The 57,671-nt window shown below is 41.5% G+C and carries 44 protein-coding genes, 1 tRNA gene and 1 other RNA gene (1 of these 46 running past the window's edge); 20 read left to right on the top strand and 26 right to left on the bottom strand.

The window, feature by feature from the left end:
- From tssA to tpx, 11 genes are all read right to left on the bottom strand, one after another.
- Positions 1-886, bottom strand: partial view of a type VI secretion system protein TssA gene (gene tssA / locus AACS90_RS22020; RefSeq protein WP_099121519.1) — the 5' portion only. It extends 233 nt beyond the left edge of the window; only the first 886 of its 1,119 coding nucleotides appear in the window; its start codon is at positions 884-886; its stop codon lies off the left edge, out of view.
- 5 nt (positions 887-891) lie between these two features.
- Complete coding sequence (gene tssM / locus AACS90_RS22015; protein ID WP_099121518.1) at positions 892-4,584, bottom strand: type VI secretion system membrane subunit TssM; 3,693 nt, start codon at positions 4,582-4,584, stop codon at positions 892-894.
- Between the two features lie 10 nt (positions 4,585-4,594).
- Complete coding sequence (locus AACS90_RS22010; RefSeq protein WP_099121606.1) at positions 4,595-5,821, bottom strand: DotU family type VI secretion system protein; 1,227 nt, start codon at positions 5,819-5,821, stop codon at positions 4,595-4,597.
- Positions 5,822-5,838: 17 nt separating this feature from the next.
- Positions 5,839-7,188, bottom strand: coding sequence for a type VI secretion system baseplate subunit TssK (gene tssK / locus AACS90_RS22005; protein ID WP_099121517.1), 1,350 nt, complete (start codon positions 7,186-7,188; stop codon positions 5,839-5,841).
- A gap of 13 nt (positions 7,189-7,201) precedes the next feature.
- Positions 7,202-7,690, bottom strand: a complete 489-nt coding sequence (tssJ, locus tag AACS90_RS22000) for a type VI secretion system lipoprotein TssJ (RefSeq protein WP_099121516.1) — start codon at positions 7,688-7,690, stop codon at positions 7,202-7,204.
- 160 nt (positions 7,691-7,850) lie between these two features.
- A complete protein-coding gene (locus AACS90_RS21995; protein WP_099108116.1) occupies positions 7,851-8,240 on the bottom strand; it encodes a DUF4150 domain-containing protein in 390 nt (129 codons plus the stop codon).
- Positions 8,241-8,249: 9 nt separating this feature from the next.
- Complete coding sequence (locus tag AACS90_RS21990) at positions 8,250-8,876, bottom strand: DUF3540 domain-containing protein (RefSeq protein WP_099121515.1); 627 nt, start codon at positions 8,874-8,876, stop codon at positions 8,250-8,252.
- Positions 8,877-8,890: 14 nt separating this feature from the next.
- A complete protein-coding gene (locus AACS90_RS21985; RefSeq protein ID WP_099121514.1) occupies positions 8,891-9,955 on the bottom strand; it encodes a pentapeptide repeat-containing protein in 1,065 nt (354 codons plus the stop codon).
- Complete coding sequence (locus AACS90_RS21980; protein WP_099121513.1) at positions 9,952-12,531, bottom strand: DUF2169 family type VI secretion system accessory protein; 2,580 nt, start codon at positions 12,529-12,531, stop codon at positions 9,952-9,954. The genes AACS90_RS21985 and AACS90_RS21980 overlap by 4 nt, the downstream gene beginning before the upstream one ends.
- 22 nt (positions 12,532-12,553) lie before the next feature.
- The gene (locus AACS90_RS21975; RefSeq protein ID WP_099121512.1) at positions 12,554-14,722 is read right to left on the bottom strand and encodes a type VI secretion system Vgr family protein; all 2,169 of its coding nucleotides are present in this window, start codon (positions 14,720-14,722) and stop codon (positions 12,554-12,556) included.
- A gap of 645 nt (positions 14,723-15,367) precedes the next feature.
- Positions 15,368-15,871 (bottom strand): thiol peroxidase, encoded by a 504-nt coding sequence (tpx, locus tag AACS90_RS21970; protein ID WP_099121511.1) that lies wholly within the window; start codon positions 15,869-15,871, stop codon positions 15,368-15,370.
- A gap of 165 nt (positions 15,872-16,036) precedes the next feature.
- Here tpx and AACS90_RS21965 point away from each other — a divergent pair, with 165 nt between their 5' ends.
- The gene (locus AACS90_RS21965; RefSeq protein ID WP_099121510.1) at positions 16,037-17,662 is read left to right on the top strand and encodes a peptide ABC transporter substrate-binding protein; all 1,626 of its coding nucleotides are present in this window, start codon (positions 16,037-16,039) and stop codon (positions 17,660-17,662) included.
- 19 nt (positions 17,663-17,681) lie between these two features.
- Positions 17,682-18,665, top strand: a complete 984-nt coding sequence (gene zntB, locus AACS90_RS21960; RefSeq protein ID WP_099121509.1) for a zinc transporter ZntB — start codon at positions 17,682-17,684, stop codon at positions 18,663-18,665.
- 246 nt (positions 18,666-18,911) lie between these two features.
- Here the strand turns inward: zntB and ttcA are convergent, their stop codons facing one another.
- The 3 genes from ttcA to nhaB all read right to left on the bottom strand — a co-directional run bounded on the left by ttcA (position 18,912) and on the right by nhaB (position 22,340).
- The gene (ttcA, locus tag AACS90_RS21955; RefSeq protein ID WP_256376530.1) at positions 18,912-19,853 is read right to left on the bottom strand and encodes a tRNA 2-thiocytidine(32) synthetase TtcA; all 942 of its coding nucleotides are present in this window, start codon (positions 19,851-19,853) and stop codon (positions 18,912-18,914) included.
- A gap of 151 nt (positions 19,854-20,004) precedes the next feature.
- Positions 20,005-20,523, bottom strand: coding sequence for a disulfide bond formation protein DsbB (dsbB, locus tag AACS90_RS21950; protein ID WP_099121507.1), 519 nt, complete (start codon positions 20,521-20,523; stop codon positions 20,005-20,007).
- Positions 20,524-20,789: 266 nt separating this feature from the next.
- On the bottom strand, positions 20,790-22,340 hold the full coding sequence (gene nhaB, locus AACS90_RS21945; protein ID WP_099121506.1) for a sodium/proton antiporter NhaB: 1,551 nt from the start codon (positions 22,338-22,340) through the stop codon (positions 20,790-20,792).
- Between the two features lie 361 nt (positions 22,341-22,701).
- Here nhaB and fadR point away from each other — a divergent pair, with 361 nt between their 5' ends.
- The 3 genes from fadR to alr all read left to right on the top strand — a co-directional run bounded on the left by fadR (position 22,702) and on the right by alr (position 26,358).
- Entirely contained in the window at positions 22,702-23,424 is a 723-nt protein-coding gene (gene fadR, locus AACS90_RS21940) for a fatty acid metabolism transcriptional regulator FadR (RefSeq protein ID WP_099108105.1), read from the top strand.
- Between the two features lie 543 nt (positions 23,425-23,967).
- Positions 23,968-25,269 carry a D-amino acid dehydrogenase gene (locus AACS90_RS21935; protein WP_099121504.1) on the top strand — a complete coding sequence of 434 codons (1,302 nt, stop codon included), beginning with the start codon at positions 23,968-23,970 and terminating at the stop codon, positions 25,267-25,269.
- A 21-nt stretch (positions 25,270-25,290) separates the two neighbouring features.
- Entirely contained in the window at positions 25,291-26,358 is a 1,068-nt protein-coding gene (alr, locus tag AACS90_RS21930; RefSeq protein ID WP_099121503.1) for an alanine racemase, read from the top strand.
- Positions 26,359-26,461: 103 nt separating this feature from the next.
- Here the strand turns inward: alr and AACS90_RS21925 are convergent, their stop codons facing one another.
- Together AACS90_RS21925 and gapA are read right to left on the bottom strand one after the other, a co-directional pair.
- A complete protein-coding gene (locus tag AACS90_RS21925) occupies positions 26,462-27,337 on the bottom strand; it encodes a D-hexose-6-phosphate mutarotase (RefSeq protein ID WP_099121502.1) in 876 nt (291 codons plus the stop codon).
- 182 nt (positions 27,338-27,519) lie between these two features.
- Entirely contained in the window at positions 27,520-28,515 is a 996-nt protein-coding gene (gapA, locus tag AACS90_RS21920; protein ID WP_099108101.1) for a glyceraldehyde-3-phosphate dehydrogenase, read from the bottom strand.
- A 341-nt stretch (positions 28,516-28,856) separates the two neighbouring features.
- On the opposite strand from gapA, the gene msrB reads away from it, so the two are divergent.
- Positions 28,857-29,264, top strand: coding sequence for a peptide-methionine (R)-S-oxide reductase MsrB (msrB, locus tag AACS90_RS21915; RefSeq protein WP_099121501.1), 408 nt, complete (start codon positions 28,857-28,859; stop codon positions 29,262-29,264).
- Between the two features lie 121 nt (positions 29,265-29,385).
- Positions 29,386-29,667, top strand: coding sequence for a YeaC family protein (locus AACS90_RS21910; RefSeq protein ID WP_099108099.1), 282 nt, complete (start codon positions 29,386-29,388; stop codon positions 29,665-29,667).
- A gap of 124 nt (positions 29,668-29,791) precedes the next feature.
- On the opposite strand, the gene pncA is transcribed toward AACS90_RS21910, so the two are convergent.
- The 3 genes from pncA to sppA form a co-directional block, all read right to left on the bottom strand.
- Positions 29,792-30,427, bottom strand: a complete 636-nt coding sequence (pncA, locus tag AACS90_RS21905) for a bifunctional nicotinamidase/pyrazinamidase (protein WP_099121500.1) — start codon at positions 30,425-30,427, stop codon at positions 29,792-29,794.
- Between the two features lie 61 nt (positions 30,428-30,488).
- A complete protein-coding gene (gene ansA / locus AACS90_RS21900) occupies positions 30,489-31,508 on the bottom strand; it encodes an asparaginase (RefSeq protein ID WP_099121499.1) in 1,020 nt (339 codons plus the stop codon).
- 139 nt (positions 31,509-31,647) lie between these two features.
- A complete protein-coding gene (gene sppA / locus AACS90_RS21895) occupies positions 31,648-33,546 on the bottom strand; it encodes a signal peptide peptidase SppA (RefSeq protein ID WP_099121498.1) in 1,899 nt (632 codons plus the stop codon).
- A 167-nt stretch (positions 33,547-33,713) separates the two neighbouring features.
- On the opposite strand from sppA, the gene AACS90_RS21890 reads away from it, so the two are divergent.
- Together AACS90_RS21890 and AACS90_RS21885 are read left to right on the top strand one after the other, a co-directional pair.
- Positions 33,714-34,265 carry an NAD(P)H nitroreductase gene (locus AACS90_RS21890; RefSeq protein ID WP_099121497.1) on the top strand — a complete coding sequence of 184 codons (552 nt, stop codon included), beginning with the start codon at positions 33,714-33,716 and terminating at the stop codon, positions 34,263-34,265.
- Positions 34,266-34,416: 151 nt separating this feature from the next.
- Positions 34,417-36,345, top strand: coding sequence for a DNA topoisomerase III (locus tag AACS90_RS21885; RefSeq protein WP_099121605.1), 1,929 nt, complete (start codon positions 34,417-34,419; stop codon positions 36,343-36,345).
- Positions 36,346-36,403: 58 nt separating this feature from the next.
- Here AACS90_RS21885 and xthA read toward each other — a convergent pair whose 3' ends face one another.
- Positions 36,404-37,210, bottom strand: coding sequence for an exodeoxyribonuclease III (xthA, locus tag AACS90_RS21880; RefSeq protein WP_099121496.1), 807 nt, complete (start codon positions 37,208-37,210; stop codon positions 36,404-36,406).
- Between the two features lie 650 nt (positions 37,211-37,860).
- Here xthA and AACS90_RS21875 point away from each other — a divergent pair.
- The gene (locus tag AACS90_RS21875; RefSeq protein ID WP_099108094.1) at positions 37,861-38,724 is read left to right on the top strand and encodes a LysR family transcriptional regulator; all 864 of its coding nucleotides are present in this window, start codon (positions 37,861-37,863) and stop codon (positions 38,722-38,724) included.
- Between the two features lie 400 nt (positions 38,725-39,124).
- Here the strand turns inward: AACS90_RS21875 and AACS90_RS21870 are convergent.
- The 4 genes from AACS90_RS21870 to AACS90_RS21855 form a co-directional block, all read right to left on the bottom strand.
- Positions 39,125-39,255, bottom strand: a non-coding RNA gene (locus AACS90_RS21870) — RtT sRNA.
- Between the two features lie 41 nt (positions 39,256-39,296).
- Positions 39,297-39,381: transfer RNA gene (locus tag AACS90_RS21865), tRNA-Tyr, on the bottom strand.
- A gap of 131 nt (positions 39,382-39,512) precedes the next feature.
- Positions 39,513-40,361, bottom strand: coding sequence for a formyltetrahydrofolate deformylase (gene purU, locus AACS90_RS21860; protein WP_099121495.1), 849 nt, complete (start codon positions 40,359-40,361; stop codon positions 39,513-39,515).
- A gap of 59 nt (positions 40,362-40,420) precedes the next feature.
- Entirely contained in the window at positions 40,421-40,882 is a 462-nt protein-coding gene (locus AACS90_RS21855; RefSeq protein ID WP_099121494.1) for a YchJ family protein, read from the bottom strand.
- A 456-nt stretch (positions 40,883-41,338) separates the two neighbouring features.
- On the opposite strand from AACS90_RS21855, the gene galU reads away from it, so the two are divergent.
- The 3 genes from galU to AACS90_RS21840 are packed head-to-tail and all read left to right on the top strand — an operon-like array spanning position 41,339 to position 44,643.
- Positions 41,339-42,256 carry a UTP--glucose-1-phosphate uridylyltransferase GalU gene (gene galU / locus AACS90_RS21850; protein WP_099121493.1) on the top strand — a complete coding sequence of 306 codons (918 nt, stop codon included), beginning with the start codon at positions 41,339-41,341 and terminating at the stop codon, positions 42,254-42,256.
- A 24-nt stretch (positions 42,257-42,280) separates the two neighbouring features.
- Positions 42,281-43,624, top strand: a complete 1,344-nt coding sequence (locus AACS90_RS21845; RefSeq protein ID WP_099121492.1) for a UDP-glucose dehydrogenase family protein — start codon at positions 42,281-42,283, stop codon at positions 43,622-43,624.
- A gap of 8 nt (positions 43,625-43,632) precedes the next feature.
- Complete coding sequence (locus AACS90_RS21840; RefSeq protein ID WP_099121491.1) at positions 43,633-44,643, top strand: NAD-dependent epimerase; 1,011 nt, start codon at positions 43,633-43,635, stop codon at positions 44,641-44,643.
- A gap of 226 nt (positions 44,644-44,869) precedes the next feature.
- Here the strand turns inward: AACS90_RS21840 and hns are convergent, their stop codons facing one another.
- Positions 44,870-45,271 (bottom strand): histone-like nucleoid-structuring protein H-NS, encoded by a 402-nt coding sequence (gene hns / locus AACS90_RS21835; RefSeq protein WP_099121490.1) that lies wholly within the window; start codon positions 45,269-45,271, stop codon positions 44,870-44,872.
- Positions 45,272-45,915: 644 nt separating this feature from the next.
- Here hns and AACS90_RS21830 point away from each other — a divergent pair.
- On the top strand, positions 45,916-46,521 hold the full coding sequence (locus AACS90_RS21830) for a thymidine kinase (RefSeq protein WP_099121489.1): 606 nt from the start codon (positions 45,916-45,918) through the stop codon (positions 46,519-46,521).
- A gap of 103 nt (positions 46,522-46,624) precedes the next feature.
- On the opposite strand, the gene adhE is transcribed toward AACS90_RS21830, so the two are convergent.
- Positions 46,625-49,270, bottom strand: coding sequence for a bifunctional acetaldehyde-CoA/alcohol dehydrogenase (adhE, locus tag AACS90_RS21825; protein WP_099121488.1), 2,646 nt, complete (start codon positions 49,268-49,270; stop codon positions 46,625-46,627).
- 893 nt (positions 49,271-50,163) lie between these two features.
- Between adhE and AACS90_RS21820 the strand changes: the two genes are divergently transcribed.
- From AACS90_RS21820 to oppF, 6 genes are all read left to right on the top strand, one after another.
- The gene (locus AACS90_RS21820) at positions 50,164-51,804 is read left to right on the top strand and encodes an ABC transporter substrate-binding protein (protein ID WP_099121487.1); all 1,641 of its coding nucleotides are present in this window, start codon (positions 50,164-50,166) and stop codon (positions 51,802-51,804) included.
- 124 nt (positions 51,805-51,928) lie between these two features.
- On the top strand, positions 51,929-53,569 hold the full coding sequence (gene oppA / locus AACS90_RS21815; protein WP_099121486.1) for an oligopeptide ABC transporter substrate-binding protein OppA: 1,641 nt from the start codon (positions 51,929-51,931) through the stop codon (positions 53,567-53,569).
- 84 nt (positions 53,570-53,653) lie between these two features.
- Positions 53,654-54,574 carry an oligopeptide ABC transporter permease OppB gene (gene oppB / locus AACS90_RS21810; RefSeq protein WP_099108083.1) on the top strand — a complete coding sequence of 307 codons (921 nt, stop codon included), beginning with the start codon at positions 53,654-53,656 and terminating at the stop codon, positions 54,572-54,574.
- 14 nt (positions 54,575-54,588) lie between these two features.
- Positions 54,589-55,497: an oligopeptide ABC transporter permease OppC gene (gene oppC / locus AACS90_RS21805; RefSeq protein WP_099108082.1), complete on the top strand. Its 909-nt coding sequence runs from the start codon at positions 54,589-54,591 to the stop codon at positions 55,495-55,497.
- A gap of 9 nt (positions 55,498-55,506) precedes the next feature.
- Entirely contained in the window at positions 55,507-56,514 is a 1,008-nt protein-coding gene (locus AACS90_RS21800; RefSeq protein WP_099108081.1) for an ABC transporter ATP-binding protein, read from the top strand.
- A complete protein-coding gene (oppF, locus tag AACS90_RS21795; RefSeq protein ID WP_099108080.1) occupies positions 56,511-57,512 on the top strand; it encodes a murein tripeptide/oligopeptide ABC transporter ATP binding protein OppF in 1,002 nt (333 codons plus the stop codon). Before AACS90_RS21800 ends, oppF begins: the two co-directional genes overlap by 4 nt.
- The last annotated feature ends 159 nt before the right edge of the window (positions 57,513-57,671 follow it).

Below are 57,671 nucleotides of genomic sequence, written 5' to 3'. Positions count from 1 at the left end.
CTTCCACTTCATACCAGTCGAATGAGGATAAGTCAGCTGATGGTTCGGGGATTACCGTATTTTTTACTGAAGTGGATGCCGGTTTACTCACTGGTTCAGACTCAGAAGCGGCTTTATCGCTATCAGTCATAGGAGCTTCTGCTGAGGCTGGTGGTTTTAACAGACTGAACTCAATCACCGTATTCAGGTGTTTTAACAGCAGCGAAAATTCAGGTGAATGGCTGGCAGATAAATGCCGGTGAATCAGTTCAGTCAGGGCTGTGACGTGATCACGAATAACTACCAGTATAGATATTTCCGGGCTGCTCGATTCTTGTTTTAACTCCTTTAATAAACGTGTACGTCCTCCTGTATAGCCACTAATTTCGGTTATTGATCCGTCGAGTAGTGAGTAAACATCACGGAATGATAATTCCTGCAAAACGTTTTTCAGCAGAATCGAATTCTGTACTTTCAGGGTCAGAGGAGAGCCGTCTTCGATATCTGCCAGCGTATTGAGACGGAATAAAGGATCGTATTCACCATCAAATTCCAGTTTTGGCCACACTTCATCCCAATAGCGTTCCAACATCTGTTTAAGGAGAGCCAGACCATCGGCATAACCGGATAATCCACGCGCTTCTACCCATGCATGCATCAGGGCGATAATAATACGCAGGTCTTTAGTCCGGGACAGCAGTAGGTTTGTGGCCTGTTTTTCTACTTCCAGCCAGTTAGGGGGCTCGGCCGGGATCAGGAAATCACCGAACTGTTGTTCCGTTTTGCCAACGAGACTTTGTTCTAATAGCAGAAAATCATCATCGTATTCGAGATTCTCTCCGCAAGGGAACTTGCTGCTTATTGGCGCAAGTAACGCATCGATATTCGTACTGTTTTCATGGCTCATGGCGTTTATATGCTCTTCATATTCGGACAGGAGAATGCAGGCAGTTTAAACGGACTGAAAATACTGTTTGGTGTAAATCCCAGTACGACAGTGTGGCCTTGAATATTAAATGTGGCCTGTAGAGCTGAATCATCATGATGGGCAGAACTGCTATGCGAGACTTGTTTTGCTTTATCCAGCAATCGGTTCAGCGCCCAGGGGCCGGAAGCGGATAAGGTCGCTGTTGTACCATCAGCTAAGTTCAGTTGAATACTGGCCTGATTAACTCCGGTAGACCCCGGCCAGTTGATGAGTTGTGGAACCTGAGGGCCGTGGCTGTATTGCAACTGCTGCCCTCCGACATTCAGAACCATGCTCAATATTTGGTTACCCATACTGATCGGCTGAACCATGACAGTAAATGACGGTGTAGGAGTGCCGTTCCCAAAGAATGTATCACTGATGATCTTAGCCTGTTGGAAAGGCCGGAGTAATCTTGCTCCTCCCGGCAGCGGTTTGCCATCCACACCCGGCATAAAGCGCCATTGGGGCTGGGATGTATCGACTTTTCCCTCTAAGTTCTTTTTGTAAAAACTGTCCATCATCCCTTTTTCGGGGGCAAACATGCGAGCCATATCATCTGGTTTAATATCGACATGTGCCGTAGCTACCAGCGGATAACGATTTGTGATGGCCTGATTGCAAAACCCGCCGATTTCAGAGCTGAGCTGTTTACCGACACTTCTCATATCGCTGATTTGTGCATCACTGCTGGCACCGATTGCCAGTGAGGTGATCATATCCCTGAACGGCATAGGCAGTCGCTCTGATGCGGTCTGTAGTTGAGTGATAATATTATTGGGAGGAAACGTTGAACCGGTATTCACGGCATTCTGTACTGAAGTCAGGTATTGGTATAAGTCACCAATTTTTTTCAATATATCATCGAAAGGTATTTGCGGGTTTTTTCCGTCCGGATTTTTCGCCAAATCGGTAATTTGCGCAAAATGTGCCTCTAACATATTTTCCGGTGAGGGTTGCCCGTTATTCTGTAATATCATCTGTTGGGGAGCCAGGTTAGCTAACCTATTGGCTTTATTGGCTAAATTACTGGTCTTGCTGCTTAAGCTACCCAGTTTCGCAATATTCTTGCCTTTATTCATCAGGCTATTGAGCGGATCATTCAGGGTTAGATTTTTACTGATATTGATCAGAAGAAGACGCAGGGGTGAAACCGAAGATGAAAGTAAGCGCGCAGTGTTAGCCCGCTGCGTTAAATCATCAATATGGTTTAAACGAATATCACCCAGAAATTTATCCCATTGATAAATATAGTCATTAACATAAATTTGCCGGACAGATTGCTCAACTAGTTTAACTGGCTGTTTTTTGGCGTAAGAACCCAGCACCCAGCTATCTTGTATATAGGAACCGGCAATCAACGGTTCCATATCTTTGATGATTTTCTGATAACCCGCTGGCGTAAACAGCCCAGGAACTCCACTGGTTATTGGTTCATTACTGATATGAGAAAAAGCCAGATCAGCCTGTGGACCGGCAAGGGTAACTAAATTGACCGGTTCTAAATCGGGGTTGTTCAGCAGAGTGCTTTGTAGTCTGGCGTAGGTTCGTACTGCGAGAGGCGTACTGCTGATGAACGCCTGCCTGCTTTCAACCAGTGAGCTATCAAAGACATAGGGTGATGTAACCGGCTGATTATCCAGTAACTGGCCGAGGTGCCAGTCCAGCTGTTTGAATTGTATCTCAGGAGTATCGGGTGCTAATTGTGCTTCCAGATACTGCATTACCCAGTTACGCAGGAACTTACCGTCATAATGGTCGGGTTGATATAACATCTGATATGCCTTTAATGCACTGTATGTTTTATCGATATCATTATTACTGACCTGTTTTAGCTGATCGGTGACAAGCCTTGCGACATGTGGCAGCAGTAATGATTGTAGTGCTTTCGTATACAGGTCATGTCCGGCATCGTTGACCAGTTCACCCGTGTACAAGCCCATGCGATAAGATATCGGCGGATCGTCCAGCGAAAAATGCTGACTTTGGGCCAGATTGGCCAGCGTGTTCAACATCGGTAATAAGTTATAGATATTATTTGCTTCATTAGCATTATTCGTGTTTTGCTTTAACTCATCGCCCAGTTTCGTAATCGACGGCATTTTTGCCTGAATTTCAGCAAGATAATTTTCATTATTGTGATAACTGGTCAGAAATAAGGTGGTTACCGCGATCAGGATCGCTATTAGTGTCATATAACCTAACCAGTTAACCAGCCGATTCTTGTATATCCACCAACGGTTATAACTGGCAAGCCCGGCTTCCTGAAAAATGCCTTCCAGTAAGTTTTTCAGAAAGTACGGCTGCTGGGCCTGAGAGGGATAGTGCATCCCTTTATCTTCACCATTGCCCCATGACATCGAAATACTATTGTTATCAGTCGGTAACTGGACATTTTGATTAAATTTTTCCATCACAGAATCAAACGGAATTCCTTCCTGTTTACCGCTGGTGAAATAAAGCCCTCTGGGATAACTGGGAGCTTCAAAGCCGGATCGGGCGAAAATTATCTCAAGATACTGGGCAATATACGGATGCAGGGCAGCAAACTCCTGGGGAAACAGATAACTTTCAGCAGATTGCTGTGGATTGGATTCATTCAGCAGAATATAGGGTAATTCAGCATCCAGTCGCCGTTGTAACTGACGGTATTGTTCGTCAAAGGCAGCGTTGATGTTCCAGTCCATTTTGTTGTTCTGTGGAAAGGTCAGCCCCCAAATTTGTTCGCGTGATGCTTTATCAAGGTGCGTAAAATAGGCAGTGAAGCCTTTTAACAAGTCGGTTTTAGTAATAAAAAGATAAACCGGAAACTGAGTCTTAAATTTTTCATGTAATTCCGATAAGCGCCTGCGCAGCATATAGGCGTGGTTATCACGGGCTTCTGTCGATGGATTCAGCAAATCTTCCACACTGAGGGTCAGGATAACTCCATTAATAGGCTGACGTGTGCGGTATTTCTTCAACAGCTTAATAAATGTTTTCCATTCTCTGAAATTGGATTTTTGGACAGTATTATCCTGAATCGTATAGCGCCCGGCGGTATCCAGCAGAACGGCATTAGTTGTGAACCACCAGTTACAGCTATTACTATCCTGCATGCTGTACAGGGCAGCTCTGCCGAAATAATCTAATAGTGGAAAATTCAGGCCGGAATTCGACAGCGCAGTTGTTTTACCTGAACCCGGCGCCCCGATGACCAGATACCAGGGTAATTGGTACAGGTACTGGCGGCTGAAAAAACCTCTCAGGGTGGGTTTATTTTTACCATTCAGGCCGGAAAAATAAGCCTTTCTTAATAATTTTACAGCATCAGAAAAACGTTCTGACAGGGACAGGTGCTGTTCATTTTGTTGTTTTTCCTGCGTCTTTTCGGATTCGCTGCCTTTGATAATATTCAGCTGATTAGCCAGTTTTTTATTCAGCCAAGTCCGGTATAAGTGAGGAACGAGTAAACTAATAACCCAAAAAAAGTAAAGGAAGGCAATGGTGGCTACCCGTATTGTAAATGATTTAAATGGTACAACATCACCAACAGAAATAATGGGCCCCCAGAAACCGATAATGCAAGCAAGTATCGTTATTCCGATAAAACTCCATGTCAGTCTGCTGGTGATAATAGAAAGGAGCACATTCAACATCTTAGTTTCCTCACTTTATTTGAGCATCAGGAGAAACTAACAGCGTGATTTCTACTCGTCTGTTTTTAGCCCGGTTGGCGGGGGTGTTATTGGGTACCAGAGGATCGCTTGCACCTTTTCCCTCTGTTTTGACGCGTCCCGGCTGCTCCAGATAGCGCTGGAGTTCTTTTTGGACAGATTTGGCTCTGGCCAGCGATAATGCGTAATTAGAGGAAAAAGATGATGAATAAATGGGTACATTATCGGTATATCCGACCACCAGAATTTCACCTTTGTAATGATTCATCTCTTCTGCAATACGTTTGATAACATATAAATAGTTTTTCTTGATGCGAGATGAACCAGATCTGAATACACCATCCCCCTCCAGTGTAATCACATTCTTATCATTCACGGATACGGTTAACAGCCCGGCAGATATTTCAGCTTGCAATCGGCTTCTTAGATTCGGTTTTTCCTTTTTTACTGGTGCAGGAGGTGGTGGCAATGATATTTTTCTGTCGGGCACATTGGGCAGACTGGTCTGGTAGATAGAGGATAAAACCGGGGTAGTGATATTACCCAGTCGCCAGTTCAGGCTGATATACAGGATACAGCCCAAAAAACACAGAAATAGCAGACAAACCCACATGGGTAAGAAAGGTTTCCAGGCTTTATTGGGTTTTTTGAGCAACTGCAAATTAGGTGACAGCTCGGCCGGATAATTGCCCCGGATTGAATGGATCAACTGGTACAGACGTTGTTTTAGTGTTTCCAGCTGAGAACGACCGTTATCCATGATGCGGTAGCGTCCTTCAAACCCTAGCTGGAGACAAAAATTAATCAATTCCAGCAGAAATAAATTCTCTTTGGGGTTTTGTGATAGTTTAGCCAGAAGCTGAAAGAATTTTTCACCACCCCAGGTTTCATTATGAAACGTGACCAATAATCCACTACCTGACCAGACACTACGGCTTCCCCATGGAGTCAGGGCGGCCGCTTCGTCTAAGGCGGTGCACAAACAGTAACGCGCTCCGATAATAACTTCATAGGGTTGGTTTACCTGTTGACATGCGACTTCAAAGCGTCGTATTTCATCGATCAGATGTTGCCGTAAATCTGCAGGATCCGGGTGGGAGGTGGTGTGCCGGATTTTTGGGATCGTATTCAGCAGAGGATTGGCCGCAGCCACCAACGGATTCTCACGGGTGTCATCAGCAAGCCATATCTGATCAGTATGAAGAGCTTCTTGTCTCATCATAGGCGTCGTTACCTTCATTTAGGTTGTTTAGGCTGGTTACGGACAGCCCAAAACTCCATATTTAAACCGGGAAAATCACCCGCCAGATGCAATGCAAAGCCACCGGCTTTATCCATTTGTTTCCACAAATCGCCCTCTTTTTCTAGTTCGAAATAGACATACCCTGAGTGCCAGGGAATTTGCCTAGGCACAGATGGCAAAGCCCGTATTGCAATACCGGGTAACTGCAATTGAACTAATTCACGGATACGCCCGACAGGGGCAATTTTCATCTGAGCCGGAAAATGGCTCATCAGGGTTTCATTCGTGGTTTCAGCATGGACAGCCAGAATAAAGCTGAATGTATTCACCATGTTGGCATTAGGTAGTGTGGCGATATTCAGGCCATGAGAGTATTCAGTGAGTGGTAACTGAATAGCGTGTTCTTCCAGAATGATGGACAACCCCTGACGCAGATGGAACATAAGCTGATTAAAACTCAGGGTCAGATTGTCATGATCATAGAGAGGAAGATTTTCATCAGGAACACGACTTTGGGAGAATGTCGCCAGTTCAGTGGCAAATTGCAGCCATTCGCTGAATAATCTTTCCGGGTGCAATAATGATAAATTGTTTGCGTGGTTTACCTGACCACTGTAGCGATTGACAAGGGACAGTAAGAGAAAGTCCATGATTTCAGAGTCATTATGTCGTCCCAGCTGTAATAAACGCTGGCTTATCTGCTGGCGGCGCTGTTCCAGTAACCCCTGAATATCGGTTACAAACCCGGCTACTTGCGGGCTGGCATAACAGTTGAGCAGGGGAGGAATGAACTGTTGATCAAGATATATTTTATTATCACTGGTTCTATTCACTACGTGAACAATCTTCAATGCAGTCCATTCTGGTGTTAAATCAGATTCCGCCATCAGGCGCAGGCGCATTTTGCCGAATTGTAAAGCAGCACTGCCCACTGACATGGCATTAAAGTCATTGACTTCGGTTTCAAAACTGATGAAACGCGCCAGCGAATTTTTCTGCTCACTGAAAATGACTTCTTCTCTGCCCCGCCGAAAGTGGGGAAGCGCCAGCATGACATTAATGTCGGTCTGATTTTCAGAGAGTTGTAAAGGCTCTGGTGCATTAGCGCCATCAAAACTGAATGGAGTTCCATCCGGAAAAATACCGCTCGCAGAGGAAAGCATAATTTTCCCCTGATTGAGAAATTCCTGATTCAGTTCGAGAGTCAGAAAACCCCAATAATAAGGCAGTTGGGCTTTCCCCCAATCACGGACATAGGCTTCCAGATAGCTTTCAGCCTGCTGGAAGTGATGAGGGCGTAAGAACATCCCTTCTGTCCAAATGACTTTTTCAGATTTATTCATGATTTTCTTCAGTTCATGCAGCACAAGTTAAGTCAGGAGTTAAACCAGAGCCAGTAACTTTAATGCACACCTGTAGCTTGTCAGGTGCAGAACGCCAGAATTTATAAAACGGAGGCTTTGCTGGTACCGATACCGGAAGAGCAATACGCCATTTCTTTCCATCTAATTGCCTGTATTCGGCAACAATTCCAATGTAATGAATTTCTGGCTGATTCTGTTCCAGTAGATGACGGACATGTTCGGTAGGGAGGATAAAAAACCGATCCTCATTGACTAATTTATCCCCCAGCGCTGCTTTCGCGTTGCCCTGAAGCGAAAAAAAGTCTGCCGACATGAACTCTTCTTTTGATTTCAATAGCATAACGTCAATCTTCAGTGGAGCTGAATCATTAACATTTGGTGCAATATTAAAAACTAATTGGTAAGGAGGTAATTTTTCTGGCTGCTGTGATGAGCAGCCTGCCATGATTAATAGAAACGTTAATAAAATTCTTTTCGCCATCCAGCAGTTATCACCCAACAGTTAATTGAATACAACTAATTGAATACAAGGTTTTTATTAAAATATTTCGTTTTTTTCAGTACAAAATATAAGGTAATAAATTTCATGAATTATTAATAATTTTAGTATAGCCAGTATGGAATAAAAGAAAAGTTGGGTATCAGGCTGATAAAATCAGCACCTTGGTTTGGCTTGGCGTAATCCGACAGCCGACAGAGTTGGTCGAGTTCTGCATTGACATGCTGGTTAGCCGCGTCACGGGAGCGCCTTTGATTAACAGAGTATTCGCCCCTAATGTATGCCGTGCTGGTCCCATCACCGTACCGGAAGCCACACCAGTATTAACGCCGGCGTTATCGCCCATAGTCATGGGATAGATTGTCATCAGATTATGGGCTGGTGCTCCTGCAAATAAAATGTTCATGGCATTCGTAATACCGGTAGGTCCCTGAGCCATATTGGGATACGGTATAGGTGTGGAAAAAGGGGGAGTCATACAGACATCAGGGGTAGCCAGATCCATTCCCCCGCTTTGAGTATTGGCAAACATAGTACCTCCTTAACCAATATGAATTTGTTCAGCATCTATTTTGGTAATGGCTTTTGCTGACATCATGGTATTTTGGGCATGCAGGCGCAGGTAGTTTTCAGCCTGTATATCTAACTGGCCTGCCCGTACTTGTTCTGTCTGTGTGGTATGACGAAACAGGCGGTGACTGAGTTGCGTGACGGTCTGCCAGACTGATTCAAGTTTATTGCCAATCAATTGGGTCACTGACACCCATGCAGAGAGAGATTCACCCGTGTATTGCATTTTCTTGATATGGCATTGCCCATCGTTGGCATCAATATGCAATCCTTCGCTGTTTAAATGTAAATTACCCTGAGGCGCAATAGTCAAATCACCGGGTACGCTGATTTCTGCCGATTGTTGTTGTTCAGGGCGTTCTAATATAGCCAGCACCCAGAGTTGCCCCTCTACTTTTGTGAGTAATACGGTATCACCGAGTTCAGGTGTCAGTAAGCAACTGGCAGCCCGTCGGCAATGCCATCCCCGGCTGTGGCTTTCCACCATTAAGCTACCGTCCTGAAGGCGGCTGATAACCTGTCCGGCAACCTGTTGTGAGGGTTCATCCGTAAGCAAAGGTGAAGAAAGTGTATAGGACGCGTAAGAAAGTTCTGACATTTTAGTTCTCCTGATTAAATCTTGCGTTGTAGCTCCCACTCTTCGGCGGCAAACAGTTCAGGATCATTTTCCAGAATGCCATTACGATCGGAGAACAATGCCCCAGCCTGTTCAGCACGATGAAAAAGTGTTCGCATAAAATGCGTGGTACGAAAATCACTGTTGCTGACATTGGCGTAGGAAAGATCGGCATAGGTCATGTCAGCACCGGTAAACTGGGCATTGACGGCATGAACTTTATGCATAATGGCCTGTATTAGCTGGCTTTGTCTGAAGTCAGCGGATTCGAGACAGGCACTGACAAAAATAGACTGGATAAATAAGCTGTTGCTGCAATGTGCCCGAGTCAAATCCGCTTCGATAAATAGGGACTGGGTCGCGTTAACATTGGATAATACTGCTCCCTGTAAACCCGCTCCTTTGAAGTTACAGTTGGTTAATCTGGCATGGCTGAAATTCACGGCTTCAAGCTGACAACCGGTAAACTGACATTCCTGAAATTGTTGTTGTTGATAGTCCTGACCTCGCAGATCACATTCAAAAAAAACTGCTTTTGTGAATTTACTGGCAGAAAAGTGCGTTTTCCGTAAATTCTGGCGAAAAAAGGTAACCAGAAAAAGATCGCTGGAAGTGATGCGGGCCTGATCAAGCGATGAGTCAATAAAGGCAATTCGCTTAAGATCGCTGTGATTGAAATCGGCTTCTTGCAGAATACTTGAGGTAAATTGAGAGTTGTTCTGTATTGTTTCTGTAAAGCGGGTTTTCTTTAAATCACATTGATTAAACAGGCTGTTGGTTATGTGGCTTTTATCGAAGGTGGCACTCGCCAGACTGCACTGTTCAAAAACACTCTGTTCGAAGAGGGCGGAATCAAATGTTGCCTCTTTGAACTGACAGGCGGTAAAAATGGTATCTTTCAGTTGAGCGTGGGCAAAATCAGCACCGGAGAAATCGACTTCTTTGAATATTCCGTCGGTTAAATCCCGCTGGGCTAGTGAGATATGTGCCAGACTGACTTTTTCAATGATGTCACCCTGTTTGATTTTCGCGATTAGTTCATCTGCTGACAGTGAATTCATATCACTTCCTTATCGCGTTTAGGCAATGTTTTGATACCTTGCAGATAGGCACCTTCAAACTGGGTTGAATCATCAATGACAGACTGAGACATATCGGCCCGAAATAAATTCGCGCCGCGTAAATCAGTACCATGCAAACTACATTTCTGCATCAGAGCACCCATCAGGCTGGCATTATTCAACAGAGCCTCCCGAAAATCCGTTCTGATGAAAATACTTTTTGTTGCATTCAGATGTTGCATATCGGCTGACCGGCAGTCAGCTTCACTCAAATCGCTGTTATTCAGCATAGCGGAATGAAATCGAGCCTGAACCAACGGCATCTGACGCAAATTACACTCAGTCAGTGTTGCCTGAGTAAAATCAGCCTGATTAAGTGTACTGTTCATCACAAAAGCACAATTCAACAGGCTTGCTGAACAGAATCGGATGTGATTGACTTCCGTTTCTACCCATGAACAACTTTCACATTGTGCTTCATCAAAAACGGCTTGTTCCAGTTTACACTTAAGAAAAATGACTTTATTCAGTATTGCATGATTAAAGCTGAGAGCGGGTAATTCCAGTTCTGTCAGTGTACAGTTATTCCATTGTGAATAGTGAAAATCACAATGTGTAATAAAGACTTGTCTCAGTAAAAGATCGGTGAATGTGGAGTGGTTGAATTGACAATGATCAAATAGGGTTTCCTGCAATTGGACCTCTTTGAAATCGGTATTGGAAAAGTCACTCTGCTCACATTTAGCCAGTACCAGATTCGCTTTATCCAGTTTCACGCCAGACAGGGAAGTATGACAAAATTCTGCTCTGGCCAGCATTGCTTCACTGAAATCCGCTTTATCCAGTTGGCTGTGATTAAAACAGGCACTTTCCAATAATGCGCCGGAAAAGTTTGCACCACGTAGATCCATATTGGATAAATCTGCACCAGTAAAATCCATGCCACTGAAATTACCACCTTGCTCCATAATTTTTTGTGCCCGTTTGCGGATAATTTCTGATAACTCACCCTTCAGTCGCAAAGCAGGATTCTGGGATTGCACCGTCAAAAAATAGGTATCACGTAGCGACTGTTCAATTTGTGCCAGTTCTTGATCGTTCAATCCGGTGTGCTGCTGTTGCTTACGTAATATATCCCGTGTTGAATAAATTCCTTCCGGTCCTTTGGTTTTACTCTCCGGAAGAGATAAATACGTATCGATACCCTGTTCTTTTGCTTTGGCAATTATCTCTGTTTGTTTCAGCTCGGCTTCGGCTTTTTTTTGATCGGCCTCCTGTTCGATTTTTTCCATGAATTCTGGTAGTTCATCCAGTCGGGGGCTGGTTGAAGGTACTGCGACCGGAGAAGTGGGTGGGATCATTGTATTGATATCATAACCCTGTTCAGCTAAACGCGCTGCTTGCTGTTCATGGAGGAGCTTTTGACGCCTAAGTACCGATTCCTGTATCGGGCTGCTTTCTACTGAGGACTCTGTATCTATCCATGGGCCGATAATGTCCTCAGGAATAAGATCTTTTTCCCTGAACGTGTATAACACACCTTTTTCTTTGTCCATGCGCTGTCTGGCTACTTCCAGATAATGGCTGGCGGGTAGCGGGCTATCCTGTTGCTCCAGTGCGGATATCATCTGTAAGACATCGGCTGCATCATCTTCATTTATTCGTGTACTTCCGTGCCATATCAGGAGCATTTGCTCCAGATGAGGGAAAAACCATACGGTTGTCTGGCGCATAACAATTTCTTCGTCAATCTCTTCATTAAGACGTAACCGTTTGATAAAACAGCGCGCATTCCATGCTGGCAGACGGCCTTCCTGCACCGGTTTTTTGGGGTGCATGTTCTCAATCCGCCATGCAGCTTTAACCGGCAGGGCAGGCAGTTGCTCCCACCACTGATCCTGTGGCGCGGCATTAAATAACCGCCAGTCAATATCATGGGCATATCCCGGAAATTCGTTTTCCAGCCATTCCTTATCATATTGCTTACCAATGCGTTCAAACCGGCGTGGCCATGTAAAATCCAGTGGGCAAAAACTGGCAGGTTCAGGGATATCTTCCGGGGATAATAATTGCTTATGGAAAGCTTCAATATTAGGTAACCGATGAATTTTATTGCCGTTTTCCAGTATTTCCGGCGTGAAGCCAATGCCGTGTGGGTTATCATCATAACCTTCCCCTCCAAAAGCCCGGCTCCAGTCCAGTCGCATTTGTTCAAAAGCCTGAGGTTTTGAAGAAGTATCACCCACCCAGTAACGATCACCAAAAACAGCCAGTTTTTTTTCCAATTGATCAACTTTAATACGCACATTACAGGCGGTTTTATCAGTCTGATGATGGGTATAGGCATACCCAGTCGCCAGAAATTCGGGTAGGGATTTAGGCATGGCAAGGTCAATAATACCATTACAGGTTTTCAGTTCTTTTTCTGCCAGTTGCCAAAGTTCAGGCTCAGGCCGCAGACGGGGAGCTAATCCCATATCGACCAGAGCCATAACAGTGACGCCGAGATGATTTTTCTGCATCCAGCGATAAGGCCGATAAAGCATACTTAAGCGTAGTGGTTTGATGATTTTCATTGAAGTATTGACTGTTAAATTATCAGACAAACAAATGTAGGGAAGAAGCAATGAGTCGGATGTTTGATTGTGCAACAGCAAGTGCGTTTGCGGCTACATTGACATCATTTTTTGTAATATTTACGCCTGTTTTACTTAGATTGATTACAGTAACACCGACGGAAATTCCTGTAATGGATGTAACAAGCTCATTGGCTGAGACACTAGTGTGAGTGGTGGATGCACTAAAACCCGTGGCAGAAATACTAAATCCTGTGGCACTTATTTTACCGATACTGGAAGAAAATATAGACGTTGGGCAATCCATCACAATATTAGTATCACTTTTGAGTGTAATGAGACTAGGGCTGTTGATTAGCGTTGTTCCGGTAATATTTTGAGTCCAGTTTCCATCAATTTTGGCAGTTAAATTGCCTGTGAGTTTGTAAGTATCTCCACCATCGATTTCGGTGTTTCGCCCTTTTTTAATGGTTCGTTGCTGCCCTTTATCAATCGTTAAGGTATCTTTGCCGTTGACAGTCGTATCCCGATTATCTTTGTAGGTGAAATTCGCTTTACCTGTCACCGTGTCTGTTTGTTCTTTTTTAATTTCCGTAGTACGCTTCCCATCAATTTTGACCGTCTTATCTTTTTCAACGGAGATATTCATATCCCGCTCTGCGTGCAGATCAAATAACTCCTTATCCGGTTCATCATCCATAAAAAGATAGTTAGCCTGATCATGCTTACCATTTTTGGTATTTGACATCACACCACTGCGAGTTTCATGTTTGGGAAGTTCCCACGGCGGCATATTTTCATTGTTATAAGTACTACCGATAACAAAAGGTTTATCCGGGTCGCCATTGACAAAACTGATAACAACTTCTTCTCCCACACGGGGAACGTTGATACTGCCGTAACGCCAGCCAGCCCAACGTGTTGCTACACGTATCCAGCAGGAACTGGTATCGTCTTTTTTATCTGTTTTATCCCAACGGAATTTCACTTTTATCCGGCCATACTTATCAGTCCATATCGGTTTATTTTTAGGGCCTGTTACGACCGCAGTTTCAACACCGGTTGCTTTTGGCCAGAGCGTGATGGCTTGTGGTTTCCAATGGACATTGGAGGGGATAGCTTCAAACTGAACAATATTTTTGTCAGGATTATCATCATCACTATCATCGTCATCACTATCATACTCAAAGACTGAGCCATAATCGGATTCATAAAATGAATATTGTGCCCCGGTAATCAGATAATCATTGTAATCATCCCCTTTGATACTATTAGGCAGAGAGAGTGTGAAAGTGTGGCCCGGAGCCATTCCCAATACATTGCCTGACCCATTAATCAGTTCACTTTGTGCTTCTGAAGCCTGTTGAAGTATACGGACATAAAATTGCCCCTGATCACCTTTTATAAAGCGTCCCGGCCACATAAATATCTCTGTACTATCAACAGAACTGAGCGATGTTTGAGTGAGAGACTGTAATTTAGCCCGGGGTTTACGAAAATCGTAGTCATCAGTACTGAAACTGTTGGGGATAGTCGAACTGCTAATATTCCAAGTATAGATATATTCTTGGTCCAGTTTCCTGAATATGCTACCGACACTGAAATATTTAATCGTGTCATACCCCGGCATTGGATAATGCATTTGGGGCATATCGACTAATACCATAGTGTGGTTGCCATTCTCATGTTTAAAGTAATAATAAATACCTTCATGCGCCATTAGACGATGAATAAAATCGAAATCAGTTTCGTTATATTTAACGCAATATTCCCATGGGCGATAATTTTCTATGAGATTATCTTCAAAATTAACATTGGCACCCTGTAATACTGTAGTGACAATCTCAGGTACGGTTTTTTCCTGCCAGATGCTATAACCGGATTTCTTTTTTAGTTCCGAAAGCTTAGGCCTTACTGTAGCAGTATATAAATAAAGCCTGTCATCATATTTATAAAATGGCGAATAAGAGATCTTTTCTATATAGCCACTTAAATATCTTGTTTGTTTTGACGGGGTTTTTATTTCTACGGTAAGTACAGTATTATGAAGAGATATAGGATCAGATAATCTATTTTTACTCAGTAATTCGATCTCAAATTCATAAGGTTCCGATAATCTTTCTATTCCTTTAAGTGATTTAAAGTATAACTCTTCGCCGGATGAAGTATGTGCGATAAACTGTCTTTCCATAATATGGACTCGCTTGTATGCAAAGCTACCGCCTATTCCGGCCGGATGCGGGAATATATGATAGCTGGTGGAACTTACTGTTGTGAGGCATTTCGGATATACTATATAAGTATGTAGTTGTTGGTTTCTGATATTGAGTTAAGCACAGTAGTCAGAATGTGTAATCACCAAAGAATGTTTTATTTAAGAAATATATAACTTGTGTTTATATTTTATCTTGATTGAAAAAGACAATCTTATGTATTGTTTTGTTTTTATTGTATAAAATAATTTCAGATTACTTAAATAGGAAATTATAAGTAATTATATTAAATTAATGAATTATACCGGGGTGAACTTATTTCTAATACCATAAAATATGGTTAATTATATTAGGATGATGTATCTGTATTTAAGATAATCTTAAAAATAAAAATTACTGATAATTCATTTATCGTTTAAATTAATGTGTCATATCTAATAAATAAAAAAATAAAGTTAACAAAGTGATAAGTTTGAGAGCGATGAGTGTAATAGGATGCTATTATCTGTTTGGTTATATTTAAGATATTTTGAAATAAGAATAGAGAGGGGAAGCGGGGGAAAGAAAAGATAAAATTGGCGGTAACAGCATAATAATTACCGCCAGAGGTTCTTTATAACGAATTATTTCAGTGCTGCTAATGCGCTGTCATAATCAGGCTCGTTAGTAATTTCATCTACGAGCTGGCTATAAATAACATTATTGTTTTCATCCAGAACAATGACAGCACGTGCAGTCAATCCACCTAATGGACCCTGGCTAATGGCTACACCGTAATTTTCCTGAAACTCACCACCACGCAGTGTTGATAGAGTGACAACATTTGAAAGGCCTTCAGAGCCACAAAAACGGGATTGTGCAAAAGGCAGGTCGGCTGAAATGCAAAGTACGACAGTATTGTTCAGTTCACCGGCATGTTGGTTGAATTTGCGTACAGAAGTTGCACAAACGCCGGTATCAATGCTTGGGAATATATTGAGTACCTTACGTTTCCCTACATATTGGCTCAGTGCCACGTCAGTAAGATCTTTAGCTACCAGCGTAAATTCTTTTGCTGTTTCACCTGTTTGTGGAAAATGCCCAGCTACGGTGATATCGCTACCTTGGAACTTGACGGTTTGTGTCATGGTTTTATCCCTCTATATAAGTAAACTGCGGTGCCAGTGTAATGGAATAGTGCGATCTTGCCCACAAAAATAGCTGTAATATTTATAAATACTCATCTATTGTTTAATTAACAGTGTCTTATAATTTATTTTAGGATAATTATTAGACCAAAAGAGTAAATATTTATGCATAATTTTACCTTGTTCCCTTCTGTATTACTGATGACAGGGCTTTCCTTACCTCTTTCTGTTTATGCTGCTGATGTTCCTGTAGGAACTCAGTTAGACCCTCATCAGGAGCTGGTTCGCCATCTGAAAGATGAACCAGCATCACTCGACCCGATTAAGTCTTTCGGTTTAATAGAAGCGCAGGTGTTGCGTGATTTACTGGAAGGTCTCGTCAATCAGGATGCTTATGGTAAGCCTGTTCCGGGAGTTGCGATTAACTGGAAGACGACAGATAACAAAACATGGATATTTACGCTACGACAGGATGCCCGCTGGTCTAATGGTGACAAAGTCACGGCCTCTGATTTTGTATATAGCTGGCAGAGGTTGGTTAATCCTAAAAATGCCTCTTCATTTTCTTGGTTTGCTGCTTTGGCAGGAATTCAGAATGCCCAGAAAATTATAGACGGTAAATTACCCCCGGAAAAATTAGGTGTTGAAGCTCTTGATGCTTATACAGTAAAAGTTACGCTGGATCGCCCAGTGCCTTATTTCCCCAATATGACTACTCACTTTAGCCTTTATCCGGTGAATAAACAGAGCGTTGAAAAATACGGTAATGACTGGACCAAAGTAGGCCATTTGGTCGGTAACGGCGCTTTCATGCTAACGGGACGTGTAGTCAATGAAAAAATTGTTTTGTCGCCTAACCCTTATTACTGGGATCACAAGAAAACAGTACTGAAGAAAGTGACGTTTGTACCAATCAATCAGGAATCTCATGCGGTTAACCGCTATCTGGCAGGGGATTTGGATATTACTGAATCTTTCCCTAAGAATATGTACCACAAGTTACTGCATGATATCCCGGGAGAGGTGTTCACACCCGATCAACTGGGAACGTATTATTACGCATTTAATACTCAGCGGGCACCGACTAATGATATCCGTGTCCGGCAGGCGCTTGCCATGACCATCAATAAGAATCTGGTTGCAGAAAAGATATTAGGTACAGGCGAAAAACCCGCATGGCATTTTACACCTGACGTTACGGCTGGTTTTCATCCAGAAAAAAGTCAGCAACAGATTATAACTCAGCAGGAGAGAGATAGAAGAGCAAGATTACTGCTCAAAGAGGCAGGTTATGGCCCTGATCATCCGTTAAAACTTTCTTTGCTCTACAACAATTTAGAAAATAATCAACGTATTGCCATTGCAGTCAGTTCAGAGTGGAAGAAAAAACTGGGCGTTGAGGTGAAGTTAGTCAATCAGGAATGGAAAACTTACGTCGATAACCGCAATACCGGTAATTTTGATGTAGTCCGGGCATCATGGACCGGAGATTATAATGAACCATCAAGTTTCTTATCACTTTTGACATCAACGCACAGCGGAAATCTGGCCAAATTTCATAACCCAGCTTATGACGCTTTGTTAAAAGAGGCTAGTCTGGAAACAGACGATGCCGCCAGAAACAGGGATTATAATCAGGCTGAAAAAATGATTGAAGAACAGGCTCCGATTGTTCCTATTTATCAGTACACTAATGGTCGGTTAATCAAAAAATGGTTAAAAGGATACCCGATCACCAATCCTGAAGATGTGGCTTATAGCCATACTATGTATATCATTAAAAAACATTAAATGTTGAACAGGAGCGGATGTGGAAACGATTTATGGCTCAGCATTTAAAGATTCAAATGCTGTGTATGCCTGCCAATTGAACGGGAAGGGTGGTACTACAGGTTTTAGCGAAAATGTATCTGCAACGGCAGGGCAACCATTCTGGCAGCATCTTGATTATAAAAATCAGGGAAGTTATCAATGGATTATGAAAACTAACCAACTACCAGTTCCGGTAAAAGAAGGGCTGGTGGGTGAGAGTATTCGGCCCAAACTCATTCGTACCGGTGAAGGGGCGATGATTATGTTGCGGACAATTAACCGCAATGACAATGCCCGCTCCGATCACTTGGTATCGTTTCGCATCTACATTAATGACAAGATAATTATTTCCAGTAGCCATAGAAAAGTCTATCCGGTTGATCAGGTTCTGGCTGATTTAAATAATGGCGTAGGAGCAAAAAACACAGGGCACTGGCTGGTTGAAATCGCCGATGCGATTACCGACGAAGTGAACGATTTTATTGAAGAGTTACATGACAACCTGATTGAGTTTGAGGATAACATTCTGGAACAGAAGATCCCCGGACGAGGTGAGTTAGTGTTATTACGTAAGCAATTGATTGTTCTTCGTCGGTATATGGCACCCCAGCGAGATGTTTTGACACGACTGTCCAGTGAGAAGTTACCGTGGATGAGTGACGAGGCTCGTCATCTGATTCAGGAAGTCTCTGATCGTCTCGGGCGTGGGCTGGATGATTTGGATAGCTGTATCGCAAGGACAGCGGTGCTTGCCGATGAGATTACTTCTATTATGGCGGATGCGATGAACCGGCGTATTTACATGATGTCGTTATTAACAATGATATTCTTACCAAGTACTTTTTTAACCGGCTTATTTGGCGTTAACCTTGGCGGGATCCCCGGAAATAAGGATGAATTTGGTTTTGGTTTATTCAGCCTGCTGCTGTCGTTGTTGATAGCGGGATTCGCATGGTGGTTAAAGCGAAGTAAGTGGTTATAGGGAAAATTGCGACTGTCGTGAGTTCTGAACCGAATGTTCATTGAATCTGATGGTTAATTTCATTCGGATTTGAGATATATCAATAATCAGTATCTCAAGTTGAGGCACTATAACCCTGCAGGTGAATACAACGTTGAGCGATGAACGTTGTGCTCCATGATTGTAGTGTTTCTCATATTGAGTTTTATACCGATTAAAATTGACATTATGCCGATACTAAAATCCTTAGCATCGGCTATTTTTTTATTACTTTATTTCGATAATATCCAGCCGATCCGCCTGAAAATCAATTTGCTCATCAGGGTCAATAGCAGGTTGTACGGGTAACTCCTCTCGATCAAAAGCCAGATCCCCTCCAGCAATAATTTCACTGTCGTGATTAATGCTTTTGAAGTCGAACAGATTAAAATCGCTGAGATGTGATGGAACCACGTTCTGTACCGCCCGGAACATAGTTTCAATACGTCCGGGATAGCGTTTGTCCCAGTCACGCAGCATATCCTTGATAACCTGACGTTGCAGGTTTGGCTGTGAGCCACACAAATTACAAGGGATAATGGGAAATGCTTTCGCTTCTGCGTAGCGTTCAATATCTTTTTCCCGGCAGTAAGCCAGCGGGCGTATAACAATGTGTTTACCATCATCACTGATCAGTTTAGGTGGCATACCTTTTAATTTGCCGCCATAAAACATATTCAGAAAGACGGTTTGCAGGATGTCATCACGATGATGTCCCAGAGCGATTTTGGTTGCGCCCAGTTCAGTGGCGGTGCGGTATAAAATACCACGGCGCAGCCGGGAGCACAGAGAGCAGGTTGTTTTTCCTTCCGGGATTTTTTCTTTGACAATACCGTAGGTATTCTCTTCAACAATCTTATACTCGACGCCCAGCTCATCCAGATAAGCCGGAAGGATATGCTCAGGAAAACCTGGTTGCTTTTGATCCAGATTGACGGCAATAAGCGAAAAGTTAATCGGGGCACTTTTTTGCAGGTTCTGCAAAATAGACAGCAGGGTGTAGCTGTCTTTGCCACCAGAAAGGCAGACCATAATGCGATCGCCTTCTTCGATCATATTAAAATCTGCAATGGCTTGCCCGACATCACGACGCAGGCGCTTTTGTAATTTATTAAAATTATACTGTTCTTTTTGAGTATTCATTTCTGGTTGTTCTTTACTGTTTCTGATGGCTGTTCGACTAAAGGCCCTTAAAAAATTACGATGATTTTATGGCGGAGAACATGAAAAGGAAACAATAATAGCGGATAGGAAGGGATTATCAATTAGAGTTAGCGAAAAAGGCTGCTTTCCCCATACAGGAAAGACAGCCTTTTTGTTCTTAATACTTATATTTCAGCCGGAAAAACTGGCTGATCAGAACCAGAATACCCACTAATAAATAAGCAGCAAAAACACCAATCAGCCATTGCGGCATATCCAGTGTCAGAAATGACCATTGTTTTATTGAACAATCGCCAAAAGCCTGAAACACCGAAGGAAGCCATTCATTTAACGGCAGCCATGACGGAAATCTGACAAAAAATTCACAGGTATTAAAAGGGCTGGGGTATAACTGCATCATGGTATGATCCCATGCCAGTTGTAATCCGTGCCATGAGCTATAAAGCCAGAGTAAAATAGCCAACCAGCGCAGCGGAGTTTTGGGGGCGATAGCTCCCAGCAGGGCTGCCCCGAAAATACCGAACAGAGCAACACGCTCATAAATGCACATTACACAGGGCTGTAACTGCTTAACATGTTGAAAATAAAGAGCAACAAACTCCAGTAAAAGAGCTGTTAACGCCATTAACAACCATGCGCTTCGCCCTTGGGAACTCCATTTTAGACAATGTAACATTCTTCTTCTTCCCGTATCGTATATATAGGTAGCCGTTTATTCTGCCGTTTCTTAAATCACAAAAGAATCAATTTAAGGTCAATTACGTTGTTTTTTTAAATTATATCCATCCTCTTTCAAACTGCTTTTTTGTTGACGGTGCAAATTCGTTCCTTTGCCGCCGGAGGCAACATGAAATCGACTGGATATTCGAAGGGATAAAAAAAACCGGATAGGGGGATTTTACACCCTATCCGGCAGAATTCCTTAATAATAAATATAAGGGATTATTGTGGGATAACCCAGCCAAGTTTTACCAGATATTCAGTAGCAGGCAGTAGCCAAAATTCAACACACAGCAGACCCACAAGGGTCATCACAATTGTGTAAGGTAGAGCCATTAGCACCATACGCCCATAAGACAGGCGGATCAGTGGCGATAGCGCAGATGTCAGCAGGAACAGGAAAGCAGCCTGTCCGTTTGGTGTCGCTACGGATGGTAGGTTGGTGCCTGTATTAATGGCCACAGCTAAAAATTCATATTGCTGCGGTGAAATAAGACCACTTTTAAGCGCAGTCAGAGCTTCATTAATATACACAGTACCTACAAATACGTTGTCAGATACTGCGGAAAGCAGACCATTAAACAGATAAAACAGGGAAAGCTGTGACGCTGGTGAGGATTGCAATACAAACTGAATAAATGGGGTAAATAGTTGTTGATCAATAATGACCGCAACCACAGAAAAGAAGACAGTCAGTAATGCAGTAAACGGTAAGGCTTCCTCAAAGGCTTTACCTAAAGCATGTTCTTCAGTAATACCACAAAAAGCAGTAGCCATAATAATCACTGACAGGCCAATCAACCCGACTTCAGCTAGGTGGAACGCCAAAGCCACAATCAGCCAGATGCCGATTAAAGCCTGAACAACAAGCTGAGCTTTTTCCTGACGGGTACGTTTTTCACCGGCTTTTTTCGCATAGTCTTCCAAAACAGAACGGACACGCTCAGGTAGTTCGGCACCGTAACCAAACAGTTTGAAATGTTCAACCAACAGACAAACCAGCAGCCCACAGATAAAAACAGGTACGGTGACAGGAGACATACGGATAAAGAATGTTACGAAATCCCAGCCAACATGTTTTGCGATGATCAGGTTTTGTGGTTCACCGACCATCGTCATCACACCACCTAATGCCGTACCGACGCCGGCATGCATCATCAGGCTGCGCAGAAATGCCCGGAATTGATCCAGTGTCTGTCTTTTATCTTCATTATCAATAAATTGATCATCGTTAAGATCTGCGCTGCCATTATTCTGGCTGGAAAGATAACGGTGATAAATAGAATAAAAGCCAACAGATACGCTGATAACAACGGCTATAACTGTCAGGGCATCAAGAAAAGCAGATAAAAATGCACTTGCCAGACAGAAGGCCAGTGCCAGCATTTTTTTGGAACGAATGCTCAAGAGTAGTTTAGTGAAAACAAATAGCAGAAGTTGCTTCATGAAGTAAATACCGGCAACCATGAAAATCAGCAGCAGGATAACTTCCAGATTATTGCTGATTTCATGCCCTATCTGTTTTGGAGAGGTCATGCCGATAAGCACAGCTTCAATAGCAAGTAAGCCTCCCGGCTGCAACGGATAGCATTTTAACGCCATTGCCAGTGTGAAGATAAATTCCACAACGAGCATCCAGCCTGCAACGAAGGGGCTGACATAGAAAAAAACCAGTGGATTGATGATAAGAAAAACAATGATAGCCAATTTGTACCAATCCGGCGAATTGCCGAGAAAGTTTTTCACCACTGCACGTCGGATACTGATTTCCATTATTATTAATATTCCTCTTCTGTGGATACATGGGACATTTCTAAAGCACAACATACCCGTTGTTTTTCCAGTTACCTCTCTGTTGGTTGCGCTCACTTATTCCAGTCATATAGTGAATTATGCTCTGGGAGGCGCTTCCTGGCTGTCTTGATGCAACTCGAAATACATTGAATATCGTACGCTCTAACTGGTGGTAATTTAAGGGGATAATCTCATAATTAATTGGGTAATAATTATATTTTTTTATGACCTCTTTCACTCTTTCACGGTTTATTTACTATGTAACTATGTCGATCTGGCGCATTCTGGTATGATCAGTACCTATTATTAGCCAAGAAAACAGTTTTGGAATAGTTTAAATATGGTAATTAAGGCTCAGAGTCCTGCGAGTTTTGCGGAAGAGTATATCATTGAAAGTATATGGAATAATCGTTTTCCACCAGGCTCCATTCTGCCAGCAGAGCGTGAATTATCTGAATTAATCGGTGTCACTCGTACCACTTTGCGTGAAGTATTGCAGCGTCTGGCTCGTGATGGCTGGTTGACTATTCAGCATGGAAAACCAACAAAGGTAAATAATTTCTGGGAAACATCAGGTCTTAACATTCTGGAAACTCTGGCACGTTTAGATCATGATCGTGTGCCTCAGCTGGTCGATAATTTACTGTCAGTGCGTACAAATATTGCGGCCATTTTTATTCGTACTGCATTCAGACATAATCCGGAAAAAGCACTGGAAGTTCTGGCTGAAAAAGATAAAGCGGAAGACACTGCGGAGTCTTTCAGTTCTGTGGATTATGATATTTTCCGTGGCTTAGCATTTGCGTCAGGAAATCCTATTTATGGGTTGATCATTAACGGATTAAAAGGGCTTTATACTCGTGTGGGTCGTTATTACTTTTCGAACCCAGAGGCCCGTAAACTGGCACTGAATTTCTATCAGCAACTGAGCGTACTGTGTCGGGAAGAAGCCTACGATAAGATCATGGAATGCGTACGTAATTATGGTAAAGAAAGTGGAACCATTTGGCATGAAATGCAAGGCATTATGTTCAATGATTTAACAGCAGCACGTCAGAATTAATCAAATTATATCTTATCCAATTATCAAGTTGATTTCTTAATCCAGCTTATTCTTTAAAGGCGAACTGCTTTGTGTAGTTCGCTGCTTCTCATTTTTTAATAATTATACCTATAAAGAGGTGTTTTCTTATCTCCTCATAAATGGTGAAAACCCACTCAAGCTGTAAAATTCAAATTTTTAAATTATTATACTATTTAGTTTACATTGATTTAAAATTTAATTCTTAGTTATTGCATTTTTTTAGATTAAAATAAATTCGAATATTGTGAACTTAATGTTGCTTTTTTACCGTAAAAATCACTTTTTAGAATACTTATATAATCAATTAATAGCATTTAATCCTTTGCTATCTGATTGTATTTTTGATTATTTTTTTATTTATCACCTGATAATAAGAAAGTTTTTTATCAGGGTTTTGTAATGAAATTGTGATTTAAATCCTAAAATTAAATTAATCATCTCATGGTCTATTATTCTGGGTTGGATTTTTCTATTTAGCATATTATGCTTGTCTTCGTATATTTCTTATCAGCAGGTGGCAGAATGAAAGTCCTTATTTTAGGCAGTGGTGTTATTGGCGTCACCAGCGCCTGGTATCTGGCTCAGGAAGGTCATGAAGTGATCGTCGTGGATCGTCAGCAGAGTGCTGCCGAAGAAACGAGTGCAGGTAATGCTGGGCAAATTTCACCCGGGTATTCAACTCCCTGGGGTGCTCCTGGTATTCCGTTAAAAGCGTTCAAATGGCTGTTCCAGCGCCATGCTCCGCTAGCCATTCGTCCTGATGGTTCATTATTTCAGTTGCGTTGGATGTGGCAAATGCTGCGCAATTGCGATGCTGACCATTATGCGATGAATAAAAGCAGAATGGTGCGTCTGGCTGAATATAGTCGTGACTGTATTAAGCAGTTGAGAGCGGATACAGGTATTCAGTATGAGGAGCGTCTTGGGGGAACATTACAACTGTTCAGAACTGCTAAGCAGTTTGATAGTGCAGCCAAGGATATTGCGGTACTGGAGCAAGAGGGCGTTCCCTATCGATTATTGACGGCAGAACAATTAGCGTCAGTAGAGCCGGCTCTTGTCCACTCTTCCCATAAATTGACGGGGGGATTGCAACTTCCCAATGATGAAACCGGTGATTGCCAGATTTTTACCAAAGAATTAGCCAAAATGGCAGAAAAAGCAGGTGTCAGATTTATATTTAACAAACAGGTTAAACAAATTCTGATGGATGGCGATAAGGTTAGCGGTATTCAGTGTGATGATGGTGTTATAACCGCTGATCAGTATGTGATAGCGATGGGGGCTTATTCCACCGAATTATTGAGAGGTCTTGTCACAATCCCGGTTTACCCTATGAAAGGCTATTCGCTGACAATGCCGGTCATGGATGAAACTCGCTCACCGACTTCAACGATACTGGATGAAACTTATAAAATTGCTATTACGCGTTTCGATAATCGTATCAGGGTTGGTGGTATGGCAGAAGTCGTCGGTTTTAACTTGGACGTACTAAAAAGCCGTTGTGAAACACTAAAAATGGTCGTTGATGATCTTTACCACGACGGTGGCAATATTGCTGAAGCCTCATTCTGGGCTGGGTTACGTCCGATGACACCGGATGGCACACCTATTGTTGGTCCGACTAAATACGCTAACCTTTATCTGAATACCGGGCATGGCACATTAGGCTGGACGATGGCCTGTGGTTCAGGAAAGCTGTTATCTGACTTAATCTCAGGCAAAAAACCTGATATTGCCGCGGATGATCTTTCTGTATTCAGATACACCGATGGGTTTAATACCAAAGTACTTCGGGCGAAGCATCGCTTACATACTGCGTAAAGTAAATTAGAAGGGGTCAGCATGCCACGTCCTATTTTGGCGACGATCCACCTTGATGCATTTCGCCATAACCTGGCAACGATCCGTCAGAAGGTTGGTCACAGTAAAATTTGGTCGGTAGTGAAAGCGAATGCATATGGGCACGGGTTGGACAGAATATGGCAATCACTCACGCAGACGGATGGTTTTGCTCTGCTTGATATGAATGAAGCTATTTATTTGAGAGAGCAGGGGTGGCAAGGGCCTATCCTGTTGTTAGAGGGTTTCTTCAAAGCCGAAGATTTGCAGATAATCAATAAATATAGTCTGACAACGACAGTCCATAGTCGCTGGCAGCTTCAGGCAATAGAAGAGGCAGAGTTCGATAAACCTGTAGATGTCTATTTAAAACTTAACAGTGGTATGAACCGTCTGGGTTTCACTCCCGATGAATATCCACAGATAGTATCAATGGCAAATGGGATACAGAATATCAGATCAGTCACTTTAATGACCCATTTTGCGAATTCCGATAATGAAATGGGCGTTAGCGAGCAATTTACAGTGGTTAAAGAGCTCAGAATGGATAATCTTTCACATTGCTTAGCTAATTCTGGTGCAATTCTATGGCACCCGCAAACACATCGCGATTGGGTCAGGCCGGGGATCATTCTATACGGGGCATCGCCCAGTGGGAAGTGGCGTGATATTGCAGGTTCGGGGTTGAGACCTGCGATGAGTCTGAAAAGTGAAATTATTGCGGTCCATAAACTGGCTAAAGGGGTAAAAATTGGTTATGGCGGCCGCTATACCACACAGTCTCCAACCCGAGTGGGTACTGTTGCATGCGGTTATGCTGATGGCTATCCTCGTCATGCATCAACAGGAACACCTGTTGTTGTTGATGGTATTCGCACCCGTGTGTTGGGAGCGATATCAATGGATATGATGACGGTGGATCTGACACCATGCCCAGAAGCCACAATCGGTAGCTCTGTTGAGCTATGGGGAGCAAAATTACCCGTGGATGAAGTCGCAGAGTTTGCTGGAACGATAGGTTATGAACTGTTGTGTGCTTTAGCCAGACGTGTTCCGGTGGTTGTTGATTAATGATAAGGATTTATGATTTTATCAGGCATTTTTTCGTACCGCTTCCATGCAGTTTGAATCAATGCCTGTTCATCCCATTTTAATTCTGACCAATCAGTTATGTTCAGCTTGTCTGGCGGCAACGAAGGACGACAGATAGCTTGCCGGGGTTCCCGTTTTTAGAATGCAAAGGGCTACTGATACGAGCAGTTTCAACACAGACCATAGTTTTATAGCTTTCGTTTTCCATATCTTGCATGCTGCCTGATAATTCTGCTCCGGGATTCCAACAAACGATATCACTGTGATGGTAGTGATGAATTTCGATGGTACGCTTCCATTGTTTATCACTAATTAGGCTGAAATCTTCTGGCTCGGTATAAATACGATCGGTTCGCCCCTGAAACGTTAGTTTTTCACTAGTCGATTGCTGTTTTTTGTTTGTTATCGAATCGATAAAGTGATGTCCTAATCCACTGACCTGAACTTTCTCTATGCTGCTGATATTAAAGTAAGAGTGTAGAGCGCATGTGGTTTGATAATCTCCGTAGGATTCCAACTCTATTTCACAGGTTTCACCTAATTTAAAACGGGCAATAAGTGTAAACTCATGTGGCCATAACTGTTTGGTATACTCGCTGTTTTGTAGTATGAACATCAAAATGACACCATTTTCATGTTCATGATGCCCTTTGAATTCCCACGGTAAAATTCGGGCGAACCCATGACTCGGCGCGTCCTGAGGCCCAAACCACGGCCAACAGATAGGGATACCACCACGGATGGCTGTTCCTGCACGGAATTTTGTATTATTGCTTAACCATAATATAGGCTTTTCACCACTGGGTTGCCATGCCATAAGGTGTGCGCCCTGAATACTGATTGCGCTGCGGACTTTAGGGTGAGTAATTACAATTAATGGAAATCCATCAATATCCCGTTGACTGATATGAGGAGATATCTGCTTTACAATTGGCAAAGAGAAAATTTTATCAAGCATCATCATGACCTTATATAAACTTGTATTGATGGTTAATGAAGGCAAGAATAGCCTATTGTGAAAGAGTGGTAAAATAAAAGCCACCGTAAAAGGTGGCTTATTGAACAATGATTATACCCGTTATCTTTCAGGTTGAGATTTTGTTGTCTGCAACCTGAAATTTATAAGGTAGATAAGTTCAGTTATTTAGAAATGTGTGCGACCAGATCCAGAACTTTGTTTGAGTAACCTGTTTCGTTGTCATACCAAGAAACCAGTTTTACAAAGTTATCGTTCAGAGCGATACCTGCTTTTGCGTCGAAGACAGAAGTCAGTTTTTCGCCGTTGAAATCGGTGGATACAACGTCATCTTCGGTGTAACCCAGAATGCCTTTCAGCTCGCCTTCAGCAGCTTCTTTGATTGCTTCACAGATTTCTTTATAAGTTGCTGGTTTTTCCAGACGTGCAGTCAGGTCAACAACAGAAACGTTAGGAGTAGGTACACGGAAAGACATACCAGTCAGTTTGCCGTTCAGTTCAGGAATAACTTTACCTACTGCTTTTGCAGCACCGGTAGAAGATGGAATGATGTTTTGTGCCGCACCACGGCCACCACGCCAGTCTTTTGCAGAAGGGCCGTCAACAGTTTTCTGAGTAGCTGTTGTTGCGTGAACAGTTGTCATCAAACCTTCAACGATGCCAAATTTATCGTTGATAACTTTAGCCAGTGGAGCAAGGCAGTTAGTTGTACAGGATGCGTTGGAAACGATGTCCTGACCTGCGTAAGCGCTGTGGTTAACACCCATAACGAACATTGGGGTATCGTCTTTTGAAGGACCAGTCAGGACAACTTTTTTCGCGCCGGCAGCGATGTGTTTACGCGCAGTTTCGTCAGTCAGGAAAATGCCGGTTGCTTCAGCAACAACATCAACACCTACCTCGTTCCATTTCAGGTTAGCTGGGTCTCTTTCAGATGTAACGCGGATGGTTTTGCCGTTAACAACCAGATGACCGTCTTTAACTTCAACTGTACCTTTGAAGCGGCCATGGGTTGAATCGTATTTCAGCATGTAAGCCATGTAATCTGCATCTAACAGGTCATTGATTGCAACGATTTCAATGTCAGAACGCTCTTGTGCAGCACGGAAAACAATACGGCCAATACGACCAAAACCGTTAATACCTACTTTGATAGTCATAGTATTCCACCAGCTATTTTTTAGTGAATTAAAAGTTGTTTCTAAAGTTACCAAAATCTTGCCAGTCGTCAAGCGGAATCGTGTCAACAATTGAAAAAGATCAATTTAAAAACCACTATCTGGATATCCGTTATACAACTGTAACAATCTTTACGCTCACCATTATCGGGGTATAAGGAGATATTTAAAGTTACCATTAATGAGATATGTGAGATTTATCACAATTAGTAAAGTAAATCATCATGTTGAATGGGTTAAAATACGATTTAACAGTTTAATATTTACTTTTTGTTGTTTTCGGTACCTTTTGTTGAAAATACTGGCCTTAAAAGGTGGTTACTATGGCTAAAGATATCTCTTTTCCTCTTGAGCAGCTCAGTGAAATGCAGCGTTATGTGACGCAAGAAGCAGGTACAGAGCCGCCATTTTCAGGAAAGCTGTTGCACAACAAAAAAAGTGGTATTTATCATTGCCTGTGCTGCTCTCAGCCACTTTTTGTTTCCGACACAAAATTTGATTCCGGGTGTGGGTGGCCAAGTTTTTATCAGCCGATTAATGATAAATCCATTAATTATATTGATGATTATTCTTGTGGTATGCATCGGATCGAGGTGCGTTGCAGCCATTGTCAGGCACATTTAGGGCATGTTTTTCCTGATGGTCCTAAACCTACAGGAGAGCGTTTTTGTATTAATTCGGCTGCGTTGCGCTTCATTGATGAAGATTCAGGAGAAGAAACCGCCGGTTAATATGATGAGTAGCGACATTTTTGACCAAATATGATGCGAATTGGCAAGTGATATAGAATCGATTCAGCTAGTGATGTTAGTATAATAGTTCTAAGGAAATAATAGCCTTAAGGAAATACCGATGAATGTAGATGATTTACTTTCAGCCATGACACCTGAGATTTACCAGCGACTGGTTCAGGCTGTCGAATTAGGGAAATGGCAGGATGGTGTTCCATTAACACCAGAGCAAAAAGAACATAGCCTGCAAATGGTCATGCTTTGGCAAGCCAGACATAATCATGATCCGGAACATATGACGATTGGCACCGATGGCCAAATTGCCGTAAAAAGTAAACAAGAACTGAAGGCGATGTTTCAGTCAGAGATGGTTGCCAGATTGAAGCCGCAATCAGAAGAATGAGTCAGTAAATTAAATCGGTAGCCTCGTTCTCCCTCATTGATTGAGCATAAGGAACGAGGCTAATCTGATTTCTGATATGTAGTTATAGTGGTCAGCGGGTTAAAAATATTTTTATGCACGTATATTAAAAAAGGGCAGCTATCTCTTTCAATGAAGTAAATTTTGCGCCTTTAGCTGCCATTTCCTCAATAGCCTGCTGGCTGTCATCCGCGTGAATATTAACCCCCCGGCAGCCTTCTGTAATGACGTAAGTTTCATACCCGTGTTCTAAGGCATCTAATACGGTAAATTTTACGCAGTAATCGGTAGCGATACCAAGAATAAGCAGGCGATTGATATGTTGCTCTGATAGCCAGCCATGTAATCGGGTTGCATTTTTACGGTCGTTATCGAAAAATGCGCTGTAACTGTCTATCTGTGGATTTTCACCTTTACGGAAAATCTCCCCTATAGCAGCTTGGTTTAAGGCTGGATGAAAATCTGCGCCAGATTGCCCCTGTACACAATGTACAGGCCACCATATTTGAGGGATACCGTTTAGTACGCCTAACTCACCAACTGGCTGGCCTGAATTCACTGCAAAGCTCATATGATTAGACGGATGCCAGTCCTGACTTGCAATGATGCTGATATTGTACTGCTGACACAATTGAATAGCTTCATTTGCTACGGTGATAACTTTTTCGCTCTCTTTTACCGCCAGAGCACCACCTGTACAGAAGTCATTTTGTAGATCGATAAGTAATAGTGCGGTTTTCATTCTATTCCTCAATTCATACTTTCGTCTTATAGTCGGCCCGTTAATATTTTGAATATGCTTATTATTTGTCGGAATAACTCAATTCTCCGCGTAGATTTTGCTGCATCAGAGAGCGAATTTCTTCGGTTTCATAGTGCTGGCTTAACAGGTAGTGAAGTTTTGTCAGGGTTGCTTCAAATGTCATATCGTAGCCGCTGATCACACCTGATGCAGCCAGTGCATGACCGTTAGCATAACCTTCCATATTGACCCTTCCGGAAATACATTGTGTTAAGTTGATTACAATGATTCCTCTTTCAGTCGCTTCTTTTAAGATTCTTAATAAATCAGGGCGTTGAGGAGCATTGCCGACACCATAAGAACGCAAAATCAATGCCTTGACAGGCTGCATCAGGATATTTTCAACTACTTGGCTGGACAGCCCCGGATAGATAGTGACTACGCCAATTGGCTGTGAGCTGATTTGGTGTACAACAAAATCGCCATGACCAACGGGCAGTGGAGCGGTATTAAATGTCCGGATATTGATGCCCGCTTCGATAAGCGGAGGGTAATTAGGAGAAGAGAAGGCATCAAAACCGTCAGCATGGGCTTTGACAGTTCTGTTCCCTCGATACAATTTGTTGTTGAAAAACAGGCTGACTTCATTGACGGGATAGTTGGCTGCCAGATACAGGGCATTGAGCAAATTTGTCTGACCATCTGAACGCAGTGCTTCCAACGGAATCTGTGACCCTGTCACGATAACTGGCTTGTTAAGATTTTCAAACATGAAAGAGAGAGCTGAGGAGGTAAAAGCCATGGTATCTGTACCATGCAGGATCACAAACCCATCGTAATCATGGTAATTCTGATAAATATCACTGGCAATAATTCCCCAATCATCTGGACTCATATCAGAAGAATCAATAAGGGGATGATGCTCACGGATAGTGAATGTTGGCATTTCTGGGCGGTGAAACTCGGGCATTTTTGTCAGCTGCCGCTGTAAATGACCGGAAACGGGAATATAACCATTGGGGGAATGTTGCATCCCAATTGTTCCACCCGTATAAACAACATAGATAGATTTCTTCTGCATGGTCGTAACCCAATAACAGTACTTTGATAAAATTCTCTGCCGATTATAGGGAGTATAAGGAATAAAAAAAGCCTGATATTGGTATATATTAATCAGGCTTTATATTTAATTGTGATTATCACGTTATGGTGATGAATTCTCAGCGGATATCGCTACAGTTCAGGCAATAAGCATAAATATTTTGTGGATCATTCATGCGGCTATAAAATACCGCCTGCTTTTTCATATCCTGTGCTGCCTGAGCAAATGGAGCTGGCAACATTGACTGTAAAGTATTTGGCATAATTGCCTGTGCTGATGAAGAAAATCCCAGCATCAGTTTTTCAGTAAATGAAAGTTCAGGCTGCATCCAGCTTAACGCTACGGTTTTAAGACCTGCCAGTTCAGCGGCTTTCTTAACGGCGTCATCGAAATCGCCTAACTGATCAACCAGACCATTCTTTTTAGCATCACTACCACTCCAGACACGGCCTTCAGCGATTCTTTCAATTTCAGCGGTTGTTTTGTGGCGAGAATCTGCTACCAGCCCGATAAACTGGCTATAGCCGTTTTCAATCGACATTTGTATGACTTCAGAAAACAGAGGATTTATCCCTTTTGTTGTAGAAATATCAGCCAGTGGATAAGTTGAAACACCATCTGTATTTACGCCAAGATAATCAAGACTTTTTTCAAAAGTAGTGATAGCACCGAAAACACCAATTGAGCCAGTTAAGGTATTCGGGGAGGCGATAATATAGTTAGCCGGTGTGGAAACCCAGTAACCGCCTGATGCAGCAAGCCCTCCCATGGAAACAACAATCGGCTTTTGATTGATCTTTTTACCATTTACATCAGTACCTTCCCGAATAGCCACCAGCTCACTGCGGATAAGTTCAGATGCGCTGATACTGCCGCCGGGGCTGTTTACTCGCAAGATAATGGCTTTAATATTAGGGTTCAGGCGAGCTTCGCGTAGTTGTTCTGCGATGGTATCACTGCCAGCTATACTGCCGGATTGTTTGCCATCCATGATTTCCCCTTCAACTACAATCACTGCAATATTACCATCGTTCTGATAAGTATCTCCGATGGGTTTTTTAGCAATATAATCACTGATAGTAATGTAGTTGAAATGCTGGTTTTTCTTATCCCAGCCGAATTTCTTTTCCAGCTTTTGTTCAATGACATTCAGAGGCGCTATTCTATCTACCAAACCATTCTGGAGAGCATAGAGAGCACTGTTCCCACCTGCTTTACGGAGTTTTTCAATAAATACTGAAGGTTCAGGAAGTACCTGACTGATTGGGATTTTTCTATTGGTGGCAATATCCTGTCGGTAATTATTCCAAAGTTCATTCAGCCAGAGAGAATCCGCTGCGCGGGCAGCATCCGACATATCATTCCGCATCATTGGCTCTACGGCTGATTTGTATGTACCGACACGGAAAATATGGGTAGAAATTTTCAGGTTTTCTAATAATGATTTATAGAACAAATGATTATTTGAATAACCTTTAAGTGAGACACTGCCTTGAGGGGTAAGGAGTATTTTGTCAGCATAACTGGCTAAATAGTATTGTGGCTGGCTGTAGCTCTGCCCGATAGCTGTAACGGATTTACCTGAGCTTTTAAATTCGTTGATGACTTTGCCGATATAAAGCATCGATGCCTGATCAGCCCCTGCAAAATCATCCAGTTTCAACACCATACCGGTAATTTTGGGATCATTTTTTGCCCGTCGAATACTATCAACAATATCAAATAGCGAAGTTTGTTGAGTACGAGTGCTGGAAGGATAGACAAGATCCCAGCCTAATTGATCCAGCGGATTGCGGGCAGATACCCGATCAACGATAGTACCAGATAAATTGACGTATAATGCTCCACCATAATCACTATCATCTGCCGGGAACTGTTCTTTATAAATAAGAACGCCAGTGGCAACTAATACAATTAATAAAATAAACAATAGATTGGAAATAAATTGGCGAGCGAAGTTTAGCAGTTTCCAACTCCATTTAAGTAGCCCTGCTATAAGCCTCCATAAAGTATGCATACTATCTCCGATGATGAGATCAAATAAGATTATCCTAATCAGCTAACTGATAAATGTCAGCCAGAAATCACGAAAATGACTGAAAAAATAATATTTACACTTTCATTCGGTAACGAATAAACAGAGAATGTCCGGTCGTGATAGATTATCTTATTCAGGAGGAAACTATGAAAGCCTTGGAACTCTTATTGAATCGTCGTTCTGTTTCACGTTTAACTACTCCGATCCCTACGGGGGATGAATTGCAGAATATCCTTGCTGCTGGGATGAGAGCCCCAGACCATGGAGCATTACGTCCCTGGCATTTTATTGTCATGCAAGGGGAAGGAATAGATAAATTCAGCAAATTGCTCGAACAGGCAGCAATTAATGGTGAAATGGGTGAAGATGTGGCAGAAAAAGCAAAAAATGCCCCTTATCGTGCACCGATGATTATTACTGTTATTGCTAAAGTAGTTGAGCATGTAAAAGTGCCAGAATGGGAACAGGTTGTAGCAGCAGGCTGTGCAGTACATGCTATGCAAATGGCAGCCGTGGCTCAAGGATTTGGTGGAATATGGCGTTCTGGTTCTTGGACAGAAGACTCAACAGTCAGAGCCGGACTGGGATGTGAAGAGCACGACAAAATTGTTGGGTTCCTCTATCTGGGTACACCAGAGCTTAAATCACCAATGAAAGTCTCTTCACCAGATTTAACTGATTTTGTCAGTTATTTCTAAAAATTACTGTTAGAGTTACTAGATATATCATTACCTGATGTGGTGGATAGGATAAACACCACTACATCAGCTGATCCCATTAATTTATTGCCTAGGTGAACTGAATTAACCACACTCAGACAGGGCATTGATTGAAGTTGTTACAAATTCCATGCGTCTTTTTATTGCTGAAAAACCTAGCCTCGCACGTGCTATTGCCGATATTCTACCGAAACCTCATCGTCGGGGAGATGGGTTTATTGAGTGTGGTGAGAGTCAGGTTGTTACCTGGTGTGTAGGTCATTTGTTAGAACAAGCTGAGCCAGATGTATACGATAGCCGTTATGCGCGCTGGGTCTTGGCTGATTTGCCAATTATTCCTGAAAAGTGGCAGTTAAAACCACGAGAAGCGGTTGCTAAACAGCTCAATACGATTAAATCTCTTTTGGCAAGGGCTGATGAAGTTGTTCATGCCGGAGACCCGGATCGCGAAGGGCAGTTGCTGGTGGATGAAGTGTTGGATTTTTTGCAGCTGGAAGACAATAAAAAGCAGAATGTCCAACGTTGTCTGATCAACGATTTAAATCCTCAGGCAGTACTTAAAGCCGTCGAGCGTCTGAGGAGTAACCGGGAATTTATTCCCCTGTGTGTTTCAGCTTTAGCCAGAGCAAGGGCTGATTGGCTTTATGGGATCAATATGACCCGAGCTTATACCTTATTAGGTCGGAATGCTGGTTATCAAGGGGTTCTATCGGTTGGCCGAGTGCAGACTCCAGTACTGGGCTTGGTTGTTCGCCGTGATGAAGAAATAGAACATTTTGTACCAAAGGATTTCTTTGAGGTTAAAGCTCATATTATTACCCCGAAAGAAGAGCGGTTCACCGCTGTATGGCAGCCCAGTGAGTCCTGTGTTGATTTTCAGGATGAAGAAGGGCGAGTTATTCACCGGCCTTTAGCAGAACATGTAGTAATGCGCATTATGGGGCAGCCTGCCTATGTTTCTGCCTATCAGGATAAACGGGAATCAGAAACAGCGCCTTTGCCATTTTCTCTTTCTTCATTACAGATCGAAGCAGCCAGACGTTTTGGCCTGAGTGCTCAGGATGTTCTGGATATTTGTCAGCGGCTGTATGAAACCCATAAATTGATTACATACCCGCGTTCAGATTGTCGTTACCTACCAGAAGAACATTTTGCGGGTCGTCAGGCTGTTTTAAACGCTATTTCGGTACATGCCAGCCATTTGTTGCATCAGGATGCGCTTGATACGGAAAAAAAGAATCGTTGCTGGGATGATAAAAAAGTTGATGCACATCATGCAATTATTCCCACAGCGCGAAGCAGTCAGGCTAAGCTGACAGAAAATGAGCAGCATATTTATGGATTGGTAGCCAGACAGTATCTGATGCAGTTTTTCCCGGATGCTATATTTCGGAAATGCACAATTGAACTGGATATTGCTGGTGGAAAGTTCATTGCCAAGGCTCGCTTTCTGGCAGAAGCCGGCTGGCGAACTTTATTAGGTAACAAAGAGCGGGATGAGGAAAATGAGGGCACACCTCTGCCGATTGTTGCTAAAGGTGATGAACTGTTGTGTGAGAAAGGAGAAGTCGTGGAAAGGCAGACTCAGCCACCACGTCATTTCACTGATGCCACTTTATTATCTGCTATGACCGGTATCGCCAGATTTGTTCAGGATAAAGCACTGAAAAAAGTTTTACGGGCAACAGATGGTTTGGGGACGGAAGCAACAAGGGCCGGAATTATTGAATTATTGTTCAAGCGAGAATTTCTGTATAAAAAGGGGCGATATATTCATGCAACGCCAGCAGGTCGTGCGTTAATTCATGTTTTACCTGATATGGCTGTCTTGCCTGATATGACTGCACAGTGGGAATCCAAACTAACTCAAATCAGTGAGAAGCAATTCCGTTATCAGGATTTTATGTCGCCTCTTCATGAAACATTGCAACAATTGATTTGGCAGGCAAAGCAGTATAGAAATTTGAAAGCGTTCAGGGATCTGCCTCCTGCTCCTGTGAAAGGAAAAAAAGGTAAAGGTAAGCAAGTGAAAACCAAGCAGACAAATAAAGCTGAATAATTTAATAAATAAAGAGAGAAAAATACAGCACCGAAATTGTGCGATGCTGTATTTTATTTTAAATCTTAAATTCAGCCCAGACTGGTGCGTGATCGGAAGGTTTTTCCATGGCGCGGATATCATAATCAATACCAGCAGAGAGGCATTTTTCTGCTAATGGCTGGCTTGCAAGCAGCAAGTCAATGCGAAGTCCACGGTTATCGTTAAACCCTTTTGAGCGGTAATCAAACCACGAGAATTGGTCACTGATTTCCGGATGATGAGCCCGGAATGTATCAACCAGCCCCCAGTTTTTTAGGCGTTCCATCCATTCTCTTTCTTCAGGCAGGAAAGAACATTTCCCGGTTTTTAACCAACGTTTCTGATTATTCTCTCCTATTCCAATATCTAGGTCAGTCGGGCTGATATTCATATCGCCCATAATGAGAATATTGGATCCAGGAGATTGATTTGTTTCCAGATAGGTTTGCAGATCCTGATAAAATTTTGCTTTTGCAGGGAATTTTATCTCATGAGTACGGCTTTCACCTTGTGGAAAATAACCGTTAATCACAGTTAGTAAGCCGGAAGGAGTTTCGATATCTGCCATGATAATGCGGCGTTGAGCATCATCATCGTCAGTTGGAAAACCTTTCCTGACAGCTATCGGCTGTTGGCGAGTCAGTAGGGCAACTCCATAATGAGATTTTTGACCGTGATAGAAGATATGATAGCCAAGTTGGCTGACTTCTTCTAAAGGAAACATTTCATCATGAACTTTTGTTTCCTGTAATCCGATAACATCAGGTTGATGTTGTTCAACAATCGCAGCAAGTTGGTGAGGACGCGCCCGCAGTCCATTAATATTGAATGATACAAATTTCATATCGTTATAATCACCTAAATAATGTTTTTCTTTTCAATCTTATCAGATATAAATAAGAATGTAACCATTTATTAAATAATAATTTTAGGCAGATTATGTAGATATTTCACTATTTTACTCATATATGTAATGTGATATTGAATATAATTTGCTTATTATTCAAATTCAAAGAATGTAATCATGTTAAATAATAGAAAGGCATATACTTAATAAGTGGGAATTTAATAAATAAATGCTTATTTAATTAGTAATGCTCTGTTATATTCACATTCGATATTATGTTTTCAGGTGAGATTTTTTTATTCTTGAAATTTATTCTATGTCACGCGTTACAAAAAATAATTAATGAAAAAGTAGAAGAGTTAATCAATCTCTGATAGAAAATTGAACCTGTAGGCCATGTTTATATTTATTAATGGTTTACATTCACGATGGAATATTCATCATGATACAGGTGAATAATATAGTTCATCTGAACCGCATTTTTGCATCAGGGGCTGGCATTTCATATAAATGCCATTTGAAAAATAGCTATTTTTATTGTACAAAATTATACCTTCACAATATCAAGTTTGATTTAGCGGTTACCTGATGAGAAGGCCATTTCAAGGATATTATTTTAGCCACAAGTTACATAGGAACGGTGAATTATGTTTTTTTCTCGTAAATTAGAAGCATTCATGGCGGTGGTGGAAATGGGTTCTTTAAGCAAAGCGGCAAGAGTGATGAACCGTACGACTCCCCCAGTCGCTAAATCAATTAAAGACTTTGAGGCGACGTTAGGAAAGCGCTTATTTAAAAGGGAGAAGTTTGGGATGATACTGACTAAAGACGGAGCGGAACTATATAATGACTTAAAAGAACTTTATTTGAAAGAAAAAGAAATTACAAAGAAACACTTTAGTGGGACTATTTGTAATAGTGTTAATATCTACTATGATTGGGGGAAAGATAGGCATCTGATTTCGCTGTATAAAGCTGCAGATAGAAATAATGCTCAAGTTAATATATTACGATTCAGTTATGATAACATCGATGAAATAGTTGATTATGAGGGAAATACCATAATCCTAAGTTCTGAAAAAATCCTCAGTGATAGATTCAGTCTGGTGCGAAAAATTGAAGGCCAGAATTTAGGCGTTTGTTGTCGTCAGGAATTAATTGATGAATCCAATGGTGATTTAACTCAGCTATTGAAAAATAAAACATGGTTATGCGATCCAGTTCTCTATAAAAGTGATTTTATAAAGAATTTAGAAGAGGATATGCAGAAAAATGGAGAAAAGGCTAATATAAGACAAATGGACAATATGGAGTGTTGTCTTAATTTTATTCAGTCTAAAGATTATATTTTTATTACAGATGCCCGTTCTGGTGCATTAGAGGAAGGAAAAAGTTTGGGTTTTATTCCAATTTCACGAGCTGATGCAGTTAATCAGTGTTACGTCTATAAATCTAAATCACACTCAAGCGTGTTGAATCGTTTTATCGATTCTGTTAGTGATATGGAGTAACCGATTGCATAAGCGGAGCGAATTGCAGATCCTCCAGAGCTCCGCTATTGGTGTTCTGTGAGCACGCCAATTTTACAATATTCATTTACTCATTGAGTAAATTAGATGGTTCTTCCCCCAAGCAATATATCTGTTAGCTTTGACAGTAAATGCAAATAATGGAATATAATTTTGAATATGGTGGGGGAAGGATGACGCGCTACTACGATTTATACTCACCTTACATTTTTTTATCTCGCAGCTCAGAATGTCGCACATATCGTGATTTCATTGCGCTTATCTGAATATAGCCAAATAATTTCAATATATTCCCTAACGAAACTCGTGAAAATTGCTCTTTATTGAAGCAGGAAGCAATTTTACTTGAGTAATGTGATAGCTAATAAACGGATTATCTGGATGGTGTTGAGGAAGAATGATTTATGACTGAGCTTCCTCACTCTATGGATCAGTGCGCTGAGTGCTGTTATTTTGCTACGCTCAATTCGAACCTTGGTCGAAGATTCTCATCCTTCCCTCTGGGAATTAATTGGGCTTTCTATTTATTGGTAGATTAAGATTCTATCATTAGATGGTGGTGGGGGAAGGATTCGAACCTTCGAAGTCTGTGACGGCAGATTTACAGTCTGCTCCCTTTGGCCGCTCGGGAACCCCACCAGATTTTGAATTGTACGCTGTTGTTGTCAGCGGACGGAATCATATCAAATGAACCGCCGCTGTAAAGTAAATATTTAAAAATCAGCTATCAAGTGCTGGTTATTTAATCCCTGAGAACAAATTTCATTCCATTATAAGATCACAGTGCGATTGCCATAGACAAATACTCGCTGAGAAAGAACAGAGTGTAATGCTTTACTCAGCACATTTTTCTCAACATCTCGTCCTGCCCGCATCATGTCCTCAGCCGTATAACCGTGATCCACATTAATTACATCCTGAGTGATGATAGGGCCTTCATCCAGATTATCATTGACGTAATGTGCAGTAGCGCCAATGATTTTAACTCCACGTTCATAGGCTTGATGGTAAGGACGGGCTCCAATGAATGCAGGCAGGAATGAGTGATGGATATTAATAATTTGATTTGGGTAATGCTGAACAAATGCAGGTGTTAAAACGCGCATATACTTAGCAAGTACAACGTAATCGGGATTATATTGATCAATCTGAGCCATTAGCGCTTCGTCATGTTGTTCCCGGCTTAAACCTTCATGACTGATATGATGGAATGGAATACCAAATTGCTCAACTAATGATTGCAGAGTGGTGTGGTTACCGATAACTGCGGCTATCTCCACATCCAAGCCTTCGTAAGCACTTTTTACTAATATATCACCAATACAGTGAGCTTCTTTTGTTACCATGATAACAATACGGCGTCGGCCTGCTGTATTTAATTCACGGCTAGAGCCGGTAGGAAGGGCACCATCTAGGTCAGTCAGAAATGTTTCATCATTGAAGATACCTTCCAGCTCTGTACGCATGAAAAAACGGCCAGTTAGGTGGTCAACAAATTCACTATTCTGAACAATATTTAATTGATGCTTATAACAAATATTGGTGATTTTCGCGATTAATCCTTTGGAGTCAGGACAAATAGTACGCAAGATTTTTTTTTGTATGATTGCGTTTTGCATGAATAATGTAACCTCAAATTTTTTACTGTGTGAATGATTTTGTTTGAAATTTATAGTTTTTAACTACAGCACTTTTTATATTTCTTTCCTGAACCACATGGGCACGGGTCATTGCGTCCAGTTTGAGGGCGAATACCATCAATATAGAACCAATGTTGTTCAATGAGCAAAAAACGGGAGCACTCATGTATCAGTTGTCTATCTTGCTTTGCCTGTTCAATAAAGCAAGCTGAAAATTCGACATAGGCTTCGTCATTATGTAGACCTTTATCTGCGCTGATAACATTCAATCCCAGCCACTCGACACCGACAAAGCTTTGTTCTATTTCTGAGCGCCAGGTTTCGGCTTTACAGTCGGGATGCCAGGTTGCAATAAGATAATCAATATTTTTTGTTACATAAGCGCTATATCTGGAACGCATCAGAGATTCAGCATTTGGGGCAGGGCGATGATTATCAAGATAGGGGCCGCAGCAGTGTGCGAGAGATAAGCTGCTACCACAGGGGCATATTGTTGTCAAAATCACTCCGGTGAATTAAAAAAGTTGTTGTTTACATGAACAATACTGTAAGGGTGTGTAGGAATATAACTAGCAATAATCTATCTGATAATACCTGAATACAGAGCTTGGTCGCAATGTTTGCCCAGAGTGCAACTAGCCATAGCTGTCTATATTATCGAGACATCTCTTATGCCCACTTTCGCTATAATAAAACGGATACTTGTTAGATACATGTACCTTGTATGTATATTTGCTACGGTAATGTTATGTATTGTCATATAAAAAACATAATTAAACTTCCATTAACTGTATATCTGGTTAAGTTAGCTGATATACTCTTGCGCGCTATTTTTTAGTATGTGATTCTTTTCACATATTCAATTTTTGATACATACATTTTTTTAAAGAGTTGGTGCTATTGTTTAAACTGCAAAAAGGAGTTTTTCGCAACAAATAGCCATAGGAGACAATGTAATGTCAGTCACAAATAACAAAGTGAATAAAGCTGTGATCCCGGTTGCTGGCTTGGGAACTAGGATGTTACCAGCTACCAAGGCTATTCCTAAAGAAATGCTGCCTCTGGTTGATAAACCGCTGATTCAATATGTTGTTAATGAATGTATTAAAGCAGGGATTAACGAGATTATTCTGGTTACACACTCATCCAAAAACTCGATAGAAAATCATTTTGATACCAGTTTTGAACTGGAAGCAATTCTGGAGAGAAGGGTCAAACGTCAGCTATTGGATGAAGTTCAGTCTATTTGTCCAAGCCATGTGACAATCATGCAAACTCGTCAGGGAATTGCAAAAGGGTTGGGGCATGCAGTGTTATGCGCTAAGCCACTGATTGGGGATGAACCGTTTGCCGTTATTCTGCCTGATGTTATTTTGGATGAATACAGCACAGATTTATCGAAATACAACCTGAGCGAAATGTTGTCACGTTTTAACGAGAATGGTGCGAGTCAGATACTAGTCGAACCAGTTCCTTATGAAAGCGTTTCTGACTATGGTATTGTTGACTGTTTCGGGGAAAATTTACAACCTGGTGACAGTAAGCCGATTGCCCGTGTTGTTGAAAAACCTAAACCTGAAGAGGCACCATCGAATCTTTCCATTGTAGGTCGTTACGTACTATCTGAAAAAATCTGGCCGCTATTAGCAAAAACTGCGCCAGGTGCAGGGGATGAAATCCAGCTTACTGATGCTATTGCTATGCTGATGGAAAAAGAGCCAGTTGAAGCATATCACTTAAAAGGCCGTAGCCATGATTGTGGTAATAAACTGGGTTATATGCAGGCGTTTGTTGAATATGGGATGAAGCATAAGCAATTGGGAGAATCATTTAAAGACTGGATTATGACTTTGCAGAATCAGATTGAAAAATAATCTATTGGTAATTTAGGATGTGAGATGAAAGTAACTGTATTTGGTATTGGCTACGTTGGCTTAGTCCAGGCAACTGTGTTTGCTGAGGTAGGGCACGACGTACTTTGTGTTGATGTTGATGCAAAAAAAGTTGAAAACCTAAAAAATGGGCAGATCCCTATTTTTGAGCCGGGGTTGGAACCTCTGGTTAAGAAAAACTATGCACAAGGGCGTCTGAATTTTACGACAGATGCCAAAGCTGGTGTAGCACATGGCAAATTACAGTTTATCGCTGTCGGAACACCTCCTGATGAAGATGGCTCAGCAGATCTACAATATGTCACTGCCGTAGCCCGTACCATCGCAGAAAATATGGATAGTCATAAAGTGGTGGTTGATAAATCAACTGTCCCTGTAGGTACCGCGGATAAAGTCAAAGCTGTGATGCAGACAGTTTTGGCTGAACGTGGGGTGAGTATTCCATATCATGTCGTATCCAATCCTGAGTTTTTGAAAGAGGGAGCTGCAGTTGCTGATTGCATGCGTCCTGAGCGTATTATCATTGGTTGTGATGACGATGGTGTGGTTGAAGTTATGAGAGAACTGTATGAGCCGTTCAATCGTAACCATGACCGCATGATAGTTATGGATATTCGCAGTGCAGAGCTGACAAAATATGCAGCTAATTGCATGCTAGCTACCAAAATTAGCTTTATGAATGAAATTGCTAATCTGGCAGAAATGCTGGGCGCTGATATTGAACATGTACGTCAGGGGATTGGTTCTGATTCACGTATTGGATATCATTTTATTTATCCCGGTTGTGGATACGGTGGTTCATGTTTTCCAAAAGATGTTCAGGCCCTAATTCGTACTTCGGAGCAAATTGGCTATACACCAAAGATTTTACAGGCAGTTGAGTTGGTTAACGAAAAACAAAAAAGAAAACTACCTTCTTTCGTTAAACATCATTTTGGGACCGATTTATCTGGTAAAACATTTGCCATATGGGGACTATCATTTAAACCTAATACCGATGATATGCGAGAAGCATCAAGCCGGGTATTGATGGAAGCCTTATGGGAAAGTGGTGCTAAAATACAGGCTTATGATCCGGAAGCAATGCAGGAAACTCAGCGTATTTATGGGCAGCGTGATGATCTTGCTTTGATGGGAACAAAAGAAGCGGCCTTAAAAGGTGCTGATGCTCTTATTATTTGCACAGAGTGGCAAAACTTTAGAGCACCTGATTTTGATCTTATAAAAGACTCGCTTAATACTCCGGTTATTTTTGATGGGCGTAATCTTTATGATCCGGAACGCTTGCAAGCCAGAGGGTTTACATATTATGGCATTGGCCGTGGTGACTCTATCAATCCAGTTATTTGAGTTGTGATATGAAATTTTTAGTAACAGGTTCCGCTGGTTTTATTGGTTTTCATGTAAGCCAGCGGTTATTGAATATGGGATATGAAGTTGTCGGCATTGATAACATCAATGATTATTATGATGTTAATTTGAAGCAGGCAAGATTAAATTTATTACTCCCTCATCCCGGTTTTAAATTTGAAAAGCTAGATTTGGCTGATAGAGCCGGGATCGCTGAATTGTTTACTAAGCACCAATTTCAGAGAGTTATCCATTTAGGGGCTCAACCGGGTGTTCGTTATTCAATACAGAACCCAATGGCATATATTGATGCCAATATTGTTGGTCATATGAATATTCTTGAAGGGTGTCGTCACAACAATGTTGAGCATTTATTATATGCATCTTCAAGCTCAGTATATGGGTTAAATAAAAAACAACCATTTTCTACTGATGATTCGGTTGATCACCCAGTCTCTTTATACGCAGCGACCAAAAAAGCTGATGAATTAATGTCTCACAGTTATTCACATCTTTATAAATTACCAACCACAGGTTTACGATTCTTTACGGTATATGGTCCGTGGGGACGTCCTGATATGGCTTTATTTAAGTTTACTAAAGCGATGTTAGAGGGGCAGCCTATTGATGTTTATAATCATGGAGATATGGTAAGGGATTTCACATATATTGATGATATCGTCGAGTCTATAATCAGATTACAGGCTATTATTCCCGAACCTAATAAAGATTGGTCAGTTGAAACTGGTCAAGTCTCTGCTAGCTCAGCGCCATATCGTATTTATAATATTGGCAATGGCCAGCCAACAAAATTGGGTGATTTTATTGAATCTATTGAAGCTTCATTAGGGATAAAAGCAGCGAAAAACTTTATGGAAATTCAGGACGGCGATGTTCTGTCTACTTGTGCGGATTCCAGTGCGCTGTACGAGAAAATTGGTTTTTCTCCTAATACACCAGTAAGAGAGGGTGTGAAACAATTTGTTGATTGGTATCTGGATTTTTATCAGATGTCTTAACATCAGTCTAATAATAAGAAAAGGAGCTATTAGCTCCTTTTTTAATTCTATGTTAATAAAAAACTAAGTTAATGTTAAATTGTTTTTTTCACACCGAGAATGCAAAAGAGCATATAATCGGTTGTGTTCGTACATCAGCCCATAATTAATTTAGTTAAGTTTATTAACCATAAAACAAAAATACCCTTCATAGGGTATTTTTGTTATTAGACGACAAAGTAACTGATTAGATCAGAAAATCTTCCAGATTCTTGCCTTCTTCTTCAATTGCTTTTTTGATTACAGCTGGGGTACGGCCTTGGCCAGTCCAGGTTTTAGTTTCGCCTTCGTCAATATATGAATATTTAGCTGGGCGAGTAGCGCGCTTAGATTTACCAGAAGCTTTACCACTTAAAGCGTCTACTAAATCGCTTAATTCAATACCGTCTTTTTCCAGCATTTCACGGTATTCTTGAAGTTTACGTGTGCGCTCTTCTATTTGAGCACGAGCCTGGCTTTCTTCATCACGACGTTCTTCAACAACAATCGTCAGTTTTTCCAGCATTTCTTCTAAAGTAGCAAGTTCACATTCTCTTGCTTGCGCGCGCAAAGTACGGATGTTATTTAGGGATTTTAAATTTTCGCTCATTGTCCTGGTCTCAAATTATAATGATGATGGCTGATGTATGGATAATAATAGAATGCTATTTTATTTTCTGCAATAGTGAATTTACTTTCTAAGGCTAAAAGATCCATTTTTAAAATGCAATTTTTTTGATAATCGATATATTGTGTTTTAATTCTACTATTGGATTTATCATTTCTCGATAACGGTTAGACGTAGATTACTCAAAGCTGCTCAAGGATTAACTTAGACATATAAAACTAATTTATAGTCAATCTGTAAGATATGCTAACTATTCATCTGAAAATAAATTGGTTTTCAAGTGTGAGATGAAATTTTTTTTATGGGTAATCCACTGGTTATGATTATAGCGATGTAGATCGAGTAAAAGTAAACCGTTTTGATTATTAATATGCAAATTGTGGAATATAAAATCGATATTTACTTCTGATATTAATTTTGTTCATTTGTCATGCAGCAAGTGCTTATCGTGCTGATTTTATATGCACAACTGTGATGACTATCATAAAAATATGTCTTTTACTTTCATTTCGTTTTTCTCTCATATCCCATTTGGTCAATAACAAAGGATAACCTTGAGTTAAGTTTGTGGTAAACTTGCGGGGATATATTGCTTGATTAAATTTGACAAGAGGACGGACGGGCCAATGGCTCAGCTTTATTTTTATTATTCTGCTATGAATGCAGGAAAATCAACTTCATTATTACAGTCTTCCTATAACTATAACGAAAGAGGAATGAGGACGTTGATTTTTACAGCAGAAATAGATACACGATTTGGAAAAGGGAAGGTAAGTTCCCGTATTGGGCTATCTGCGGATGCCTTACTGTTTTCACCAGACATTAATATTGCTGAGCTTATCAGACGTGAAAATGATGCAGAAAAGATTCATTGTATTTTGATTGATGAGTGTCAGTTTTTAACAAAAGAACATGTTGAGCAGCTTTGTGAAATTGTTGATTACGATGATATTCCTGTTCTCTGTTATGGGTTAAGGACAGATTTTCAGGGCGAATTATTTAAAGGCAGCCAATATCTTCTTGCCTGGGCGGATAAATTAGTTGAACTGAAAACAATCTGCCATTGTGGAAGAAAAGCAAGCCGTGTACTGCGTTTTGGCAGCGATGGGAATGTTGTTTATGATGGGGCACAGGTTGATATTGGTGGTAATGAAAAATATGTCTCAGTGTGCCGTAGGCACTATTATGACGTCATTCATGAAGCTAAAGCCAAAAAAGCTGAACAGATATAGTCCGTTTGTATGAGTAATACGATTAAATTAGAAAAATGAATTAATAAAAAGGCATCAGATATATACTGATGCCTTTTAGATTACATTAGTTTATTATTTCTTATTATTTTTCAATTTTAGCGCCTTCCTGTGATATGGGCGATTCTATAAACTTACGTCCATAGAAAGAATCCAGCAACAATTGTTTTAATTCAGCGATTAGCGGGTAACGAGGGTTTGCACCGGTACATTGATCATCAAAGGAATCTTCTGCGAGTTTATCAATTTTTGCCAGAAAATCACTTTCCTGAACTCCGGCCGCACGGATTGAGTCTGGAATATTAAGTTGAGATTTTAATTCTTCTAACCATGCCAGCAGTTTTTCAATTTTAGTAGCGGTGCGGTCACCCGTTTTACTTAATCCTAAATGTTCTGCAATTTCAGCGTAACGGCGTCTTGCCTGAGGACGGTCATATTGACTGAATGCAGTTTGTTTAGTTGGATTATCATTGGCGTTATAACGTATTACATTACAGATAAGCAGAGCGTTTGCTAATCCGTGTGGAATATGGAATTCAGAACCAAGTTTGTGAGCCATAGAATGACAGACACCTAAAAAGGCATTGGCAAAAGCGATCCCGGCGATAGTTGCGGCATTATGGACACGTTCACGGGCTACTGGGTTTTGGGACCCCTGCTGGTAGCTGGCAGGAAGAAAATCTTTCAGCAGTTTTAGCGCCTGTAAAGCCTGCCCATCAGAGTATTCATTGGCTAAAACAGACACATAAGCCTCCAGCGCATGGGTAACGGCATCTAAGCCACCAAAAGCACATAATGATTTGGGCATATCCATGACAAGGTTTGCATCGACGATAGCCATATCTGGTGTTAGTGCATAATCCGCCAATGGATATTTCTGACCGGTGATATCATCAGTCACAACAGCAAAAGGTGTGACTTCTGATCCAGTACCCGAGGTGGTTGTAATAGCGACCATTTTTGCTTTTATACCCATTTTCGGGAATTTATAGATACGTTTCCGAATATCCATAAAGCGTAATGCCAATTCTTCAAAATGAGTTTCAGGATGCTCATACATTACCCACATAATTTTGGCTGCATCCATCGGTGAGCCACCACCGAGAGCAATAATGATATCTGGTTTGAACAAACGCATTTGCTCAGCACCTTTTCGGACAATACTTAAAGTAGGGTCAGCTTCAACTTCAAAAAATACTTCTGTTTCTACATGATGAGATTTTAAGACCCTGATGACTTGATCGGCATAACCATTATTAAATAAGAAAGAATCTGTCACGATAAAGGCTCGTTTGGCACCATCCGTTGCGACTTCTTCCAGAGCAACCGGTAATGAGCCACGACGGAAATAGATAGATTTAGGGATCTTATGCCACAGCATATTTTCAGCTCTTTTTGCGACAGTCTTGGTATTAATCAAATGTTTTGGCCCGACGTTCTCTGAAATGGAGTTTCCGCCCCAAGAACCGCATCCGAGCGTCAGGGAAGGAGAGAGTTTAAAATTGTAAAGGTCGCCAATACCACCCTGAGATGCAGGAGTATTAATTAAGATACGGGCCGTTTTCATTTTATCGCCGAAATATTTAATACGGGCAGCTTGATTGTCTTGGTCGATATAAAGTGAAGAGGTGTGACCAATTCCCCCCATTTCAACTAATTTTTCTGCCTTTCCGACGGCATCTCCAAAATCTTTTCCCCGATACATAGCTAATAAAGGTGATAGTTTTTCATGGGCGAATGGTTCTTTTTCATCCACGATTGTCACTTCACCAATAAGAATTTTTGTATTTTCGGGAACGCTGATACCCGCCATTTCTGCTATTTTGATGGCCGGCTGACCGACAATTGCGGCATTCAGGCTGCCATTTTTCAAAATAATATTTTGAACTGCTTTCAGTTCTTTTCCTTGTAGGATATAACCTCCATGACTGGAAAAGCGCTCACGGACTTGTTTATAAACGCTGTCAACCACAATAACAGATTGTTCAGAAGCACATATCACACCGTTATCGAAAGTTTTGGACATTAAAATCGACGCAACAGCCCGTTTGATGTCTGCTGATTCATCAATCACAACAGGGGTATTACCTGCCCCAACTCCGATAGCGGGTTTACCTGAACTGTAGGCGGCTTTTACCATTCCGGGACCGCCAGTTGCCAGAATGAGATTAATATCAGGGTGATGCATCAACGCATTTGAGAGCTCAACAGACGGTTCGTCTATCCAGCCGATAATGTCTTTTGGTGCACCAGCAGCGACAGCCGCTTGTAAAACGATTTCTGCTGCTTTATTTGTGGCATTTTTAGCTCGTGGGTGTGGAGAAAAAATAATACCGTTACGAGTTTTCAGGCTGATAAGTGCCTTGAAAATGGCGGTTGAGGTTGGGTTGGTTGTCGGAACAATACCACAAATAATACCGACAGGCTCCGCTATAGTGATCGTACCAAAAGTATCATCCTCAGATAAAATTCCACAGGTTTTATCATCTTTATAGGCGTTATAAATGTATTCAGAAGCAAAATGGTTCTTGATTACTTTATCTTCTACAACCCCCATTCCCGATTCAGAGACAGCTAATTTCGCCAGCGGGATACGGGCATCAGCAGCAGCAAAAGCAGCTGCACGAAATATTTGGTCAACCTGTTCCTGTGAAAAGCTGGCGAATTCTCGTTGAGCTTTTTTCACGCGAGCAACTAATTCGTTCAGTTCAGCAACCTGAGTGACAGCCATAAAGATTACTCCTAATGAAAGTTAAATTTTTTCAGGGAATTGGCTGTTCGATTATTGTGACTGAAAGTCATGTCGTGAAATTCGTCACTAACATACTTGCATAAATACTGCCAATTACCTTAAAAAACTTTATTAATTCATATTGTTAAAAATGGTTTATGTGTTTTTTCTGAGAATGGCTTTTGGACACAGCTTATCATCGGAGGATTTTTGAATAGTGATTTAGATCATGAAAACAGCAAGCTGACACCATTCAGCTGTTAGTTTTTTGATAATGATTATCAAAAAAGTATTAGAGAATATTTTAAATATTTATTTAATTTTTACGAAATTATTTGTTAAGTAAATTTTGGTAATATATTTTATGATAAAATAAGTGAAAAATAATTAACAGATATCCAATAAAGAGTATGATTAGTTAATAAAAGCTTTTCTATTTTTCACTAAAAATCTTTCCATTATTTATTTAACTGCTTGTTTTTTCGAGTTGAGTAATACTGTTTTTGACACATTCATTCATGACATAACCGTCTATTACTGGATGTTGTTGCAATATTTTGTGATGAAGACGGTCTTTTAATCTGTGATGATTGCATTTTGTTAAAATAATGTTTATTTTCTTTTTTTGTTTGAATCTTAGTGTGATCCGATAGATAAAATCAAATGAGAAAAATTATTTTTATCAAAGTGTTATTGATTTCTCTGTTTACATCTTATATCTAAGAACAAACAACTACTTTAATGATTTAATAAACATATTATAAAAAATAGTATAACAAACCTAGTGTGGGTTGAATCTTAAACACATAAATTATCTTTATTTAATAAAATGGGTTATCGGGATTGTTAGATTAAAAAACGATTAATTTGCTGTTTATCACTTGGAGAGAATAATGAGAAAAATACCATCAAAGTTGAGTCAGTTGATTTCTTCTATCGTTTTATTATCGTTTCCCATAGCACAAGGGATGGCGGCGAAAGTTCCCGCTGGGGTAGTGTTGGCAGAAAAGCAGGAAGTTACCATTAATAATGGTGTTGAGGTTGTATCATTAGACCCTCATGTCGTTGAAGGTGGTCCAGAAACCAATGTTATTCGTAATTTATTTGAAGGGTTGGTGACTACTGATCTGAATGGCGAAACTGTGCCGGGAGTAGCCGAAAAATGGGAAAATAAAGGCTATCAGGTATGGACTTTTTATCTACGTAAAGATGCTAAATGGAGTGATGGCAAACCAGTCACGGCACAGGATTTTGTCTATAGCTGGCGCCGTCTTTCTGATCCAAAAGTAGGCTCCCCTTATGCCAGCTATTTGCAATATACCTATATGTTGAACGCAGATGATATCTTACAAGGAACGAAATCGCCTGAACAGTTAGGCGTAAAGGCGCTGGATGAGCAGCGTTTTCAGGTAACACTAAGTCGCCCTGTTCCTTATCTTATTAACATGTTAAGCCATACTCCGCTGAAACCTGTGCGGCAGGATGTTGTAGAAAAATTTGGCATTAAATGGACTTCCCCAGAAAATTTTATTGGCAACGGATCTTATATATTAAAAGAGTGGGTTATTAATGAGCGAATGGTTTTAACACGCAACCCGCATTACTGGAATAATAAAGAATCCATTATAGAAAAAGGCATTTTACTGCCTATTGTTTCGGGTGTCAGTGATGTAAACCGTTATCGCAGTGGGGAAGTGGATATCACTAATGATGCTATCCCGCCAGAACTCTACCAGAAAATGAAACAAGATATTCCCGATCAACTCAGAACAGTACCTTATCTATGTACATTTTATTACGAAATTAATCATAAAAATCCGTTATTTAAAGATAAACGAGTGCGTGAAGCCATTAAGCTGAGCCTTGACAGAGATATTATTACTGAAAAGATTATGGGGCAGGGGCAAATTCCGGCATACGGCTTCACTCCTACTTATATTGGTGGTGGCCTTACTGTTAATCCAGAGTGGGCAAGTTGGACACAGGAACAACGTAATCAACGAGCAAGAGAATTATTAAAAGAAGCAGGTTTTGATGCCAGTAATCCACTCAAATTCAGCCTGCTCTATAACACTTCAGAACAAAACAAACAGCAGGCTATTGCAGCTGCATCCATGTGGCAGAAGAATATTGGTGCAAAAGTCACGTTACAAAATCAGGAATGGAAAACTTCATTGCAAAATCGTCATCAGGGAAATTATGACGTAGTAAGAGCAACATGGTGCGGCGATTATAATGAACCTTCATCCTTCCTGAATTATTACTTATCAGATAGCAGTAATAATACGTCATTCTATAACAGTGAAGCCTTTGATAACTATCTCAATCAGGCTCTGACAGCCAAAGATGAGAAAACACGTAAAGAATTTTATCAAAAGGCGGAAGCTCAGCTTGATGCTGATTCAGGAACAATTCCTGTGTATTACCGGGTTTCTACACGCCTGATTCGTCCGACTGTCGGTGGTATGACAGGAAAGGATCCTCTCGATTATGTTGATCTTAAGAATTTATATATTAAGAAATTAGATAACTAATTGTTATTACAAATATTCTATTGCTGTAAATAAAACGATTCCTTTTGGGATGCAGAAAATAATTAGCCCTGAAAATGGGATGGCTTTTACGAAAGCCAGATGAATCAATAGGAGTAATAAGAAGATGGTAAACATAACAAGAAAGAAAATTGCTGCTGGCGTTGCAGTGGCATTGGGCATGATGATCGGAGCACAGGCATTTGCGGCAGAGGTTCCTGCGGGTGTACAGCTGGCAGAAAAACAAACGCTGGTACGAAACAATGGCTCTGAACCACAATCACTGGATCCCCATAAAATAGAAGGCGTGCCGGAATCAAATATTGCCCGTGATTTGTTTGAAACACTGGTGATTAATGATCCTGATGGCAACATTATTCCCGGTGTTGCGGAAAGCTGGGAACACAGCCCGGATTTTAAAACTTGGACATTCCATTTCCGTAAAGATGCAAAATGGTCAAATGGTGATCCTGTCACTGCACAGGATTTTGTTTATAGCTGGCAGCGCGTGGTTGATCCAAACACCGCATCCCCTTATGCCAGTTATATGCAGTATGCCCACATTCTGAATGTTGATGAAATTATCCGTGGTAAGAAAAAACCGGAAACTTTGGGTGTGAAAGCGTTAGATGATCATACATTCCAATTAACCCTCAGTGAGCCTGTGCCTTATTTAGTCCGATTAATGGTTCACACATCGACTTCGCCTGTCCATCGTGCGACGGTTGAAAAATATGGAGAGAGATGGACACAACCACAGAATTTTGTTGGTAACGGTGCGTATAAAGTGAAAAGCTGGGTGATTAATGAGCGCCTTGTTTTCGAACGTAACCCGATGTATTGGGATAATAAAAACACCGTTATTGATCAAACCACTGTTTTACCTATCTCCTCTGAAGTCACTGATGTTAATCGTTATCGCGCTGGCGAAATCGAGATGAGCTATGACAACTTACCTGTTGAATTATTTCAAAAATTGAAAAAAGAGATCCCTGAACAGTTACGTGTTAATCCGAAATTGTGTACGTATTACTACGAAATTAATAATGAAAGACCACCATTTAATGATGTCCGGGTACGCACCGCATTGAAATTGGGTATGGATAGTGAGCTGTTGACTCATAAGGTGAAAAATCAGGGAGATGTAACGGCTTATGGTTATACACCACCTTATATTGCCGATTTTAAAGATGTAAAACCGGATTGGTATGCTAAATTAACTCAGCAACAGCGTAATGAAGAAGCGAAAAAACTTCTGACAGAAGCCGGATTTACCAAAGATAATCCATTAAAAGTTAAGTTACTGTATAACACTTCCGATCTGCACAAAAAATTAGCCATTGCTGCTGCCTCCATCTGGAAAAAAAATATCGGGGTTGAAGTTTCTCTCGTAAATCAGGAATGGAAAACCTTCCTTGACTCCCGTCATCAAGCCAATTATGACATCGCCCGTGCTGGCTGGTGTGCTGATTATAACGAAGCTTCTACCTTCCTGAATCCTATGTTATCCGATAGTAGCAACAATACTTCTCACTATAAGAGCAAAGAATTTGATGCGCTAATGAAGCAGTCATTGCAAGCTAAGACGGATGAAGAACGAGCAGAAATTTATGCTAAGGCCAATGCGCAATTAGATAAAGATTCGGCAATTGTACCTATTTATTACTATACGAACTCGCGTTTATTAAAACCTTACGTAGGTGGTTACACCGGCAAAGATCCGCTGGACAACTTCCATACCAAGGATATGTACATTATCAAACATTAGGAATCAGCAGGTGGTTTAAGTAATAAACCACCTGTGTATCAGATAATTAATGACCATGGTTTGGTCAGACAATAGGAACGGGCAATGCTGAAATTTATTTTACGCCGTTGTTTAGAGGCGATCCCGACACTTTTCATTCTTATTACCATTTCGTTTTTCATGATGCGTCTTGCGCCGGGCAGCCCATTTACCGGGGAAAGAAAACTCCCGCCTGAAGTTATGGCGAATATCGAAGCGAAATATCACCTGAATGACCCTATCTATAAACAATATTTCAACTATTTGGTTCAACTTTCGAAAGGGGATTTTGGCCCTTCATTCAAATATAAGGACTACAGTGTAAATGATTTGGTGGCAGAGGCGTTGCCCGTTTCTGCTAAATTAGGGGCTGCTGCCTTTATTATGGCAGTGATATTTGGTGTTAGTGCGGGAGTCATTGCGGCACTGAATCAAAATACAAAATGGGATTACACGGTAATGGGGTTTGCCATGACAGGGGTTGTTATCCCCAGTTTTGTCGTTGCTCCCTTATTGGTTCTGATATTTGCAATTACACTAAAATGGTTGCCGGGAGGTGGCTGGAATGGCGGGGCGCCTAAATATATGCTCTTGCCAATGGTTGCGTTATCCCTTTCTTATATTGCCAGTATTTCCCGTATCACTCGCGGCTCCATGATTGAAGTTCTGCATTCCAACTTTATCCGAACAGCAAGAGCCAAAGGGCTGCCACTACGGAAGATTATTTTCCGTCATGCACTGAAACCAGCCTTACTTCCTGTCATTTCCTATATGGGACCCGCCTTTGTCGGCATTATTACTGGCTCGATGGTTATTGAAACTATCTTCGGTTTGCCCGGTCTGGGGCAATTGTTTGTTAATGGCGCTTTAAACCGTGATTACTCACTGGTGCTCAGCCTGACGATTCTGGTGGGTGGGCTGACCATTATGTTCAACGCTATCGTTGATGTGTTGTATGCCGTCATCGATCCGAAAATCCGTTACTAAGGCTGGAGCACGCAATGTTACTGAATAAGAAAAATAGCGAAGCTCTGGAAAATTTTTCTGAGCAGCTGGAAATTGAAGGCCGCAGTTTGTGGCAGGATGCACGTCGTCGTTTTATTCATAATAAAGCAGCAATTACAAGTTTGTGTATATTGTTTGTCATCACATTGTTTGTCATTTTAGCGCCTATGTTGTCTCAGTATACTTACGATGATACTGACTGGAACATGATGACCATGCCCCCTGATTTTGAATCACACCACTATTTTGGTACAGATTCATCAGGCCGTGATTTGTTAGTCCGTGTTGCTATTGGTGGGCGTATTTCACTTATGGTTGGGATAGCAGCGGCTTTGATTGCCGTGATATTCGGCACATTATATGGTGCTATGTCAGGCTATCTTGGTGGCAAAGTCGATATGGTCATGATGCGTCTGCTGGAAATTCTGAACTCCTTCCCGTTTATGTTCTTCGTCATCCTGTTAGTGACTTTCTTTGGACAAAACATTCTGCTGATTTTTGTTGCGATAGGCATGGTGTCATGGCTGGACATGGCGCGTATTGTCCGGGGGCAGACATTGAGCCTCAAACGCAAGGAATTCATTGAAGCCGCACTGGTGTGTGGTGTATCCAGCCGTAATATAGTTCTGCGTCATATTGTGCCGAATGTGTTGGGTGTTGTGGTGGTTTATGCTTCATTATTAGTACCAAGCATGATCCTGTTTGAATCTTTCCTGAGCTTTCTTGGTTTGGGAACGCAAGAGCCGCTCAGTAGTTGGGGGGCATTATTAAGCGATGGCGCCAATTCAATGGAAGTGGCTCCGTGGTTACTCCTGTTTCCTGCGGGCTTTCTGGTGTTAACCCTGTTCTGTTTTAACTTTATTGGTGACGGCCTGCGAGATGCCCTCGACCCTAAAGACCGTTAAGGAGAGCCTATGAATAGCGTAGAAACGATAAAACATGCTAAAAGCGCTGAATCACTATTAACGGTGAAAGATTTAAATGTGGTATTCAGTACGCCTGATGGCAACGTAACAGCAGTAAATAAACTAAATTTTGACTTACAGGCCGGAGAAACTCTGGGTATTGTTGGTGAATCTGGTTCAGGTAAATCTCAGACAGCCTTTGCCTTGATGGGGTTACTGGCCAGTAATGGTACTGTCAGTGGTTCTGCTGTTTTTAACGGACGTGAGATTCTTAACCTGCAAGAAAAAGCGCTGAATAAAATGCGTGCGGAAGAAATCTCAATGATCTTCCAAGACCCGATGACATCTCTTAACCCTTATATGCGCGTAGGTGAGCAACTTATCGAAGTGCTGATGCTACATAAAAATATGAGCAAAAGTGAGGCCTTCGAAGAATCTGTTCGAATGCTGGATGCTGTTAAGATGCCTGAAGCACGTAAGCGGATGAAAATGTTCCCGCATGAATTTTCTGGCGGCATGCGCCAGCGTGTCATGATAGCAATGGCATTATTGTGCCAGCCTAAACTACTGATTGCAGATGAGCCGACGACTGCACTGGACGTCACTGTTCAGGCACAGATCATGACATTGCTGAACGAACTAAAAAAAGAACTGAATACAGCCATTATTATGATTACTCATGATCTGGGTGTTGTTGCTGGTATTTGTGACAAGGTGTTGGTTATGTATGCAGGCAGGACGATGGAATATGGTACTGCCCGTGACATATTTTACCATCCGACACATCCTTATTCGATTGGTTTGCTTAATGCTGTTCCCCGGCTGGATGGCGATGAAGAGTCCTTGGCTACAATTCAGGGTAATCCACCAAACTTACTGCGCTTACCAAAAGGTTGCCCATTTCAGCCTCGTTGCCAGTTTGCGACTGAACATTGTGTGAGTGAAGAACCCCCGCTGGAACTATTTAACCCTGGACGCTTGCGTGCCTGCTTCAGACGTCAGGAGGAATTAGTATGAATACAGTTACTGAAAAAAAAGTCCTTCTGGAAGTAGATGATCTGAAAGTTTACTTCGATATCAAAGATGGTAAGCAGTGGTTTTGGCAGCCTTCTAAAGAGCTGAAAGCCGTAGATGGAGTTACCCTGCGATTATACGAAGGGGAAACACTGGGCGTAGTGGGGGAATCCGGTTGTGGTAAATCAACACTTGCTAGAGCAATTATTGGGTTAGTCAAAGCTTCTGGCGGTTCAGTGACCTGGCTTGGTCAGAATCTGTTTGATCTTAATGACAAACAGTGGCGGGATATTCGCAATGATATCCAGATGATTTTTCAGGATCCTTTGGCTTCTCTTAATCCGCGTATGACTATCGGTGACATCATCGCTGAGCCACTGAAAACCTATTATCCCAAAATGAAAGATGTGGAGATAAAAGAAAAAGTCAAAAAAATGATGATGAAGGTAGGGTTATTACCTAACCTGATTAACCGTTACCCTCATGAATTTTCAGGTGGTCAGTGCCAGCGTATCGGAATTGCCCGAGCTCTGATATTGGAACCTAAACTGATTATTTGTGACGAACCTGTTTCTGCACTGGATGTTTCTATTCAGGCTCAGGTTGTAAACTTGTTGCAGGATTTGCAACGGGAAATGGGGCTTTCCCTGATTTTTATCGCTCACGATCTTTCGATAGTGAAGCATATTTCAGATCGCGTATTGGTTATGTATTTGGGGAACGCAGTCGAACTAGGGACTTACGACGAGGTTTATCACAATCCTTTGCACCCATATACCCGCGCATTGATGTCAGCAGTACCGATTCCTGACCCTGATAAAGAGCGCTATAAACAGATTGAGTTACTAGAAGGGGAACTGCCTTCACCAATCAATCCACCATCCGGATGTGTGTTCCGTACCCGATGCCCAATGGCTGACGCGGAATGTGCCAAAACCCGGCCATTGCTAGAAGGTAGCTTTAAACATGCCGTTTCTTGTTTGAAGGTAGATCCGCTGTAGAACTCAATATCTCAAAAAATAGATAAATAATACCGCTCGCGCACTTATGCGAGCGGTTTTTTGTATATAGAAAACCCCCTGCTAGGCAGGGGGTTCCGTAGAGCTTTCAGCGATGAGGCAGCTATAAAAACCCCTTTTGATTTGTTAAAACACCTTGCG

It is taken from the genome of Xenorhabdus sp. KK7.4 (assembly GCF_963876465.1).
In the GTDB taxonomy this organism is placed as follows: domain Bacteria; phylum Pseudomonadota; class Gammaproteobacteria; order Enterobacterales; family Enterobacteriaceae; genus Xenorhabdus; species Xenorhabdus stockiae.
Note: the sequence above shows the minus strand (reverse complement) of the source record. Positions and strands in the feature narration are given on the sequence as shown.

Bases quoted from the DNA above. Each gene is read 5' to 3' on its own strand.
- tssM (WP_099121518.1), bottom strand. From the start codon at position 4,584: ATGTTGAATGTGCTCCTTTCTATTATCACCAGCAGACTGACATGGAGT.
- AACS90_RS22010 (WP_099121606.1), bottom strand. From the start codon at position 5,821: ATGAGACAAGAAGCTCTTCATACTGATCAGATATGGCTTGCTGATGAC.
- tssK (WP_099121517.1), bottom strand. From the start codon at position 7,188: ATGAATAAATCTGAAAAAGTCATTTGGACAGAAGGGATGTTCTTACGC.
- tssJ (WP_099121516.1), bottom strand. From the start codon at position 7,690: ATGGCGAAAAGAATTTTATTAACGTTTCTATTAATCATGGCAGGCTGC.
- AACS90_RS21995 (WP_099108116.1), bottom strand. From the start codon at position 8,240: ATGTTTGCCAATACTCAAAGCGGGGGAATGGATCTGGCTACCCCTGAT.
- AACS90_RS21990 (WP_099121515.1), bottom strand. From the start codon at position 8,876: ATGTCAGAACTTTCTTACGCGTCCTATACACTTTCTTCACCTTTGCTT.
- AACS90_RS21985 (WP_099121514.1), bottom strand. From the start codon at position 9,955: ATGAATTCACTGTCAGCAGATGAACTAATCGCGAAAATCAAACAGGGT.
- AACS90_RS21980 (WP_099121513.1), bottom strand. From the start codon at position 12,531: ATGAAAATCATCAAACCACTACGCTTAAGTATGCTTTATCGGCCTTAT.
- AACS90_RS21975 (WP_099121512.1), bottom strand. From the start codon at position 14,722: ATGGAAAGACAGTTTATCGCACATACTTCATCCGGCGAAGAGTTATAC.
- tpx (WP_099121511.1), bottom strand. From the start codon at position 15,871: ATGACACAAACCGTCAAGTTCCAAGGTAGCGATATCACCGTAGCTGGG.
- AACS90_RS21965 (WP_099121510.1), top strand. From the start codon at position 16,037: ATGCATAATTTTACCTTGTTCCCTTCTGTATTACTGATGACAGGGCTT.
- dsbB (WP_099121507.1), bottom strand. From the start codon at position 20,523: ATGTTACATTGTCTAAAATGGAGTTCCCAAGGGCGAAGCGCATGGTTG.
- nhaB (WP_099121506.1), bottom strand. From the start codon at position 22,340: ATGGAAATCAGTATCCGACGTGCAGTGGTGAAAAACTTTCTCGGCAAT.
- fadR (WP_099108105.1), top strand. From the start codon at position 22,702: ATGGTAATTAAGGCTCAGAGTCCTGCGAGTTTTGCGGAAGAGTATATC.
- AACS90_RS21935 (WP_099121504.1), top strand. From the start codon at position 23,968: ATGAAAGTCCTTATTTTAGGCAGTGGTGTTATTGGCGTCACCAGCGCC.
- alr (WP_099121503.1), top strand. From the start codon at position 25,291: ATGCCACGTCCTATTTTGGCGACGATCCACCTTGATGCATTTCGCCAT.
- AACS90_RS21925 (WP_099121502.1), bottom strand. From the start codon at position 27,337: ATGCTTGATAAAATTTTCTCTTTGCCAATTGTAAAGCAGATATCTCCT.
- gapA (WP_099108101.1), bottom strand. From the start codon at position 28,515: ATGACTATCAAAGTAGGTATTAACGGTTTTGGTCGTATTGGCCGTATT.
- msrB (WP_099121501.1), top strand. From the start codon at position 28,857: ATGGCTAAAGATATCTCTTTTCCTCTTGAGCAGCTCAGTGAAATGCAG.
- AACS90_RS21910 (WP_099108099.1), top strand. From the start codon at position 29,386: ATGAATGTAGATGATTTACTTTCAGCCATGACACCTGAGATTTACCAG.
- pncA (WP_099121500.1), bottom strand. From the start codon at position 30,427: ATGAAAACCGCACTATTACTTATCGATCTACAAAATGACTTCTGTACA.
- ansA (WP_099121499.1), bottom strand. From the start codon at position 31,508: ATGCAGAAGAAATCTATCTATGTTGTTTATACGGGTGGAACAATTGGG.
- sppA (WP_099121498.1), bottom strand. From the start codon at position 33,546: ATGCATACTTTATGGAGGCTTATAGCAGGGCTACTTAAATGGAGTTGG.
- AACS90_RS21890 (WP_099121497.1), top strand. From the start codon at position 33,714: ATGAAAGCCTTGGAACTCTTATTGAATCGTCGTTCTGTTTCACGTTTA.
- AACS90_RS21885 (WP_099121605.1), top strand. From the start codon at position 34,417: ATGCGTCTTTTTATTGCTGAAAAACCTAGCCTCGCACGTGCTATTGCC.
- xthA (WP_099121496.1), bottom strand. From the start codon at position 37,210: ATGAAATTTGTATCATTCAATATTAATGGACTGCGGGCGCGTCCTCAC.
- AACS90_RS21875 (WP_099108094.1), top strand. From the start codon at position 37,861: ATGTTTTTTTCTCGTAAATTAGAAGCATTCATGGCGGTGGTGGAAATG.
- purU (WP_099121495.1), bottom strand. From the start codon at position 40,361: ATGCAAAACGCAATCATACAAAAAAAAATCTTGCGTACTATTTGTCCT.
- galU (WP_099121493.1), top strand. From the start codon at position 41,339: ATGTCAGTCACAAATAACAAAGTGAATAAAGCTGTGATCCCGGTTGCT.
- AACS90_RS21845 (WP_099121492.1), top strand. From the start codon at position 42,281: ATGAAAGTAACTGTATTTGGTATTGGCTACGTTGGCTTAGTCCAGGCA.
- AACS90_RS21840 (WP_099121491.1), top strand. From the start codon at position 43,633: ATGAAATTTTTAGTAACAGGTTCCGCTGGTTTTATTGGTTTTCATGTA.
- hns (WP_099121490.1), bottom strand. From the start codon at position 45,271: ATGAGCGAAAATTTAAAATCCCTAAATAACATCCGTACTTTGCGCGCG.
- AACS90_RS21830 (WP_099121489.1), top strand. From the start codon at position 45,916: ATGGCTCAGCTTTATTTTTATTATTCTGCTATGAATGCAGGAAAATCA.
- adhE (WP_099121488.1), bottom strand. From the start codon at position 49,270: ATGGCTGTCACTCAGGTTGCTGAACTGAACGAATTAGTTGCTCGCGTG.
- AACS90_RS21820 (WP_099121487.1), top strand. From the start codon at position 50,164: ATGAGAAAAATACCATCAAAGTTGAGTCAGTTGATTTCTTCTATCGTT.
- oppA (WP_099121486.1), top strand. From the start codon at position 51,929: ATGGTAAACATAACAAGAAAGAAAATTGCTGCTGGCGTTGCAGTGGCA.
- oppB (WP_099108083.1), top strand. From the start codon at position 53,654: ATGCTGAAATTTATTTTACGCCGTTGTTTAGAGGCGATCCCGACACTT.
- oppC (WP_099108082.1), top strand. From the start codon at position 54,589: ATGTTACTGAATAAGAAAAATAGCGAAGCTCTGGAAAATTTTTCTGAG.
- AACS90_RS21800 (WP_099108081.1), top strand. From the start codon at position 55,507: ATGAATAGCGTAGAAACGATAAAACATGCTAAAAGCGCTGAATCACTA.
- oppF (WP_099108080.1), top strand. From the start codon at position 56,511: ATGAATACAGTTACTGAAAAAAAAGTCCTTCTGGAAGTAGATGATCTG.